This is a genomic window from Anaerotignum propionicum DSM 1682, from assembly GCF_001561955.1.
GTDB classification, from domain to species: domain Bacteria; phylum Bacillota; class Clostridia; order Lachnospirales; family Anaerotignaceae; genus Chakrabartyella; species Chakrabartyella propionicum.
Genome location: NZ_CP014223.1, coordinates 2,767,842 through 2,825,512, shown reverse-complemented (window position 1 = coordinate 2,825,512; position 57,671 = coordinate 2,767,842). Strand labels below are relative to the sequence as shown.

General features: G+C 40.9%; 49 protein-coding genes (1 of these 49 only partly in view). 44 read left to right on the top strand and 5 right to left on the bottom strand.

The genetic code is table 11. The annotated features are described in order from the left end of the window. From recD2 to CPRO_RS13240, 5 genes are all read left to right on the top strand, one after another. Window positions 1-907, top strand: the 3' portion of a protein-coding gene (gene recD2 / locus CPRO_RS13260) for an SF1B family DNA helicase RecD2 (protein WP_066052839.1). The gene continues 1,346 nt to the left of window position 1, outside the view; 907 of the gene's 2,253 nt are visible here — the last part of the coding sequence; its start codon lies off the left edge, out of view; the stop codon is at window positions 905-907. Then, the gene (locus CPRO_RS13255; protein WP_066052837.1) at window positions 904-1,611 is read left to right on the top strand and encodes a ComF family protein; all 708 of its coding nucleotides are present in this window, start codon (window positions 904-906) and stop codon (window positions 1,609-1,611) included. Before recD2 ends, CPRO_RS13255 begins: the two co-directional genes overlap by 4 nt. Window positions 1,612-1,842: 231 nt before the next feature. Continuing rightward, a complete protein-coding gene (locus CPRO_RS13250) occupies window positions 1,843-3,330 on the top strand; it encodes a DUF1846 domain-containing protein (protein WP_472837413.1) in 1,488 nt (495 codons plus the stop codon). A gap of 148 nt (window positions 3,331-3,478) precedes the next feature. Further along, window positions 3,479-4,501, top strand: a complete 1,023-nt coding sequence (gene add, locus CPRO_RS13245; RefSeq protein WP_066052832.1) for an adenosine deaminase — start codon at window positions 3,479-3,481, stop codon at window positions 4,499-4,501. Between the two features lie 137 nt (window positions 4,502-4,638). Next, window positions 4,639-5,103, top strand: a complete 465-nt coding sequence (locus CPRO_RS13240; RefSeq protein ID WP_236782354.1) for a TspO/MBR family protein — start codon at window positions 4,639-4,641, stop codon at window positions 5,101-5,103. Window positions 5,104-5,501: 398 nt separating this feature from the next. On the opposite strand, the gene CPRO_RS13235 is transcribed toward CPRO_RS13240, so the two are convergent. Further along, a complete protein-coding gene (locus tag CPRO_RS13235; protein ID WP_066052826.1) occupies window positions 5,502-5,858 on the bottom strand; it encodes a hypothetical protein in 357 nt (118 codons plus the stop codon). Window positions 5,859-6,058: 200 nt separating this feature from the next. Between CPRO_RS13235 and cls the strand changes: the two genes are divergently transcribed. From cls to CPRO_RS16090, 3 genes are read left to right on the top strand one after another with little or no spacing between them, the layout of a single operon-like run. Continuing rightward, window positions 6,059-7,531, top strand: coding sequence for a cardiolipin synthase (gene cls, locus CPRO_RS13230; protein WP_066052823.1), 1,473 nt, complete (start codon window positions 6,059-6,061; stop codon window positions 7,529-7,531). Window positions 7,532-7,548: 17 nt separating this feature from the next. Next, the gene (locus CPRO_RS16095) at window positions 7,549-7,860 is read left to right on the top strand and encodes an acyl-ACP thioesterase domain-containing protein (protein WP_066052821.1); all 312 of its coding nucleotides are present in this window, start codon (window positions 7,549-7,551) and stop codon (window positions 7,858-7,860) included. Between the two features lie 32 nt (window positions 7,861-7,892). After that, complete coding sequence (locus CPRO_RS16090; protein ID WP_330383845.1) at window positions 7,893-8,297, top strand: hypothetical protein; 405 nt, start codon at window positions 7,893-7,895, stop codon at window positions 8,295-8,297. Here CPRO_RS16090 and CPRO_RS15085 read toward each other — a convergent pair. The 3 genes from CPRO_RS15085 to CPRO_RS15435 form a co-directional block, all read right to left on the bottom strand. Then, window positions 8,245-8,838: a lysoplasmalogenase family protein gene (locus CPRO_RS15085; protein WP_072743484.1), complete on the bottom strand. Its 594-nt coding sequence runs from the start codon at window positions 8,836-8,838 to the stop codon at window positions 8,245-8,247. The genes CPRO_RS16090 and CPRO_RS15085 overlap by 53 nt on opposite strands. Window positions 8,839-9,063: 225 nt before the next feature. Then, a complete protein-coding gene (locus tag CPRO_RS13215; RefSeq protein ID WP_066052814.1) occupies window positions 9,064-9,474 on the bottom strand; it encodes an HIT family protein in 411 nt (136 codons plus the stop codon). 61 nt (window positions 9,475-9,535) lie between these two features. Beyond that, window positions 9,536-10,435, bottom strand: a complete 900-nt coding sequence (locus CPRO_RS15435) for a polyadenylate binding domain-containing protein (protein ID WP_066052811.1) — start codon at window positions 10,433-10,435, stop codon at window positions 9,536-9,538. Between the two features lie 150 nt (window positions 10,436-10,585). Here CPRO_RS15435 and CPRO_RS13205 point away from each other — a divergent pair, with 150 nt between their 5' ends. The 29 genes from CPRO_RS13205 (at window position 10,586) to rlmH (ending at window position 44,484) form a co-directional block, all read left to right on the top strand. Beyond that, window positions 10,586-11,644 (top strand): undecaprenyldiphospho-muramoylpentapeptide beta-N-acetylglucosaminyltransferase, encoded by a 1,059-nt coding sequence (locus tag CPRO_RS13205; RefSeq protein ID WP_066052809.1) that lies wholly within the window; start codon window positions 10,586-10,588, stop codon window positions 11,642-11,644. Between the two features lie 108 nt (window positions 11,645-11,752). Then, window positions 11,753-12,532, top strand: coding sequence for a peptidylprolyl isomerase (locus tag CPRO_RS13200; protein WP_066052806.1), 780 nt, complete (start codon window positions 11,753-11,755; stop codon window positions 12,530-12,532). Between the two features lie 24 nt (window positions 12,533-12,556). After that, window positions 12,557-12,997 carry a hypothetical protein gene (locus CPRO_RS13195; protein ID WP_066052803.1) on the top strand — a complete coding sequence of 147 codons (441 nt, stop codon included), beginning with the start codon at window positions 12,557-12,559 and terminating at the stop codon, window positions 12,995-12,997. A 183-nt stretch (window positions 12,998-13,180) separates the two neighbouring features. Further along, complete coding sequence (locus CPRO_RS13190) at window positions 13,181-14,785, top strand: CTP synthase (RefSeq protein WP_066052800.1); 1,605 nt, start codon at window positions 13,181-13,183, stop codon at window positions 14,783-14,785. Window positions 14,786-14,883: 98 nt separating this feature from the next. Beyond that, on the top strand, window positions 14,884-15,309 hold the full coding sequence (locus CPRO_RS13185) for an adenine nucleotide alpha hydrolase family protein (protein WP_066052798.1): 426 nt from the start codon (window positions 14,884-14,886) through the stop codon (window positions 15,307-15,309). Window positions 15,310-15,723: 414 nt separating this feature from the next. Continuing rightward, window positions 15,724-16,224 (top strand): SEC-C metal-binding domain-containing protein, encoded by a 501-nt coding sequence (locus CPRO_RS13175; RefSeq protein ID WP_066052792.1) that lies wholly within the window; start codon window positions 15,724-15,726, stop codon window positions 16,222-16,224. A gap of 2 nt (window positions 16,225-16,226) precedes the next feature. Beyond that, the gene (locus tag CPRO_RS13170) at window positions 16,227-17,282 is read left to right on the top strand and encodes an L-threonylcarbamoyladenylate synthase (RefSeq protein ID WP_066052788.1); all 1,056 of its coding nucleotides are present in this window, start codon (window positions 16,227-16,229) and stop codon (window positions 17,280-17,282) included. Window positions 17,283-17,302: 20 nt separating this feature from the next. Further along, window positions 17,303-17,731 (top strand): ribose 5-phosphate isomerase B, encoded by a 429-nt coding sequence (gene rpiB, locus CPRO_RS13165; protein ID WP_066052786.1) that lies wholly within the window; start codon window positions 17,303-17,305, stop codon window positions 17,729-17,731. A gap of 31 nt (window positions 17,732-17,762) precedes the next feature. Further along, window positions 17,763-18,389, top strand: a complete 627-nt coding sequence (gene upp, locus CPRO_RS13160) for a uracil phosphoribosyltransferase (RefSeq protein ID WP_066052785.1) — start codon at window positions 17,763-17,765, stop codon at window positions 18,387-18,389. 124 nt (window positions 18,390-18,513) lie between these two features. Continuing rightward, window positions 18,514-19,551 (top strand): glycosyltransferase family 4 protein, encoded by a 1,038-nt coding sequence (locus CPRO_RS13155; RefSeq protein WP_066052782.1) that lies wholly within the window; start codon window positions 18,514-18,516, stop codon window positions 19,549-19,551. 107 nt (window positions 19,552-19,658) lie between these two features. Beyond that, the gene (locus tag CPRO_RS13150) at window positions 19,659-20,585 is read left to right on the top strand and encodes a DnaD domain protein (RefSeq protein ID WP_066052779.1); all 927 of its coding nucleotides are present in this window, start codon (window positions 19,659-19,661) and stop codon (window positions 20,583-20,585) included. A gap of 14 nt (window positions 20,586-20,599) precedes the next feature. Continuing rightward, window positions 20,600-21,598, top strand: coding sequence for an ATP-binding protein (locus tag CPRO_RS13145; RefSeq protein WP_066054073.1), 999 nt, complete (start codon window positions 20,600-20,602; stop codon window positions 21,596-21,598). Window positions 21,599-22,031: 433 nt separating this feature from the next. Beyond that, on the top strand, window positions 22,032-22,658 hold the full coding sequence (gene tmk, locus CPRO_RS13135; protein ID WP_066052774.1) for a dTMP kinase: 627 nt from the start codon (window positions 22,032-22,034) through the stop codon (window positions 22,656-22,658). 87 nt (window positions 22,659-22,745) lie between these two features. Further along, a complete protein-coding gene (locus CPRO_RS13130; RefSeq protein ID WP_066052772.1) occupies window positions 22,746-23,072 on the top strand; it encodes a cyclic-di-AMP receptor in 327 nt (108 codons plus the stop codon). Between the two features lie 99 nt (window positions 23,073-23,171). Further along, window positions 23,172-24,161, top strand: a complete 990-nt coding sequence (holB, locus tag CPRO_RS13125) for a DNA polymerase III subunit delta' (protein WP_082754369.1) — start codon at window positions 23,172-23,174, stop codon at window positions 24,159-24,161. After that, window positions 24,158-25,027 carry a PSP1 domain-containing protein gene (locus CPRO_RS13120; RefSeq protein ID WP_066052769.1) on the top strand — a complete coding sequence of 290 codons (870 nt, stop codon included), beginning with the start codon at window positions 24,158-24,160 and terminating at the stop codon, window positions 25,025-25,027. Before holB ends, CPRO_RS13120 begins: the two co-directional genes overlap by 4 nt. Next, window positions 25,017-25,772 carry a tRNA1(Val) (adenine(37)-N6)-methyltransferase gene (locus tag CPRO_RS13115; protein ID WP_066052766.1) on the top strand — a complete coding sequence of 252 codons (756 nt, stop codon included), beginning with the start codon at window positions 25,017-25,019 and terminating at the stop codon, window positions 25,770-25,772. Before CPRO_RS13120 ends, CPRO_RS13115 begins: the two co-directional genes overlap by 11 nt. Then, window positions 25,769-26,629, top strand: coding sequence for a 16S rRNA (cytidine(1402)-2'-O)-methyltransferase (rsmI, locus tag CPRO_RS13110; RefSeq protein WP_066052761.1), 861 nt, complete (start codon window positions 25,769-25,771; stop codon window positions 26,627-26,629). Before CPRO_RS13115 ends, rsmI begins: the two co-directional genes overlap by 4 nt. Before the next feature lie 205 nt (window positions 26,630-26,834). After that, complete coding sequence (locus CPRO_RS13105; protein WP_066052759.1) at window positions 26,835-27,218, top strand: hypothetical protein; 384 nt, start codon at window positions 26,835-26,837, stop codon at window positions 27,216-27,218. Window positions 27,219-27,663: 445 nt separating this feature from the next. Then, window positions 27,664-31,968, top strand: a complete 4,305-nt coding sequence (locus CPRO_RS13100) for an acyl-CoA dehydratase activase-related protein (protein ID WP_066054069.1) — start codon at window positions 27,664-27,666, stop codon at window positions 31,966-31,968. A gap of 250 nt (window positions 31,969-32,218) precedes the next feature. Beyond that, window positions 32,219-35,350: a hybrid sensor histidine kinase/response regulator gene (locus CPRO_RS13095; protein ID WP_159430658.1), complete on the top strand. Its 3,132-nt coding sequence runs from the start codon at window positions 32,219-32,221 to the stop codon at window positions 35,348-35,350. Window positions 35,351-35,898: 548 nt separating this feature from the next. Then, complete coding sequence (locus tag CPRO_RS13090) at window positions 35,899-36,591, top strand: response regulator (RefSeq protein ID WP_066052753.1); 693 nt, start codon at window positions 35,899-35,901, stop codon at window positions 36,589-36,591. An 11-nt stretch (window positions 36,592-36,602) separates the two neighbouring features. Further along, window positions 36,603-38,387, top strand: a complete 1,785-nt coding sequence (locus tag CPRO_RS13085) for an ATP-binding protein (protein ID WP_066052750.1) — start codon at window positions 36,603-36,605, stop codon at window positions 38,385-38,387. A 150-nt stretch (window positions 38,388-38,537) separates the two neighbouring features. Continuing rightward, on the top strand, window positions 38,538-38,999 hold the full coding sequence (locus CPRO_RS13080; RefSeq protein ID WP_066052748.1) for a hypothetical protein: 462 nt from the start codon (window positions 38,538-38,540) through the stop codon (window positions 38,997-38,999). A 27-nt stretch (window positions 39,000-39,026) separates the two neighbouring features. Continuing rightward, window positions 39,027-40,433, top strand: coding sequence for a hypothetical protein (locus CPRO_RS13075; protein ID WP_066052745.1), 1,407 nt, complete (start codon window positions 39,027-39,029; stop codon window positions 40,431-40,433). A gap of 50 nt (window positions 40,434-40,483) precedes the next feature. Beyond that, window positions 40,484-41,344, top strand: coding sequence for a two-component system regulatory protein YycI (locus CPRO_RS13070; RefSeq protein ID WP_066052742.1), 861 nt, complete (start codon window positions 40,484-40,486; stop codon window positions 41,342-41,344). 407 nt (window positions 41,345-41,751) lie between these two features. Further along, window positions 41,752-43,014: a UDP-N-acetylglucosamine 1-carboxyvinyltransferase gene (locus CPRO_RS13060; RefSeq protein ID WP_066052736.1), complete on the top strand. Its 1,263-nt coding sequence runs from the start codon at window positions 41,752-41,754 to the stop codon at window positions 43,012-43,014. Between the two features lie 187 nt (window positions 43,015-43,201). Continuing rightward, window positions 43,202-43,996 carry an MBL fold metallo-hydrolase gene (locus tag CPRO_RS13055; RefSeq protein ID WP_066052735.1) on the top strand — a complete coding sequence of 265 codons (795 nt, stop codon included), beginning with the start codon at window positions 43,202-43,204 and terminating at the stop codon, window positions 43,994-43,996. An 8-nt stretch (window positions 43,997-44,004) separates the two neighbouring features. After that, a complete protein-coding gene (rlmH, locus tag CPRO_RS13050) occupies window positions 44,005-44,484 on the top strand; it encodes a 23S rRNA (pseudouridine(1915)-N(3))-methyltransferase RlmH (RefSeq protein WP_066052731.1) in 480 nt (159 codons plus the stop codon). A 90-nt stretch (window positions 44,485-44,574) separates the two neighbouring features. Here rlmH and murC read toward each other — a convergent pair whose 3' ends face one another. After that, window positions 44,575-45,951 carry a UDP-N-acetylmuramate--L-alanine ligase gene (gene murC, locus CPRO_RS13045; protein ID WP_066052727.1) on the bottom strand — a complete coding sequence of 459 codons (1,377 nt, stop codon included), beginning with the start codon at window positions 45,949-45,951 and terminating at the stop codon, window positions 44,575-44,577. Between the two features lie 513 nt (window positions 45,952-46,464). On the opposite strand from murC, the gene CPRO_RS13040 reads away from it, so the two are divergent. From CPRO_RS13040 to mfd, 7 genes are all read left to right on the top strand, one after another. After that, entirely contained in the window at window positions 46,465-47,739 is a 1,275-nt protein-coding gene (locus CPRO_RS13040; RefSeq protein WP_066052725.1) for a glucose-1-phosphate adenylyltransferase, read from the top strand. A gap of 2 nt (window positions 47,740-47,741) precedes the next feature. Continuing rightward, window positions 47,742-48,860, top strand: coding sequence for a glucose-1-phosphate adenylyltransferase subunit GlgD (glgD, locus tag CPRO_RS13035; protein WP_066052723.1), 1,119 nt, complete (start codon window positions 47,742-47,744; stop codon window positions 48,858-48,860). Between the two features lie 182 nt (window positions 48,861-49,042). Further along, entirely contained in the window at window positions 49,043-50,419 is a 1,377-nt protein-coding gene (gene glmU / locus CPRO_RS13030) for a bifunctional UDP-N-acetylglucosamine diphosphorylase/glucosamine-1-phosphate N-acetyltransferase GlmU (protein WP_066052720.1), read from the top strand. 120 nt (window positions 50,420-50,539) lie between these two features. Further along, window positions 50,540-51,499 (top strand): ribose-phosphate diphosphokinase, encoded by a 960-nt coding sequence (locus CPRO_RS13025; protein WP_200777661.1) that lies wholly within the window; start codon window positions 50,540-50,542, stop codon window positions 51,497-51,499. Window positions 51,500-52,081: 582 nt separating this feature from the next. Beyond that, window positions 52,082-53,062 carry a 2-hydroxyacid dehydrogenase gene (locus CPRO_RS13020; protein ID WP_066052717.1) on the top strand — a complete coding sequence of 327 codons (981 nt, stop codon included), beginning with the start codon at window positions 52,082-52,084 and terminating at the stop codon, window positions 53,060-53,062. A 327-nt stretch (window positions 53,063-53,389) separates the two neighbouring features. Continuing rightward, a complete protein-coding gene (gene pth / locus CPRO_RS13015; protein WP_066052713.1) occupies window positions 53,390-54,079 on the top strand; it encodes an aminoacyl-tRNA hydrolase in 690 nt (229 codons plus the stop codon). Continuing rightward, window positions 54,076-57,582, top strand: a complete 3,507-nt coding sequence (mfd, locus tag CPRO_RS13010) for a transcription-repair coupling factor (RefSeq protein ID WP_066052711.1) — start codon at window positions 54,076-54,078, stop codon at window positions 57,580-57,582. The genes pth and mfd overlap by 4 nt, the downstream gene beginning before the upstream one ends. The last annotated feature ends 89 nt before the right edge of the window (window positions 57,583-57,671 follow it).

Genomic DNA, 57,671 nt, shown 5'->3' with positions numbered 1-57,671 from the left:
TGTAGGGGATATGGATCAGCTTCCCTCTGTTGGGGCAGGGAATGTATTAAAGGATATGATTCGCAGTGAGCGTTTGCGGGTGGTTCGCCTGCAGCATGTATTCCGTCAAGCCCAGGAGAGTGCAATAATCATGAATGCCCATCGTATCAATCAGGGGGAAGAGCCTGTTTTGAACGAAGGTGGCACTGATTTCTTTTTCATGCGTCGTGCTTATGGACAGGAGGTTTTATCTACAGTTCAGGAGCTGGTGAAAAGTCGTTTGCCCAAATATACTGGACATGATGGATTGGCGGATATGCAGGTGCTGACGCCTATGCGCAAGGGAATGCTTGGGGTACAAAGTCTAAATCAGGTATTACAGCAGACCCTGAACCCACCCTCCCCTAATAAAAAAGAAAAGGAGTTTCGTCAAACCACCTTCCGCGAGGGAGATAAGGTGATGCAGATTAAAAACAATTATAACATCGTTTGGCGCTGCTTCAGCTGTCAAGGCAAACGGACAGATGAAGGTCTGGGAGTTTATAATGGGGATGCCGGACGTATTTTAAAGATTGACGAGGAGAATGAAATGGTTCGGGTTTCCTTTGATGATGGAAAGGTGGTTGATTATGACTTTACCCAGTTAGAGGAGCTGGAGCTTGCCTATGCCATCACCATTCACAAATCTCAGGGTAGTGAATACCCTGTGGTAATCTTGCCCGTTTACAGCGGCCCGCCTATGCTAATGACCAGAAATTTGCTTTATACTGCGGTGACCCGAGCCAAAGAGCTGGTAGTCCTTGTGGGTCTTCGAGAAACGGTAAACAGCATGATTGCAAACAATAGGGAGGTTGGACGTTATACGGCATTGGCAGAGCGCATACGGAATTTATACGATTTTATGAATGAACTGGAGGTACAGCCGTGAAAGACTTCATACAAGGTTTTTTGAATGTGCTGTATCCTCCTTATTGTGTTTTGTGTGGCCAGTTGTTGCCAATGGAAGACTGGAAGGATGGCCTTTGCAAGTCTTGTGCTGAAAGTACTCCTTATTTGACGGGGAACCGATGTGGATTTTGCGGCAGAGAGCTGGAATGGGGAGACATTTGCCATTCTTGTTTGGAGAACAGACCTGTATTTGAACGAGGCATTTCCGCTTTTGATTACGAAGTATTGCGAGATGGAATAGCTCGGTTTAAATTTGATGGGTCTAGGGAGGATGGAAAGGTATTTGGTCGTTTGATGGCAGATTTTTTGCTCTCCTACCATGGGGATTGGATAGAGGAAATCGATTTTCTAACAGGGGTTCCCTTACATGCCCATAAACAGAAAGAACGAGGATTTAATCAAGCAGAAATTCTTTGTCAAAGCATCAGTCTTTATACAGGAATTCCTTATGAAAAAGACATTCTCACCAGAACAAAGGAGACCATTCCTCAAAGCAAGTTGTCTGCAAAGGAAAGGCATAAAAATATCAAAAATGTTTTTATTGCGCAACATTGTTCAGATAAATGTGTCCTTTTGGTTGATGATATCCTGACAACGGGAGCAACACTGAATGAATGCAGTCGTGCCTTATATCGGGAAGGGGCGAAAAAAGTAGAGGTTTTTTGTCTTTCTGTGACAGAGTAAAAGACTTGAAATTTTGGTGTGTGATTTTTCTGGGACTGTACATAATAAAGCCAGACGAGTACTTTTTTGGAAAAGGTGGAGTAAACCCATTCCCTTTCTAGTTGTGTTAAATTTTTTGGGTTGAAATATTTTGCCGAATTCTAATTTATATTTGTATTGTAGTGAAAAAAATAGTATAATTGAATACCGTAGTGAAAAAAATGGACGAGAAATACGGGGGATCATGCAATGGTGCAGATAGGTTTTGACAATGAAAAATATTTAAAAATGCAGTCTGAAAGAATTAAAGAACGGATTGGTCAGTTTGGCGGAAAGCTGTACCTAGAGTTTGGCGGAAAGCTGTTTGATGATTATCATGCTTCCCGTGTACTTCCTGGTTTTAAGCCGGACAGCAAGGTAAATATGCTGTTGCAGTTGAAGGATGATGCGGAGATTGTTATTGTCATCAACGCAGGAGATATTGAAAAGAATAAAATTCGTGGTGATCTGGGAATTACCTATGATATGGATGTATTGCGCCTGATTGATGCCTTCCGTGGTTACGGTTTATATGTTGGCAGTGTTGTTTTGGCACAGTTTAATGGACAAGCGGCAGCAATGGCTTATGAAAAGAAACTGGAAGCCTTGGGTCTTAAGGTTTATAAGCATTATCCCATTGCGGGCTACCCTGCAAATATTCCACTGATTGTAAGTGATGAGGGATATGGAAAAAATGATTATATTGAAACGGAAAGGTCTTTGGTAGTCATTACTGCTCCGGGCCCCGGCAGTGGAAAAATGGCAACTTGTCTATCTCAATTGTATCATGAGCATAAAAGAGGGATAAAGGCGGGTTATGCAAAGTTTGAAACCTTCCCAATATGGAATGTGCCTTTGCGCCATCCTGTAAATGTGGCTTATGAAGCGGCTACAGCAGATTTGAACGACGTGAATATGATTGACCCTTTCCATCTGGAGGCTTATGGACAAACCACCATCAACTATAACAGAGACGTAGAGGTTTTCCCTGTTTTAAATGCTATGTTTGAACAAATTTTTGGAATGTCTCCCTATAAATCCCCCACGGATATGGGTGTAAATATGGTTGGTAATTGTATCATTGATGATGAAGCAGTGCAGGCGGCTTCTCGCAATGAGATTATTCGTAGATATTACAATGCTCTTTGCGATCACAGAAAGGGTAATATCGAAGAGGATGTTATTTTTAGACTGGAATTGTTAATGAAGCAGGTAGGTGTATCTGTAGCTGACCGCCCTGTGGTTGCGGCTGCATTGAAGCGGGCGGAAGAAACCCAGGCACCCTGTGCGGCAATTGAATTGCCAGATGGCGCCATTGTGACAGGAAAAACCACACCCTTATTGGGTGCATCTTCTGCAATGCTACTGAATGCCTTGAAACAGTTGGCTGGAATACCGAAGGAAGAGAAGATTATTTCTCCTACCGTTATTGAACCGATACAGAAGCTCAAGGTAAACAATCTTGGTAACCATAACCCTCGTTTGCATACTGATGAGGTGCTGATTGCTCTGTGTATCAGTGCATCAACGGAAGAAAAAGCCAGCTTGGCGTTACAGCAGTTAGAAAAATTGAAATGCGCAGAGGTACATTCTTCTGTTATTTTATCAAATGTGGATGAGAGTATGTTCCACAAGCTGGGTGTAAATTTGACCTGTGAGCCCAAGTATCAGACGAAAAAACTGTTCCACGGAAAGAAATAAGAATCGAAGAAGCAATCTTTTTTATAAGAAATAACATCCCCTTTTGTTAGGCAAAAAGCCGTTTTCAAAAGGGGATAATTTTTGACAAAAAGGTAAAATTTCGGTTATGATATACTAATTGTAACAGAACGAAAAGGAGGTTTTTTATATGGGAAAATACAATTTGCCGAAAATTGATTTGCATTTACATTTGGATGGTTCCATTTTGCCCGAAACTGCATGGGAATTGGTTCAGGAACAGGGGATAGAGGTACCGGCCAAAGATTATGAGAGTTTTGTTCCTTTGATTATGGTGCCTGAGGATTGCAAGGATGTGAACGAGTGCTTAGAACGATTTGAAATACCTGTGAAAATTTTGCAGGACAAGACCTCTTTAACCAGAGTCACTCGAGAATTAATCGCATGGTTAGAAAAAGAGGATGTTGCCTATGCAGAAATTCGTTTTGCACCTCAGTTGCACACCCAAAAGGGGTTGACCCAGAGGGATGCCATTGATGCAGTGTTAGAAGGAAAAGAAGTTGGGCTTAGAGAGCATCCTGAAATTGGAATTGGTATCATTTTGTGTGCCATGAGTATTGGGCCGGAAACTGTAAATATGACGGAGAATTTGGAGACCGTTCGCCTGACAAAGGAGTATTTGGGCAAAGGTGTGGTGGCCCTTGATTTAGCAGGCGCCGAGGGAATTGTGCCCCTTTCCAATTTTGCGCCGATATTTGATTTAGCAAGAGAGCTAGAACTTCCCTTTACTTGCCATGCTGGAGATAGTCAAGGCCCTGAAACTGTTGAGGATGCCTTGAATTTTGGTGCAAAGAGACTGGGTCATGGGCATCATGTTTATGAAGATCCGGCCCTATGCCAAAGAGCTATTCGAGAAGGCGCTACCTTTGAGATTTGTCCCACCAGTAATGTTTGTTGTCAAAGCACCATGAGTTATGGAGATCACTATGTAAAGAAAATGTATGATTTGGGCATGCGGGTTACCATTAACACAGACAATATGACATTGTTCGGTTTAACTTTAGACAAGGAATATGACCATTGTATCCATGATATGGGCTTTACTGAGGATGATTTGATACAAATGCTCATCTACTCTGCGGAAGCCGCTTTTTTAGAGGAGGCTGAGAAAGCAGATTTGAAAGAAAGAATTTTAGCCTGCAAAAAAAAATAAAATAGAAATGATAGCCCAAAGTCCATTTCGATTTCTAAAAATTACCATCACATTGTATGGTTTTTTAGTATGGAAAATAGAACCGAGCAATATAATTAGAATGAATCGGTATCTTTTTAGCAAAGGAGATGGATCATGTGCAAAAAAAATTACGTTGTTTGTTTTTAGTACTATTGCCGTTGATAGTGGGCGGATTATCGGGGTATTTAAACATGGAGGCTATGAGCCAATATCAGGTGTTAAATCAACCACCCCTTGCCCCTCCGGCATGGCTTTTTCCTGTGGCATGGACGGTGCTATACCTTTTGATGGGGATTGGTGCGGCAATAGTATGCTGTTCCGATAAAGAAGGGAAAAAGGAAGCCCTGACGCTGTTTTTCATCCAGCTTGCCTTTAACTTCTGCTGGAGCTTCTTTTTCTTTACGTTTGAATGGCGTTTGTTTGCATTTGTTTGGCTGATCATACTTCTGCTTTTGGTTTTGGCAATGACAAAAGCTTTTAGCAAGGTTTCTCCATTAGCGGCGAAACTGCAAATTCCCTATATTTTATGGCTTTGTTTTGCTGGATATTTAAATTTGGGTGTATGGTGGCTCAACCGCTGAAAATTTCAAGGTGGTTGGAACAACCATACATAGACCTGTTAATTTTTTGAACTGATAAGATAACAAAGAACCGATGCATAATGGAGTTTTGCTCCATGCATCGGTTCTTTGTTAGAAAAAAGTTTCAATGAATTTTAAAAATCTGTGTTTAAAGGTAAAGCTTTTTATTATATGGAATTTTAACGGTTTCAAAGAAAGGGTTTTTGGGGATATTTAAATGGTGGAAGGGTGACAAAAACAAAAAACAAAAACCTCTTTGCTTTGGCAAGGAGGTTTTAGAATACAATATTACTTTTTAGATACTTTATTATTCAGGTTGAGCGTCATTTTCTCTGTAAGCGTCTTTTTCTTTTTATCCTCAAGCTTCATGCCTGTAATGCCTATGATATAGATTCCCGCTAAGTCAACCTTGACATTTTTTTCACAGGAAGAACATTGTAAACGGGTTTATCACAAATCAGGGTCACAATCTGGGGGCCAACTTTTGCTCTAACCAGATTGGCTTTACGCATTTTAGAGGTTTTAGGCATTTGCTCGTAAACGGCTTTCGGTAAATTAGAAGGAGAAGGCTTTTCCTGTTTTTTATCTATGATAAAAATTTGTACAGTTGTACGGTTATTGTCTATAAAGTCCTGTGCCTGCACCATTTTACGCATACTAACCTTATTGAAATAGTACAGAAGGGCTAAGATAATGGCTAATACCACAATAATAATGATCAATACATCTGAAAAATTCACATTTGAAGCATTCACTAAAAGTTCCTCCTTAATTTTTACGTAAACAAAAGTTCACGTATGTGCAATTCATACTTGTTCTATTCTAACATTGATTTTGTTTTTAGGGAAGTAGGAAAAAAGAAAAATTAACTTTTTTTAAATGGAACATGTCTTGCATATGTCTGGAAGAATATAGTATACTACAGGGAGCTTGGGTATCAAAGGGGGCGACTTTCATGCATACACAGGTTTTTACAATATTAGCGTATTTTATTGTGGTTCTCTTATTTATCAACGTATTTTTGGCAGGGTTGGTGGTCTTTTTTGAACGCAGAAATCCCGCTAGCACTTGGGCGTGGCTCCTGGTGCTGTTTTTTATTCCCATTATTGGATTTTTAAGTTATTTAATTTTTGGAAAAAACGGTAAACGAGAAAAGATGTTTTATGAGAAAGAAGCTTATGATCAAAAGGTCTATTATAAGTACTTATTCCATGACCGCCATTCCATTGAAAAAATTCAGCGGCAAAAATCACTCATTGAAAACAGGGGGCGTTTGGTTGAGGCAGAGTACTTAACAGATTTGGCTTATTTGCATTTGAATTCGGGTAATTGGATGACCTTCAACAACAAGGTGGCTGTTTTCAATACGGGTAAGGATAAATTTGAGGCCTTGGTTAGGGATATTCGCAGAGCGAAAAAGTTTATTCATTTAGAGTATTATATTTGGCGGGGAGACAAGCTTGGAGCACGTTTGTTGGATGAGCTGACAAAAAAGGCAAAGGAAGGGGTTGAAGTTCGCCTTCTTTATGACGGAATGGGAAATTCTTCTCTACCTAAGGATTTTTTTCACCAATTGCATCAGGCGGGAGGGCATTCGGCTGCTTTTTTACCGCCGTTTTTTGTAAGAATTAATTATCGCAATCATAGAAAGCTCTGCATCATTGATGGAGAGATTGGATATATTGGTGGTTTCAATGTGGGAGATGAATATCTGGGCATTGTGAAACGTTATGGTCCATGGAGAGACACCCACCTTCGTTTTGAGGGGGATGCGGTGGATCAGATGCAGATTCGCTTTATTATGGATTGGAATTTTACTGCAAAAGAAGGAGCCGTTCCTCTGGAGGACAAGTATTTTCCCGAAAGAGAGCAATATGACGGTGTGGAGACCCAGATTGTTTCCAGCGGGCCTGATACACAATGGAAAAATATCCGTAACGGCTATTTTAAAATGATGAATGAGGCTGAGGATCATATTTATTTGACGACGCCTTATTTTGTACCAGATGACGGCATTTTTGATTCTTTGCGAGTTGCCGCTCTTTCAGGGATTGATGTGCGCATTATGATTCCCGGAAACCCCGATCATATTTTGGTTTATTGGGCCAGCATGTCCTATTTAGGGGAACTACTAGAGGCAGGGGTACGTTGTTATCAATACGAAAAAGGGTTTATCCATGCAAAAACTCTTTGCATTGATGGGTTGGTTGCCTCTGTTGGTACAGCAAATATGGACGTGCGCAGCTTTGCACTGAATTTTGAAGTAAATGCTTTTATGTTTGACACGGAGCTGACCAAAGCGTTGGAAGCAGATTTTTTGAAAGATTTGGATAATTGCATTGAAATAACAAAGGAGTGGTATGACAGAAGAAAATGGTGGTTTAAGGTAAAGGAAGCTGTGGCAAGATTGGTTTCGCCCATGCTTTAGGAACGGAGGAAGTAAAAATGAGACAAGTTGGTCATGAGGAAAGCCGAAAAATTTCTTATTTTCAGGTGGATGTGAATAGGCTGATGACGCCAGCCGCACTGTTTTCCGATTTGCAGGAGGCTGCCATCAATCATTCAGATTTCTTGGGGTATTCTGTGGAGTATTTAACGGAAAAACAGACAGGCTGGGCCGTAATTAACTGGCATCTGGAAGTGGATAGAATGCCAAAGCTGGGAGAGACGATTACCGTTCAAACTTGGTGTGAAAAATGCCGCAGGATGCAGGCGATCAGATGCTTTCATGTTTTAGATGAAAAAAAGAAATTATAATTAAGGGGATTTCTCGTTGGATTTATATGGATTTGGAAAAGAGAAAACCCGGAAATATTCCTGATGAAATGGTTCAGAAATACCATTCCGGACAGGAATCTTCAATTCCGGGAGAGAAGTTTCTCATGCCCAAGGAGGCGAAAGAGGAAGATGCTGTTAGCCGTTCCTTAGAAATTACCAGAAGGGATACAGATTCTAACGGTCATGCGAATAATGTGAAATATTTAGAATGGGCCATGGACGACGTTCCCGATGAAATTTATGACAATATGCAACTGAAGGATGTTCGCATTGTTTACCGCAAGGAGTGTTTGCGGGGAGATCAAGTCATAATGAAAACGTATTTCAACACCACGGAGAATGGCAAGGAAATATTAACTTTCCTCAAGGATAAAGAACAAACGGTCTTGGCAGAGGTGGCAACGCTTTGGCAGTAAAAGCCAAGAGAATTTGTGAGGGTGCATAGAATATCCAAATAAGAATGGGATTCGGCGCACTAAAATAACCGATTGCCACGGAGATATCACAACAAATGAACAGAAAAAGACCCAAAAGGTATAGCCCGAAGAAGGGCTTTGCCTTTTTTTGTTTCCAGAGGGAAAAGGCGATAAAGGCATGCAATAAAAATAGAAGAGCATAAACTCCCCCCAATACAGGTAAAGGAAGAAGTATGAGGGGTAGACAGAAGAAAAAACACCAAGGAGAGGGGCGTTTATCCAGAAAAAAAGAGATATAAAAAAGCTGTACAAGGCAGAAGAAAAAAACCCCCATTTTTTCATAGGAGGAAAACAGTAGAAAACCATCACTGAGGAGGGTAAAGGCTGCCGCCATAGGAACGCCGTAACGCATAGCAGGAATCAGACATAGGCAAATAACAGAAAAACGTACAGCATTAATATAGGGGCACTGTCCGCAAAAGGTTATAAACACATATAGGAAAAGAAAAACAACCAATACACTGTAATCTGTTTTGTCCATTGTGAACACCTCTTTTTTAGCTTGCCCTAAAAAGAAAGGACATTCCAAAAAAAGAATGTCCTAGAGTTCAGAAATGCTTGCAGGATTCTTATTAAATCAAGAGAATTGTTCCATAAGTCCTGCCTATTGTGTTGTTCTATTTCTTTAATTTCGCAAGCATGCTCCTTTGTGTAACCTATGATGCAGCCAACTGATTCAACAAAGGTTACTCATTAGATGAAAAATTTACAGCGACAGCTCCAGCTTTTTGCGCATGATAGAAATTTGCTCATCTGTCAAATCCATTGGCTGATATGCAATGGTAATGCTGTCGTTTTCATAGCGAGGAATCAAATGCAGATGAAAATGATATACCGTTTGGCCTGCAACGGTGCCATTATTCTGCATGACATTCATATGCTCAAAACCTAAAATACGTTTCATTTCCCTAGCGATTTTTGTGGCAAGGGTAAAAAGGCGACCTGCTAACTGAGGATCAATTTCAAAAATATTTGCAGAATGTTCCTTGGGCAATATTAATACATGGCCTTCGTTTGCGGGAAACCGATCCAAAATTGCTTTGAATTCCTCGTCTTCATATATGGTGGCAGACGGAATATCTCCGTTTAAGATTTTACAAAAAATACAGTCGCTCATAGCAGTCCATCCTTTCGGTTTTTCTTTTCAGTATAACACGAAAGGATGGACTTGCACAGCATTATCCAGCATAATATTTGGCAAACAGATAGCTTAAGGCATTGCCGTGACTCATCTTATCTGCGGAGATTTCAAAGAAAATATCTCTTAAATCTTGGCTGGGCATGGATAAAAATAAAGAGCGGTAAAAATCACCGTTATCAATTTCCAGAAGGAGAGTATCCTCCAACAGTTCTTGGCCCAAGGTGTCTGGCGTGGTGCCGGTTATCTCATTGGTGTCTCTAGTGCCGGTAATCAAATAATATGCTTCTTTTAACTGATTGATATGTTTTAATTCATCCAGATACATTGTTTTTAAAACATTGGCTGACGATGCCATATTTGGGTCGGTCATTAGATTCGCGTAACGCTCTGCCATATCGGCACTATCCTGCTGTGCCATGTATAATATCTCCATCAAATGATGATCTTCAGCTAAGGCAGCCTTTTGATTTTCTGTGAGTACCCCATTTATTCCATTTGTACCGTTGTTACCAGATATAGTAGGGGTGCCCCGCATAGTGGGTGTACCAGACATAGTAGGTGTACCTCGCATAGTAGGAGTACCTTGCATAGTAGGTGTACCTCCCATAGTAGGCGTACCACGCATAGTAGGAGTACCCTGCATAGTAGGGGTACCTCCCATAGTAGGCGTACCTCGCATAGTAGGAGTACCCTGCATAGTAGGTGTACCTCCCATAGTAGGTGTACCTCGCATAGTAGGAGTACCCTGCATAGTAGGAGTACCATTCATAGTGGGTGTGCCCTGCATAGTAGGAGTACCCCCCATAGTAGGGGTGCCATTCATAGTAGGAGTGCCCTGCATAGTGGGTGTTCCCGATGTTCCAGGCGACCCAGTACCTCGTTCTTTTATTTCAAGGGAATGGTTATTATTTCGTGTATTTCTGTTATATGGATACATTGGTCAGGCTCCTTTTCTTTTTTCTATCATCTTATGCAAAAAAGTTTGTTTTCTTGACTGAAAGAGCATAAAATAAGTGTGGATACCAATGAGGATTTCTGATAAGCTATAAGTAAATAAAATTAGGTAAAATTTAGAGGTGGGAAAACCATGAAAAAGATTGTTTTAACCGGTGGCGGCACGGCAGGGCATGTAACGCCGAATTTGGCGCTGATTCCGTTTTTAAAAGAAGACGGTTGGGAGGTTATTTATATTGGATCGGAAAAAGGGATAGAGCGAAGTTTGATTGAGGCGGAAGGAATACCATATTACAGTATTCCTACGGGGAAGCTTCGACGCTACCTCTCAAAAGAGAATTTCAGTGATATGTTTCGTGTGGTAAAGGGTGTGGCAGAAGCAAAAAAGAGAATCAAAGAGATTAAGCCTGATTTGGTATTTTCCAAAGGAGGCTTTGTTGCGGTGCCTGTAGTTTTAGCGGCAAAGGCAAATGGGGTTCCTGTAATTATCCATGAGTCAGATATTACCCCGGGATTGGCAAATAAAATTGCAATGCCCTTTGCAAAGGTAATTTGTACAACATTTCCCGAAACCCTAGGACATATTTCAAAGCAAAAGGGTATGCATACAGGTTCACCCATCCGCAAGGAACTGTTTGACGGAAATCGGCAAAAGGGCCTTGAAACATGTGGTTTTGACGGTAATAAGCCTGTGCTTTTGATGATGGGGGGTTCCTTGGGGGCAGTGAAGCTGAATCAATGCCTTAGGGCGGAGCTTCCAGCGCTTTTGCAAAAGTTTGATATTATCCATCTATGCGGAAAGGGTAATTTAGAAACAGATTTGTTGAAACAAAAGGGATATAAGCAGTTTGAGTATGTTTCCGCAGGGCTGGCAGATTTATTTGCCGCGGCAGATGTTATTGTATCTCGTGCAGGGAGTAATTCCATTTGCGAGTTTTTGGCATTGAAAAAACCCCATTTGCTCATTCCTCTTTCAAAGAATGCCAGCCGTGGGGATCAGATTTTGAATGCGGCTTCTTTTGCAAAACAAGGTTTTGCAAGAGTTCTGCCTGAGGAGGAAATGACACCTGAATCACTCATGGAGAATATTAATACTTTGTATGAAAATAGGTACAAATATATAGAAAAAATGGAAAAAAGCGGGTTATCTGATGGAACAAAGGGTGTTTTGTCCCAAATTCGCAAGTTTTAATAAATAATTAAGAAAAATAAATTGACACATGTCAAGAAAAAATATAAAATGCTAAAATGTGATTTGTGGTGTAAATCGCAATGGTAGATTTATTAAGGAGGATACGCCATGAAAAAATATGCTGCATTGCTTGTTGCGGCTTCGTTGATGCTTTTTGCAGCAGGCTGTTCCACAAAGACGGATAACGGAAATAATTCGGAGAAAACAGATACAATTTTACAATCAGAACTGCCTAAAGAAGGCGACGAAATTGCCGTAGTTACTACCTCAGAAGGGGTGATAAAGCTGCAATTTTATCCCAATGAAGCACCAAAGGCAGTGGAAAATTTTAAGGCTTTGGCAAAGTCCGGTTACTATGACGGCATTATCTTCCATCGTGTCATTGATGGATTTATGATTCAAGGTGGTGACCCTACAGGAACGGGCACCGGTGGAGAAAGCAGTTTCGGCAAGGATTTTGAAGATGAAGTTTCGCCCAATCTCCATTTTTATCGTGGTGCATTGGCTATGGCAAACAAAGGCCCAAATACCAACGGGAGTCAGTTTTTTATTGTGCAGAATGATAAGGTAACAGAGCAGGGGATTCAGTCCATCCGAGAAACAAGAGATAGCAACGAGGAATTGGGCATTACCATTGGCGAAAAGTTCTATACGTTAAATGAACTATTCCCTGATTCTGTATTGGATTATTATACCAAGCATGGCGGCAGTGTTGAGCTTGAATATATTTTCGGAAAGCCTTATACTATATTTGGTCAGGCATTTGAGGGTATGGATGTGGTGGATAAAATTGCAGCCACCGAAGTAAATGCAGAAAACGACAAACCCTTAAAAGATATTAAAATTGAAAAGGTTGAAATTACGAAATATGCACCACAGAGTGAATGAGTTCTGTGGCAAGGAGAAGAAGAGATGAAAAAGAAATTGTGGCTTGGAGTAATGATGATTGCCATGGCTCTGGGTTTGACAGCTTGCAGTGAGAAAAAGGAAAGTTCTGCCGATGAAGGTGAGAGCATTACTATTGATTTTATTAACCAAACGGGTGCGGATGTGGGAATTTTGAGAATTCGTCCCAACGATAAGGATGATTGGTCTGAGAATCTTCTTCAGGAAGAGGCATGGAAGCAAAATTATGAAATGCCTGTGTCTTTGAGTGGTGAGCTGCCCAAGCCTGAGGATGGCTGGCAGGTAGAAATGAAATTTTTAAATGGAACAGAGGAAGTATGGCAAGGCATTGTTTTGGAGGATAATACAACTGCGGTTTTTTCCTATGAAAACGGATTGCCTGTGGTGAAAATAGAAGCCAGTGAGGAAGCTGACAAGACTTCAAATACGGGTAATGTAACAGAATAAGAGTTGGAGTCAATGGAGACTGCAAGATGGGATAAAACCGGGCTTGCAGTCTCTCTTTTTATTGGTGAATTTGAAAAGGATTAAAAAAGAAAAGGTAATTTTAGCCACCTTGGTCTTTCATAAAATGGAAAAGGGGTTTTAGGCTCCGTGGGATTAGGATGATACAAAAGAAGGAGAGAGACAATGGAAACGAAGTATGTGTTTGTAACAGGCGGTGTGGTTTCTGGGTTAGGCAAAGGGATTACTGCGGCATCCTTAGGAAGACTTCTAAAGTCTATGGGATACCGTGTAAGAATTCAAAAATTTGACCCATATATCAACGTTGATCCGGGAACGATGAGTCCATATCAGCATGGTGAGGTTTTTGTTACTGAGGATGGCGGAGAAACGGATTTGGATTTGGGTCATTATGAAAGATTTATTGATGAAAATTTAAAGGTGACAAACAACATAACCACAGGAAAAATTTACTGGTCAGTTTTGCAAAAGGAAAGAAAGGGAGAATATTTAGGCGCAACAGTGCAGATGATTCCTCATATTACCAATGAAATAAAGGGGCGTGTTTATGCCGCAGGGGAGGGTGCTGATGTGGTGATTACCGAAATTGGCGGTACTGTTGGCGACATGGAAAGTACACCCTTTTTGGAGGCCATTCGACAAGTTGGCAGAGAATTGGGACGGGAGAACTGTCTTTATATTCACGTGACTTTGATTCCCTATTTAACCAAGGGAAAGGAAATGAAAACAAAACCGACACAGCATTCCGTTAAGGAACTTCTTTCCATTGGAATTCAGCCTGATATTATTGTTTGTCGTACAGAGCGTCCCATTAGTCAGGATATGAAGGACAAGCTGGCGCTATTTTGCAATGTAGATGAGGATTGTATCATTGAAAACTTGGATGCTGACAGTCTTTATGAATTGCCTTTGATGTTGCGAGATGAAGGTTTAGGAAGTATCGTATGCCGCAAGCTTGGTATGGAGGAAAGGCCCATGGAGCTTAGTGACTGGATGGAGATGCTGGAGAAAGAACGTAATCCAAAGCAAGAGGTTACCATCGCTTTGGTTGGGAAGTATGTGGAATTGCATGATGCATATCTCTCTGTTGCCGAGGCGTTGCACCACGGCGGCATTTACCATCAGGCAAAGGTGAAAATCAACTGGGTAGACTCTGAAGAATTGACAAAAGAAAATGCCCAAGAGATTTTAGGCTCCTCTCAGGGAATTTTGGTTCCCGGCGGCTTTGGTAATAGAGGGTTGCTTGGGAAGATGGAAGCGATACGTTACGCAAGGGAAAAGGATATCCCTTTCTTCGGAATTTGTTTGGGGATGCAGTGCGCAGTAATCGAGTTTGCAAGAAATGTTTTGGGATGGAAAACGGCGGATTCCACAGAGGTAGATGAAAAGACGGAATACCCTGTCATTCACTGGATGCCTGACCAAAAGGATATTAAAAATTTGGGCGGTACCATGCGTTTGGGTGCTTATGAATGCCAGATTGCGGAGAATTCCTTTGCCAGAAAGGCATATAGTGAGGCAGTTATTTGGGAAAGACATCGTCATCGCTTCGAATTTAATAACAATTATCGGGAAGCGTTGACCAATGCAGGACTTACCATCACAGGTCTTTCTCCTGATGGGAGATTGGTGGAAATGGTGGAGAACCAAAATAACCGCTGGTTTGTTGGGGTGCAGTTCCATCCTGAGTTTAAATCAAGACCCAACAGACCCCATCCGTTGTTTCGAGATTTTGTTAGTGAAGCCTTGAAAACAGAGATAGAATTGTAAGAAAATCTTAAACAAAAAATAGCCGTTTTCTAAGATTTTTCTGTTAGAATGAAACATGTAAGGGGGAAATACTCTAATTATAAAGGAGGAGTTCCGAAATGAATTCAGAAAAAAAAGAAAAGGTATTGGTACTGGTTACCGCACAAAAGAATGCCTTACGATTGATTGACTATGGTTTTTCCATGTCACTGGCAAACGATGGAGAGTTACATATTTTGCATGTGCAAAAGGGAAACAGTGTTTTTGATGGATTGGATACTTTAAAGCGGTTACAAGAGCTGATAGATTACGGCAGTAGATTGGGTGCCTGCATTCATGTTCAGTGTGATAACGATGTAGCTGGATATGTAGGTCAATTTGTAGAAAAAGAGAAAATTACCCGTGTGATTTTAGGTGAGGGCCCTACAACTAAGCAGGATAAAGCCCTAGGCGAGTGGGATCGAATTATTGATATTATCCCGGAGGAAGTTATGCTGCACGTGGTGGTAAGAGAAGAAACAAAGCTTCAGCGTATGATTGTATAAAAAAGGGAACCCGAGAAATCGACATCCTTTGAAAAGGCTTAGTTCCTTCACGTTTTTTTCAAGTGAACCTAGGGCAAATCAATGTGCTCTGGCGACTAAATGGACTTGAATTTTCCTCGGATGGGCAAAGCTTGTCATGGGGAATCCTTTGGAAACGCTGCGTTTCCCAAGCCCTACCGTTTATAAAATTGTTTTTGACAGTTTGGGGGAGCCGAAAAATCGGCTCTCTTTTTTACGGATTATTCAGGTAATTTTGATTTTTTGTTGCAATCAGACAAGAATTATATTATCATTGCAAAGAGTGGAGAAATCTGTAACAAAATAGTTCTCTTTCGTTGATAAAAAGAGAGTGTTGTTTGTATTTTTGTAACGTATTTCTCGATAAAGATATAGAATTAAAGGAGAGAGAAAAAAATGAGTTTATATGAAAGCTGGATGGAAAAGGCATTTTCTCAAGAGGGCAGAAGTGTGGATGCGGTTTGGGATAGTTATTTGCCAAAAGAACAGCGTATTTATGAATATATTATCGGTGAAAAGGTAAAATCCTTAGAAGGTACCGTTGCAGAATTGGCGGCTCGTTTCAATATGAGCACAGAAGAAATTGTGGCTTTTGTGGACGGCATTAACGAAGCCCTGCCCGAAAAATATGAAATGGAAGATTTGACAGAGGCTTCTCAGATTTCTTTGCAGATTGATTTTGAAAAGCTTTACAAGAAAATGGTTGAATATAAGGCAGAGCATCTTTACAATCTGCCACAGTGGAATGGAATTTTTGATAGTGAAGCACGTAAGAAAATGATGTTGGAACAGAAAAATTCCCGTACAGTAATCAAAGGAGAGAAAATCGGACGCAACGATCCCTGCCCTTGCGGAAGCGGCAAAAAATACAAAAAATGCTGTGGGGCAAACCAATAAAAATGGAAACAAGACTGATTAAAATCAGCACAGAAAACCCAGAAGCTGACTTAGTTGAGGAAGCCGCCCGTGTTTTGCGAGAAGGCGGACTTGTGGCCTTTCCTACTGAAACGGTTTATGGCTTGGGTGGAAATGGGCTGGATAGCGAGGCTTGTAAAAAAATATATTTTGCCAAGGGGCGTCCATCGGACAACCCCTTGATTTTGCATATTTCCCAAATCAGTGAGTTGCGTCCCATTGTACGGGAAATTCCCCCGGAGGCGCAAAAGCTGATGGATGCTTTTTGGCCGGGTCCTCTTACCATGATTTTTCCGAAATCCGATATTGTCCCTTTGACCACCACAGGCGGTTTGGATACGGTTGCAGTACGCTTCCCATCCCACCCTGTTGCCATGGCAATCATTCGTGCATCAGGCTTGCCTATTGCTGGGCCAAGTGCAAATTCATCAGGGAAACCCAGTCCCACAAGGGCGTCTCATGTAGCCTTTGATTTATCCGGTAAAATTGATATGATTGTAGATGGTGGTGCGGCTGAATGGGGTCTGGAGTCTACCATTGTTGATGTATCGGGAGAGATCCCTATTATTTTACGCCCTGGTGCCATTACGAAGGAAATGATGGAAACGGTGGTGGATCAGGTTCTGATTGACCCCGCTATTTTATCAAAGCCTTCGGATGATTTGCGGCCGAAAGCCCCAGGAATGAAATATACACATTATTCTCCTGTTGCAAAGGTAACCTTAGTAAAAGGGGATACAAAGGCTGTGATTTGCAAGATTAACCAGCTTTGTGCCGCTGATGGTGAGCAGGGCAAAAAGACAGGGGTTATGGCCACAGAAGAAACAAAAAGTTTCTATCAGGCTGATGCGGTGCTCTCTCTTGGAAAGAGGGAGAAGCCCGAGGAGATTGGTGCAAACCTATTTAGGGTTTTACGAAAATTTGATTTTCTTGGAGTTGATACGGTTTATTCCGAGGTGTTCCCTGAGGAGGGAGAAGGCTTGGCCATTATGAACCGCTTGAATAAGGCGGCAGGCTACAGCCGAATTGACGCAGAATAAAAAAATAGGGAGTGAGCAGGATGTTAGCATTAGGTTGTGACCATGGCGGTTTTCCGTTGATGGCAGAGGTAATTAAATATTTGGAAGATAACAAAATTCCTTATAAAAATTTCGGAACCTTTTCTGAGGAATCCGTGGACTATCCTGAGTTCGGCAAGCTGGTAGCCCATGCAGTTGCTGATGGCGAGTGCGAACAAGGTATATTAATTTGTGGAACAGGGATTGGTATTTCTATTGCTGCAAACAAAGTAAAAGGAATTCGCGCTGCCCTATGTGGTGATGTTTTTTCCGCAAAAGCAACAAGAGAGCATAATGATGCCAATATTCTTGCTTTGGGCGCTAGAGTAACCGGTGCGGGACTGGCTTTGGAAATTGTGAAGGCTTTTTTGGAGACGCCGTTTTCCAATGATGAACGTCATATAAGAAGAATTAAACAAATTGAAGACTGAAGAAGAGACTGACAAGAAAGAAGGAACGAAAATGAGTAAACTGTTCGTATCTGAACACCCCATGATTCAAAGCAAAATGGCGATGCTGAGAAACAAAGAAACCGGTTCAAAGGAATTCCGTGAAATAATCGGAGAGGTAGCAATGCTTTTATGCTACGAAGCAACAAGAGAGTTGCCTTTGGCAGACATTGAGGTAGAAACACCTGTGGCTATGGCGCAATGTCGTGTGATTGATGCAAAACTGGCCATTGTGCCAATTTTGAGAGCTGGAATTGGTATGACAGACGGGCTTATCAATTTGATGCCTACTGCGAAAATCGGTCACATTGGTTTGTATCGTGATCCTGAAACTTTAAACCCTGTGGAATATTACTGCAAGCTTCCCAGCGATGTTGAAGAAAGAATTGTATTCTTAACTGACCCTATGCTGGCAACAGGTGGTACCGCAGAGGCGGCAATCGGATTTTTGAAGGACAGAGGCGTTAAGAACATTGTTATGCTTTGCATTCTTGCTGCTCCCGACGGTGTTAAAAAAATTCAGGAGACTCACCCTGATGTTGATATTTATGCGGCGGCGTATGACGGAATGTTGAATGATCATGGGTATATTGTTCCCGGCTTGGGTGATGCAGGCGACAGAATATTCGGAACAAAATAAATCGTAAAGTTAAGGGGATATGCCTCCTTTTTTAGAGGCGAGAACTGCTTGGCAGACTGAGACACGACTATCCCCATTTTCCTGTATAGGGAGTTTCCCCCCACTGTTAGGAGAGGATTTTTGAATGCAACATAATTGGTTATTATATATAGCGGCTTTCGCTAGTGCCTTTGCGATTACACTGGTTGCAACCCCCTTTGCTAAATGGATTTCCATAAAATGCGGCGCCATCGATTATCCAAAGGACAGAGGTGTTCATAAAAAGCCTATGCCCAGAATGGGTGGTGTAGCCATTGTATTGGGCTTTACCGTGACTGTTTTGATGGTTTTCTTTTTTGACAAAGGTATGAGCACCAAACAGTTTATTGGCTTTTTGAGCGGAGCACTGTTGATTGCGGCTCTAGGTGTTTTGGATGATATGAAAAATTTGCCTGCGAAGCTAAAATTCTGTGTACAGATTGTGGCGGCACTGATTGTCATTTTCTCCGGAATACAAATTAATGTGGTGCTTTGGCCTGTAACCGCAGCTTTGCAGAAATTCAGCATTCCCATTACCCTAGTTTGGATTGTAGGGGTAACCAATGCGGTGAATTTAATTGACGGTTTAGATGGTCTAGCGGCAGGGGTATCCTCTATTGCCGCTTTAAGCCTTATGGTTCTGTGCATTATGACAGGAAGTAATACTGCCGTGGTTTTAACTGCTGCCTTGGCAGGTGCTTGCCTAGGATTTTTGCCCAGAAACTTTAATCCGGCGGAAATTTTCATGGGGGATACGGGTTCTACATTCCTTGGGTTTGTTTTATCTGTAACCAGTATTCTTGGTGTGTTTAAGGGATATGCTCTTTTGGCAGTAAGTGTCAGTGTTTTGTGCCTTGGGCTGCCTGTATTTGATACAATTTTTGCCATGCTGCGCAGAATGGCGAAGCATCAGTCCATTATGCAGCCTGATCGAGGGCATTTGCATCATCGTCTTATTGACCGTGGATTTTCTCAAAAGCAGGCGGTGTTGATTTTGTATGCAATCAGCTTTTGTTTAGGGTGTTTGGCAATTTTTATTTCTTTTAAGGATTCAAGAATTATAGTGGTGGTATTGCTCACTGTCATTTTGTTAAGCTTTATTATTTATTATTTTAATGTTCACATAAAACATAAGAGTAAATAAAAAAAGGCTGTCCATAGACGCATTTTGTCGATGGCAGTCTTTTCTTAACTGGCAAGCTATGATATACTAAAAGGTACGAAAATATCAGGATAGAGAGGAGGCTGCGAATGGCGCGGGAAATTTGTATCTCAAGTGAATTTATTGAAAAAGAACTGCCTTTGGCGCCCCCGCTGTATGTTTCTGTCTATCTGATGACAAAAGCCTTGGAGGATGCTGATGCGGCAACCATTGCCCAAAGGCTGAATGTTTTGGAAAGTGATGTGGTTCGGGCTTGGCAATATTGGCAGGAACGAGAACGAACAAAACCAGTTGAACAGGTTTCCACAAGGGTTTTTATGGAGCAAAAGCCTGAATATAGCATGGCAGAGTTATCCGAATATATGAAACATGGTGAAATGAAAGCCCTGTTGCAAACGGCTCAGCGCAAATTAGGCAAGCCGTTAACCCAGCAGGATATCAGTATGATATTTGGTTTGTATGATTGGCTTGGGTTCTCAATAGATTTAATTGAGGTGTTGCTTTCCTACTGTGTTTCCGATGGATTTAAGGGAATGCGCTATGTGGAAAAAGTGGCTATGGCTTGGGCAGAAGAGGGGATCCAAACTGTGGACAAGGCAGTTGAATACATAGAAATGAGAAAAACAAGCTTTCATACCATTATGCGTGCCTTTGGGCAAAGCGGCAGAATGCCTGTGGAAGGTGAAGAGACCTATATGAAAAAATGGTTGAGAGAGTATGAGATGTCCATTGATGTCATTAAGGTGGCTTGCGAAAGAACGGTCATGCAGACGGGAAAAGTGAGTTTTGCTTATGCCGATAGCATTTTAAAAAAATGGAAAGATGCAGGAGTGAAAACCCCTGCTGATATAGAGACTTTGGATCGGGCTTTTGCCGCAAAAAAGACGGTAAGAACTGGCGAGCCAAAGGTTGTGGCTACACAGCCTAAGCAAAATCGGTTTATCAATTATCCCCAGAGGCAATGGGATTTTGAAAAATTAGAGAAGCTACAGCGAGAAGAAAGAGATAAATGGTAAAGGAGGCGGGCGCTTTGGCAACGAGAACACAGATATTTCGTGAAATATTACGGGAGTACGATAGCTTGCGTACGAAAAAGGCGGCGGAGCTGCGGGAGAGAAAGGCTGTGCTTTTTGAAAGATTGCCCCGCTTAGGAGAAATAGAGCAGGAAATGGCACTGTTGGGAACAAAAACCGCTAGAATGGTTTTGCAAGGCAAGGTAGACGTCAAAGATATTATGGATCAGTTAAAAATGGGGCAAAAGGTTTTGGAAGAGGAGCGCAGCCGAATTTTAGCTGTCCACAATTTAACTCCCCAGCTTCTTGAAATGGAATATGCATGTCCCAAATGTAAGGACACCGGATATATCGGCACAGAACAGTGCCTTTGCATGAAAAGACGGTTGATGGACAAACTTTATGACCAGTCAAATGTGCGGGATATGATAAAAGTCGAAAACTTCGATAACTTCAATTTTTCTTTATATAGCTCCACACCGTTAAAGGAAGAAGGAATATCTCCGAAAGCAAATGCAGAAAAGCTTTACCGAAGAGCTTTGGCGTTTGTTGAGGAGTTTGGCAATGGGGCAAACCTTTTGATTTACGGCGGAACCGGCTTAGGGAAGACCTTTCTATGTAACTGTATAGCCAAGGATTTATTGGCAAAGGGTCATACCGTTTTATACCTTACAGCGGGGCAATTATTTAGAAAGCTGGAGGAGCAAAGGTTCCATAGAGAGGACGATGAGGAGGAGGCGAAGGAGTGGGATCAAGAGCTTTTGGAAGCAGAGCTTTTGATTATTGATGACTTAGGCACAGAGTTTTCCACAATATTTACTACTTCGGAGCTTTTTCGCATTGTAAATGACAGAAAATTAGCAAAAAGGGCTGTTGTGATTTCAACTAACTTAGGTCCAACAGAATTGATGACTCATTATTCTGATCGTGTTACTTCTCGATTTTTTGGTGAGTTTGAGCAAATGAAGTTTTTTGGTGATGATATTCGTATCATTAAAAAATATCAAAAAAAATAAGTTCTATTTATGGGAAGGGAACGTTTGGCATTATAAAGCTGACGTTCCTTTTTGCTGCAATAGGTCTAAGGAAAATTTTTTGAAAAGTTGTCAAAATAATCATACAATTGCAAAATGGATTGGAAAAATGGGAACAATTCACATTGGAAGGATAGTGCTTATTGGATAGTGGAACTTCCATCGTTAGAGGTTGACATCCATTCAATGCAGCTTTTCTATGAACTTGTAGTGAAATTTAGACATAAAGAATGATCGGGTCTTACCAAAGTAAAAAAATAGGCACAAATTTGGTTTTGTGGTATAATAAAACAACAATTATTTTCTATTCTTTTCCTTGAAAAAGATTGAAAAGTAATTGGAAAGACTAAAGCATGCTGCTCTTTGAAAGGTGTTTCATGTTTTCGATGAATTTTAGAGATTTTTGAGGTGTCAAATGAGAGGATTCTTTATTTCGGTGGAGGGAAGCGATGGCAGCGGAAAATCCACACAGATTAAAAAAATAGATGCATATTTGAAAAGTAAAAGTCAGGAAGTTCTACTAACCAGAGAACCAGGGGGAACTGTAATTTCTGAAAAAATACGAGAATTGTTATTGGATCCTTCTCATAAAGAAATGAAAGCCAAAACAGAAATGCTTTTATATGCAGCCGCAAGAGCCCAGCATTTGGAGGAATTCATATTGCCCAACTTGCAGGAAGGGAAGCATGTATTGACAGATCGTTTTACAGATTCCAGCATTGCCTATCAGGGCTTCGGCCGCGGCTTGGGTGAGATTGTTGCTGAGGTAAACCGTATTGCAACGGGGGGGATTTCTCCGGACATTACGTTTTTCTTGGAGGTTTCTCCGGAAACGGGGATTTCCAGAAAAAAATCAGAGGAAAACCATGAGATGGATCGGTTGGAGCAGGAAAAGCAGGAATTCCATCATAGGGTTTATAATGGTTACAAAACCTTAAGTAATTTGGAGGGACAGCGTATTTGCCCCATTGATGCAAGTGAGGGAATTGAAGCTGTTTTCTCTCAAATAAAGGTTGAGCTAGATAAGTTGTTTGGTTTTTAAAGCGCTTTTTTACTAGCGTGTGTTCAATATTATTCGTACAAATATTGTTTCAAGTCAAATGGAGTATATAGGATGGGAGGAGTTTCTATGAAGCTAATTATTGCCATTATTCAAGATGAAGACGCAGGTGAGGTTATTTCCAATCTCAATAAAGCGAACTTTCAGGTAACAAGACTGGCAACAAAGGGCGGCTTTTTAAGAGCCGGAAATACGACTCTCTTAACCGGTGTTGAGGATGACAAGGTAGAAGAAGCTATGGGGATTATTGAAGAAAACAGTAAGTCCCGTACCCAGTATGCCACTCTGCCTTCTTCTTGCGGTGCAATGCATGGCTTTATTTTGGCACCCATAGAGGTAAATATTGGCGGTGCCACAGTGTTTGTGGTAGATGTGGAACAATTTAAAAAGTTTTAATGTTTGGGAATTTGATACATCTCATTCTGGAAAAAAGTCTGTTTTTTGATATTCAAGTCAGAATCCAAGAACTGATGTATTAAGAAAGGAGGGGGCGCTTTGTATCGCTTCGAGGAAATTTGGGGCAATCAGCGCCTGCTCAGTCATTTGCGCATGGCGGTGAAAAATCAAAAAACCTCCCATGCCTATTTGTTTATAGGAGGATCAGGGTCAGGTAAAAAGATGATTGCAAATACTTTTGCAAAATATCTTTTATGTGCCACCAATCAGGATGAGCCTTGTGATACCTGTGAGAGTTGTAGGGTATTTGAAAGTGGGAATCATCCCGATGTTATTTATGTGACCTCTCAGAAAAAAACGCTGGGGGTAGATGAAATTCGTGGGCAGATATTGGAAACGGTTGATATCAAGCCTTACCATTATAATAAAAAAATATATATCATTCAACATGCCCATACTATGACGGTACAGGCGCAAAATGCATTGTTGAAAACCTTGGAAGAACCGCCGGAATATGTAGTTTTTTTGCTTTTGGCGGAAAAAACAGAGGCCTTTTTGCCTACAGTTTTATCAAGAATGGTTACTTTGAAAATCAGCCCTCTTTCAGAGGAAGAGATTCATAGATATTTGGTCGGCAAAAAATTGGTAGCCCCAGAAGAAGGCGGATTTTTTGCGGCTTATGCTCAGGGCAGAATTGGACATGCGCTAGAACTGATAGAGGATACTGCTTTTCGGCAGATGCGTGAGGATATTTTAACACAAATGAGCCAATTGCAGTCTATGCGATTATCAGAGGCATTGCTTTTGGCAAAGGAATGGGAAATATTTAAAAATGATACCCGTTTTTTAGATATCATCGCGTTATGGTATCGAGATTTAATGGCGGCAAAGTCCTTAAGGGACGAACGATTTATTATTCAAAAGGATAAAAAAGATTTATTATATTCAGCGGCAAAAGAGCCAACAGAAATTTTGGCTAAAAAATCGGCGGCTGTGACAAAGGCGAAAGAGCGTTTAATACAGAATGGAAATTTCAGGCTGACCATAGAGGTTATGCTAATGGAGCTAAAGGAGAATGGAGCCCAATGATAGAAGTGGTAGGAATTCGATTTAAAAAAGCAGGAAAGATGTATTATTTCGATCCCGATGGAATGACACTAACCAAAGAAGATTACGCCATTGTGGAAACTGCCCGTGGCGTGGAATATGGACAAGTAATCAAAGAAAATACCCATGTGCCAGAGGAGACTATTGTGCCTCCCCTGAAAAAGGTACTGCGCAAGGCCACAAAGGATGATGCGCGCACGGTGGAGAATAATGAGAAAAAAGAGGCTGAAGCCTTTCAAATTTGCTTAGGGCATATTGCCCATTTAGGCTTGGATATGAAGCTGGTAGATGTTGAGATGACCTTTGACCGAAATAAGCTGATTTTTTACTTTACCTCTGATGGTAGAGTGGATTTCAGAGAGCTGGTAAAGGAATTGGCGGCGGCTTTCCGTACCCGTATTGAATTGCGCCAAATTGGCGTACGTGATGAGGCAAAAATGCTCAATGGCATTGGCATCTGCGGAAGAACGTTGTGCTGTGCTACGTTTTTGGGTGATTTTCAGCCCGTTTCCATTAAAATGGCAAAGGAACAGAGTCTTTCTTTGAATCCTACGAAAATCAGCGGCATCTGCGGACGTTTGATGTGCTGCTTAAAATATGAAGAGGATGTTTACGAAGAATTAAACAGAAAAATGCCTAAGGTTGGGGATATTATTTCCACACCGGAAGGAACAGGAGAAATTCTGTCCACCAATGTGTTGCTTCAACAAGTAAAAGCGGCAGTGAGAAAGAAAGAAAATGACCCACCGACCATTGCTTTTTATCACGCAGATGAAATCAAGGTAATCAAGTCAAAGAAAAAGAAAAAAGAGGTAATCCCTGAGGAATTAAAGGCATATGAGGACTGATATTAAAATCAACGACTATGAACGGGTGGATGATTTACACCGTGATGGTTATCAAATCATTCAAGATCCCAGCCGTTTTTGTTTTGGCGTAGATGCAGTACTACTCAGCAGCTTTGCCAGAGTAAAAAAAGGGGAGTGTGTTTTGGATTTGGGGACAGGTACTGGAATTATCCCTATCTTGCTTGCCGCAAAAACTAAGGGACAGCAATTTACCGGTCTTGAAATTCAGGAAGAAAGCGTAGAAATGGCACTGCGCAGTGTGGCCTTAAACGAGTTAGAGGAACAGGTTTCTATTTTGCATGGAGATATCAAAGAAGTTGCCACTCTTTTTCACAAGCAAACTTTTGATGTTGTGACCTCCAATCCTCCTTATATGAATGAAGGAGGTGGCCTAGTGAATCCCCACAGTGCCAAAGCAATTGCAAGGCATGAAATTCTTTGTTCCTTAGAGGATATTGTGGCGGCGGCTGACAAGGTATTGAATAAGGGCGGCAGGTTTTATATGATTCACCGCCCCCATAGGCTGACGGATATTTTGGTGTTGATGCGTCAATATAAGCTGGAGCCAAAAAGATTGCGTTTTATTCATCCCTTTCAGGACAAGGCACCAACTATGGTTCTTGTAGAAGGAATAAAGGGTGGAAACCCAATGGTTAAGGTAGAACCACCGCTGATTATTTATAGCGAAGCAGGGAAGTATACCCAAGAAGCATTTGATATTTATTATGGAGAGGGGCAGGCATGAAACAGGATACAGCAGGAACATTATACCTTTGCGCAACGCCCATTGGAAATTTAGAGGATATCACGCTAAGAACATTAAAGCTTCTGGAAAGTGTGGATGTAATTGCCGCTGAGGATACAAGAAACACATTAAAGCTTTTAAATCGTTATGAGATAAAAACACCCATGACAAGCTATCATGAGCACAATAAAATTGGCAAAGGGCCTTTTTTGGTGGAGAAGCTCTTAAGTGGTGAGAACATTGCCTTAGTTACGGATGCAGGAATGCCGGGAATTTCAGACCCCGGTGCGGATTTGGTGAAGCTTTGCTATGAAGCGGGGGTGTCTGTAACGGTAGCTCCAGGGGCTTCGGCGGCAGTGGTTGCGTTGGTGCTTTCGGGTTTGGATACCAGAAGATTTGTATTTGAAGGTTTTTTGCCATCGGATAAAAAAGAGCGTCGGTTGGTGCTGGACACTTTGGAAAAAGAGCACCGCACTATGATATTTTATGAGGCGCCCCATCGACTATTGGATACGTTGGAAGAGCTTGCCCGAGTGTTTGGCAGTAATCGAGAAAGTGCTGCGATTCGGGAATTAACCAAAAAATTTGAGGAAGTACGTCGAGAGTCCTTAGAAAATCAGATAGCATATTTTAAAGAAAATACACCAAAAGGGGAATTTGTTCTGGTTATAGAGGGGCTTTCTTTGGAAACGCAAAAAAAAGAGGCTCAGGCTAGTTGGGAAGAAGTTTCCATACCAGAGCATATCCAGCGGTATTTGCAGCAGGGTTTGACGGAAAAAGATGCTATGAAGCAGGCTGCCAAGGACAGAGGGGTGTCAAAGAGAGATATTTATAAAGAATATAAAACCAATGAATAAATTGGTATTTGAAACATAAATAGAAAAGAGATTTTGACAAATCTGTAAGTCTCGGTTGCGGTTTTATTCTTCCGTCATGGGGCAGAATAAAAGAAAAATATTCTGTTTGTCTTTTACAAAGGCTTATTTTGAAGTGTTTGAAACATAGAGCAGGCAGACTGCAGCTTAGCTGAGATTAAGAAAGATAGAAAAGAGGTAAGAGGTAATGAAGATGCTGGAAGGCTTTTTGGCGTTAGGCTGGAGAGATGTGTTGCTTGCAGCGTGTATTGCATACATTATTTTTTCTGCAATACGACTTTTCCAAAGGCTTTTTGGGAAGCAAGAGGAAGAATTAAGCTTCAAAGTGAAAAACATGGACATGGTTGAGGTTTATGAAAAATGCAAAGAGTTGTTTCCAATACAAAGCCTTACATTTCATGGGAGGGAGTTTACCCGTGGAATGCGTATTAAGGTGACTACAATCCAGAAGAAGATTATTGAAGGAGAATTGATTGGGATCAATAGAATTAATCTCATTTGTATACGTACCCACAATCAGATCGTTGCACATCAGATTGAAAAAATTGAAGAAATTATTATTTTAGAATGAAAAAAAGGCTATTTCCCCTCCAAGGAGATAGCCTTTTTCGTTGCAAAAATCCCCTAAAATAAGGATGGAATAAAAATTTTAACGGGATTTTAGCGGCCAAAAATATTGAATTTACTAGGATTGTGCATATAATGAAATTAAGTAAAGTCACTAATGAAATTTTGTGAAGTGAACAGAAAGAGTCAATTTCAGTAAGAAATGATTTGTGGCAATGAATCATTTAGGCCATATGGATTTTTAAAAAGCAGTTCTTAACCAGAGGGTGGAAGAGAGCACAATGAATTGTGTTTTTTAGAACTATTGTATTTGAGAAAGATAATTTGGCGAAATTTTACACACCGAATTAGGATTGATATAAAAACATATATGGAAGTGCATCGGTTGAAAGGCTGAAAGCAGAAGTATATTGAAGGGGGTTTTACAAGTGAAGTATCATGATGGAAGCATGGGCAATACATATAAAATGGGCATTGACATCGGCTCTACAACCGTTAAGGTTGTATTGGTTGACCAAGAGATGGAAATGGTATTTTGCTGCTACCGCAGGCATTTTTCGGAAATCAAAAAAACGGTAATGACGATCATAAAGGAGGCAAAGGAAGAGCTGGGCGAGGCTTCTTTTTCTGTTATGATTACCGGAAGCGGTGGCGTATCCCTGGCAAAAAGCATTGAAGTGGAATTTATTCAAGAAGTTGTTGCTACAGCAAGAGCCCTTGAAACAATGGCGCCTTTAACAGATGTTGCCATTGAGCTTGGTGGTGAGGACGCAAAAATAATATATTTTGATAACGGCAACGTTGAGCAAAGAATGAACGGAGTGTGTGCAGGTGGCACAGGCTCCTTTATTGACCAAATGGCAAGCCTTTTACAAACAGATGCAACGGGCTTAAACGAATTGGCAAAAGGGCAGACGGTGATTTATCCTATTGCTTCTCGTTGTGGTGTGTTTGCAAAAACAGATATACAGCCTCTCATTAATGAGGGAGCAAAGCGGGAGGACTTGGCAGCATCTATTTTTCAGGCTGTAGTGAATCAGACCATTGCAGGTTTGGCATGTGGTAAGCCCATACGTGGCCATGTTGCTTTTTTGGGAGGCCCTCTTCACTTTTTATCTGAACTCAGAGGCAGATTTATTGAAACCCTGAAACTGACAGAGGAGACGGCCATTATACCTGAGAATTCTCATTTGTTTGCAGCATATGGTACGGCAGTTTCCTGCAAAGGTGAGGCGAATTTCAACTTTACCTCGATTCTGAAAAAATTATATGAAAAAGGGGAAATGTCGGCAGAGGTAGGCCGCTTGGAACCTTTATTTTACAATGAAAGAGAATATGATATTTTTAAGGAAAGACACGACCAGAACAAAGTAAAAAGAACTCCAATTTCTACATATCATGGAGATGCATTTTTAGGAATTGATGCAGGCTCCACCACAACAAAGGTTGCTTTGGTTGCCGAGGATGGAAGCTTACTGTATTCCTTTTATGCAGGAAATGAAGGAAACCCTTTAGGCGTTGTTACCAAAAGCTTGAATGAAATGTATGACTTGATGCCTGAGGATGTTGTGATTCGCAATTCCTGTGTTACAGGTTACGGAGAGGGACTTTTGAAGGAAGCCCTTATGATTGATTTAGGGTATATTGAAACAGTGGCACATTATAAAGCGGCACAGTTTTTCCGTCCCGATGTAGATTTTATTTTGGATATTGGTGGACAGGATATGAAGTGTATCCGCATTAAGGATCATGTGATTGATAGTGTGTTGCTCAATGAGGCCTGCTCCTCAGGCTGTGGTTCCTTTATTGAAACCTTTGCAAAATCTCTGAATTATGGAGTGGCTGATTTCGCAAAAATAGCTTTGTTTGCAAAACACCCCATAGACTTGGGTTCCCGCTGTACTGTGTTTATGAACTCAAGGGTAAAGCAGGCACAAAAAGAGGGTGCGGATGTATCAGATATCTCCGCAGGCTTAGCATACTCTGTTATTAAAAATGCGTTGTTGAAAGTAATTAAAATTGCCGACCCTCAATCCATGGGAAAATCTATGGTTGTGCAAGGGGGAACCTTTTATAACGATGCGGTTTTGAAAAGCTTTGAAATGATTAGCGGCAAGCAAGCTGTTCGCCCTGACATTGCAGGCATTATGGGTGCCTTTGGTGCCGGTTTGATTGCAAGGGATAAATATGAAACAGGTTTCCAAACCACGCTGATTAGTCAAGAGGCTATGAATACCCTTGAGGTGCATTCTTCTATGGCAAGATGTCAGGCTTGCACCAACCATTGCCTTTTAACCATTAACAGATTCAATGGAGACAGACGCTTTATTACAGGAAACCGTTGCGAAAGAGGCTTGGGTAAGGAGAAAAATCAAAATCCTGCGCCTAATCTTTATGAATATAAGCGCCACAGATTGTTTGACTATGAGCCTTTATCAGTTGAGGAAGCAAAGCGTGGCACGGTGGGAATACCCCGTGTTTTGAATATGTGGGAGGATTATCCGTTCTGGTATACCTTCTTTACAAAGCTGGGATACAGGGTGGTACTCTCCCCCAATTCCTCAAAGGGTATTTTTGAAAAGGGTATGGAATCCATCCCCAGTGAATCTGTTTGCTATCCTGCTAAGTTGGTACATGGGCATATCATGTATTTGATTGAACAGGGCGTGGATATGATTTTCTACCCAGGGGTGGTTTATGAAAGAAGAGACAGCATTGCGGCAGACAATAACTATAATTGCCCTATTGTAGCCTCATATAACGAAAACATTAAAAACAATATGGAAGAGCTTCAAGAAAAGGATATCGTTTTTATGAATCCCTTCCTAGCTATGGATAAAATTGAGACGGTTTTGAAGCGTCTGACGGAGGAATTTGAGCCCCTTGGCTGCGATAAAAAGGAAATCAAAGAAGCGGTTTACGATGGGTGGAACGAATGGTCTCAGTTCCGTCGAGATATGCATGATAAAGGTGAAGAAACCCTGCAATATATGAAAGAAAAGGGCATGATAGGCATCATTCTTGGGGGACGTCCCTACCATGCCGACCCTGAAATTAACCATGGCATTCCAGAGCTGATTGCGGGCTACAACATTGCAGTATTGACAGAAGACAGCGTTGCCCATCTTGGGAAGGCAAAACGCCCCACTGTCGTGCGGGATCAATGGACTTATCACTCCAGGCTGTATGAATCGGCGGCTTTTGCAACAACCCAGGAAAACCTTGAATATGTTCAGCTAAATTCCTTTGGCTGTGGGTTGGATGCTGTTACTACGGATGAGGTAAAGGCAATTTTGAATGCCTCGGGGAAAATCTATACTGTGCTGAAAATTGACGAGGTAAATAACCTTGGGGCTGCCCGTATTCGGATTCGTTCCTTAATTGCTGCGTTGGAGGACAGAAGAGAAAAAGGTGTCAGCCTGAAAGAGGGGGATGCCAGCCTGCACAGAGTGTTGTTTACAAAGGAAATGAAAGAAAAGTACACCATACTTTGCCCTCAGATGTCGCCAATACACTTCAATATTTTGCAGCCGGCAATGCAAGCTTGTGGCTATAATCTGGAGATTATGGAGGCCATGGACAGAAGTGCCATTGATACAGGACTGAAATATGTAAACAATGATGCTTGCTATCCTGCACTGATCACCATAGGGCAATTGATGAACGGACTGTTTTCTGGCAAGTATGACTTAAATAGGACAGCGCTATTGATTTCTCAAACCGGCGGCGGATGCAGAGCAACAAATTATATTGCCCTCATACGTAAGGCTTTGGAGAATGCGGGTATGCCGAACATTCCCGTTATCTCCATTAATCCAGTTGGATTGGAGAAAAACCCGGGATTTCAAATTGGCTTAGGCATGATGAATAAGGCGATACAGGCCTTGGTTTACGGTGACGTGTTTATGAGGGTATTATATCGCACACGCCCCTATGAAAAGGTGAAAGGCTCTGCCAACGCACTTTACGAAAAATGGAATGAAAAAGTGAAGAAGGATGTTGCCACTGGAAAATTCCGTACATACGCAGAAAATATTCGTGGAATCATCCGAGCGTTTGATGAGTTGGAATTGATTGATGTGAAAAAGCCAAGAGTAGGTGTGGTAGGAGAAATTTTGGTAAAATTCCACCCCACCGCAAATAACGATTTGGTAAATCTCTTGGAGAGAGAGGGTGCCGAAGCCGTTGTGCCTGATTTGCTTACCTTTGGTTTATATTGCTGTTATAATGCAACACAGAAGGAAAAATATCTGGGAGGCTCTGCAAAAAGCAGAATCATTGCGGATATGGTGGCAAAGGTCATAGAGCAATATCAAAAACCTATGATTAGTGCCCTAAAAGTGAGCAAGCGCTTCGATTCTCCTCAGGATATTCGTGAACTGGGAAAATATGCAGAAAAGGTAGTTTCTCTGTGTAACCAAACAGGGGAAGGCTGGTTCTTAACGGCAGAAATGATAGAACTGATTCATACCGGTGTTGCAAATATTGTTTGCACACAGCCCTTTGGGTGTTTACCAAACCATGTTGTGGGCAAAGGGGTAATTAAGGAATTACGCAAGCAGTATCCTCTGTCTAATGTGGTTGCCATTGACTATGATCCAGGTGCGAGCGAAATCAATCAGCTGAATCGGATTAAGCTGATGCTGGCAAGTGCAAATAAAAATCTGGAGGCAGTTCGTTCCAACACCTTGAGCAAAGCCCATTCTTTGGAACAGGCGGCATTTCGGGTGAAAGAGGATGAAAGAAGTTATTAAATGAAGTTTTTAGGGGTATCCCAATGGTCTTAAACAGATTATAGGATACCCTTTTTTGACGTTTTTCTGAGATTACTCTTTTTGATATGGAATGTTAGGTATTCCACTAAAAGGATATACAGCTGTCATTTGCTTGCCCTGGGATAGAGTGGAAAGCTCATTGAAATCATGTTGACAATGAAATAGATGAGAAATTATACTTGTGAAAGAAATGGAAGTGTTGGCCTTAAACTGGGAAGGGGTATCCGCAATGAGTTCAAAATGGGAAGACAATTATGAACAATTATTGAATGCCATGGGGGAAGTGGCAGTATTTGTTGTGCAACAGGATACCCATGAAGTGCTATGCTGCAATAATGAGGGAAAAAGGCAAGAGGGGAATATCTTTTGCAGAAGGCTTCGTGAAATATGGGAGAAACAGTGCCACCAATGTGTAAAGAAAAATATAAAGGAAAATGAATCTTTTACAAAAATAATATTTGATGATGTTTCGGAGAAAATCTTGCGGATAATGGTCACGAGCATAAAATGGGGAGAAGAAAACACCCCTGCATTTTCTGTGGTGATTACCCCCGTTGTACAAGGGGAAAATGCGGCAGTGCATTTAAACCTTCTTGAAAATATTGATATTATCTTATCGGAAGGATATGTACACAGCTGTTTGGTGAATTTAACGAAGGATGAGTATGTCAATCTATTACCTGATTGTTATGAGAGAAATGTTTTTTTTATTGGGACAAGCTATGATGAAATGACTGAGCACTTTTATCAGTGTATTCATCCCTTGCATGAGTCTGAGATAAGACACGTTTATAGCAGGGAACAGCTTTTATTGGACTGCAATGAGGGAATCCAAAGAATTAGCCATGATTACCTGCTTCAAAATAAGGAAGGATTATATCGCTGGGTTAGAGGGAGCGTGATAATCCCCCAAAATACTAATGCCGGCGATAGGATGGCGGTGATGCTCTGGAAAGAAATTCAGACTGAGAAGGGCATAGCCCAACAGCTTCTTACGGAGCAGGAAGCGCTATTTAATAGCCTTCCCGGGTATGTTTTAAAGATAGCTGTGGCTGATGAAATCATTTTTTTGGAGGCCAGCAAAACGTTTTACAATTTTTTTGGGGTGATAGATAGAAGATATCAGGTTGGGGATAACGTTTTTGTTGAGGATAGGGAGTTTGTAATATCTCTAATCATGCAAAAGGGGAAAAAAGGACTACCAATCTCCTTTGAATGCAGGGTGTGTGATAAAACCGGGAAATCTGTTTGGGTTCAGTGTGAGGGTCGGCTTGTGGACTATCAAAATGGATACCCGGTTTATTTGATGATTTTATTGGATATTCACGCCAACAAGCTAACCCAAATGCAGTTATTAAAGGAAAGGGAACGTTACCGTTTGGCAGTGGTAGATATGGCGGTTGGTATCTTCGAATATTACGTTAGGGATGATTATTTTGCTTACTATCCTTCGGAACGAGATAAGAAGGGTTCTACAAAGATATGGAATTACATGGAGAAGATGAAGAAGTCCACAATGCTTTCTAAGGAGCATACAGCAACTTTCTTAGAAATTTTGCAAGGACAAATCACTGGGGCGGAGATAGAAATATATGTGGAACGAAATAAGCGTTATGAATGGTTTTTTTGTCAGGGAAACCCTATTTTTGAGGATGGAACTTTAAAAAAAGTTGTTGGAACACTACGCTCCATAGATGAAAGCAAGAGGGAACAACAGCAGGCGGAGGAAAAGCTGCAGCGAGAGCAAAGGCAAAGCCGAATGTCTAATCAAAGATTCCTACGGGCGGTCAATCAGCTTTACGATTTGATTATTGAAGTAGATTTGAAAAGCAGAGAAACCCACATTTGGAAGGACTCTGATGAATATGGCATGTTCTTGCCCAAAGATGAGCAGTTGTATGACTTTTTGCTGAATGATTGCTTTGATTTGGTTCAATGGGAGTATCGTGAAGGGGCAAGAAATACATTTATGCCTGAAGTTTTAGTAAAAGAGTTTCACCAAGGGAAAAGTGAGATTATGATGGAGATGCCTGTAGGAAACAGCAAAGGCACTTATCGCTGGCATCGCCTTCAAGTTCAGCTATTGGAGGAAAGTGCAGATAGTCTGCGTGTTATGCTATATTTTAAAGATATCGATGAACAAAAGTCAAGAGATGCCCAGCAGCAAAATGCTTTGAAGGATGCGTTAAAATTGGCAGAGCAAGCAAATGCGGCGAAGGGTGATTTTTTATCTCGCATGTCTCATGATATCAGAACCCCTTTGAACGCCATTATGGGGATGACTTCCATCGCGCAGGCGAACTTGGAACAAAAGGAAACAATGTCGGATTGCTTAAAAAAAATCAATTCCTCTTCAAAATATCTCTTGGCATTGATTAATGATATTTTAGAAATGAGTAAAATAGAAAGCGGGAAAATGCCCCTTAACATAAAGGAATTTGATATTCATGATTTGCTTCAGGAGGCAGTTGTCTATGGCTATACTCAAGGGCAACTCAAGGATCAAAGGTTTTCAGTGCTGTTAAAAGAAGGGACAGAGGGTATTTTTGAAGGAGACCCGTTGAGATTGAATCAGATTTTGATTAACCTGTTAAGCAATGCGTTTAAATATACGCCACCCAGAGGGGAGATCCTTTTGTCTGTGAGAGGACGAAATTTAGATGACAACAGGAGTCTGCTTCAAATAGAAGTACGGGATAACGGAATAGGAATAGAAAAGAGCTTTTTGCAAAGAATTTTTCTTCCATTCGAACAAGGGGAGGGCGGTTTGGTATCCGGAGGCACCGGGCTTGGCTTAGCAATCTCTCAGAATCTAGCCATGCTTATGGGAGGACATATTTATGTGGAAAGTGAGGAAGGTAAGGGCAGTGTATTTCGCTTTGAGCTTCCCTTAAAGAAAAAAACAAACAACAGTATTCCAAAGCAAACTGAACCCCAAGAGAAGTTGGTGGTAGTGGAGACGGGGCTTCTTGCAGAGCTGGAAAACTCCAGAGTTCTTTTGGCAGAGGATAATGAAATAAACGTGGAGATTGCCAAAACTCTTTTGGAGATGTGCGGCTTAATTGTAGATGTAGCGGGAGATGGAAGGGAGTGCCTCGCTCTTTTTGAACAATCCCCAGAAAATGCATATCTTGCCATTTTGATGGATATACAAATGCCTGTTATGAACGGTTATGAAGCAAGTAGAGAAATACGTAAATTGGAACGGCAGGATGCAAAAACCATACCCATTTTAGCCATGTCTGCCAATGCGTTTCCATCAGATATTGGAGAGACCATGGCGGCGGGAATGACTGAGCATATTCCTAAGCCCATTGATATGAGTGTGTTATTAATGTTGTTGAAGAAATACAAAGAGTGAAAAAACAAGAATCAAAAAAGTCCAAGAATAGGGATAACGGAATTCTATTTCATTGTAAATCAGTCATTTCTTTTCTGTCAAAAAAAGATTGATGGGACGGAAGTTTTTTTTGGAACTTTTTTGATAAAGATAAGTCTAAAATAACAGGGAAAGTTATTTCCATGGCTAATTATTAAAAATTTTTATTTAAGAAACCTGATTTACACCTTGCGAATGCAAAGTGCAAATTTTTTAATTGGAGAGTGTCTAAAATCTTGGCAATCCCTCTGGGATTGCCGGGTTTTTTCTTTGTTAGTTGAAAAGTTTTTCTAAGGGATGTTGCTCTCTGTAAAAGATAGGGGTTTTTATAATTAGTATATAAGTAAAGACAACAGGTCGCATATACAAAAACAGAAGGGTATTGCTGGAAAAACAGACAGATACCTTAGAATTGGCGTTTTATGCTTACTTGTAATTTATAGATGTATGCTGTAAGAACTGTACATTTTATAAAATTTTTTGTATAATAAAATAATTAAGGCTTCTGACCTATAATATGGGGGAGAAAAATGGATAAAAAAATACTTATTGTAGATGACGAAAAAAATATTGTTGATATTATTGCGTTCAATTTGAAAAAAGAAGGCTACAAAGTTTTAAGAGCTGGTGATGGGGCAGAGGGAGTAAGACTCACTATGGAAGAGAATCCGGATTTGATTTTACTTGATATCATGATGCCTAAGATGGATGGATACGAGGCTTGTAAAAAAATACGAGAAAAGAAAAATACACCCATCATAATGCTTACCGCTCGTGCTGAGGAATTGGACAAAGTTCTGGGTCTTGAGCTTGGTGCCGATGATTATGTAACAAAGCCCTTCGGTGTAAGGGAACTGATGGCAAGAGTTAAGGCGAACTTGCGGCGTCAAATTGTGCAAGAGGAGACCATCCCAGATGAAACGGATGGCATGGTTTTTGGCAGGCTTAATATAAATTTGGAGCGTTATGAGGTACGTAAGGACGGTCGAGTATTAGAGCTGACACTGCGTGAGTTTGAACTATTAAAATTCCTTACTCAGCAAAAGGGACAGGTTTTCTCCAGAGAAATTCTTTTGGAGAAGGTTTGGGGTTATGAATATTTTGGTGATGTTCGTACTGTTGATGTTACGGTTCGCCGCTTGCGAGAGAAGTTAGAGGATGATCCGGGAAAGCCCGAATATATATTGACCAAAAGAGGTGTGGGCTATTATTTTGATTGCTAAGGAAGGCGGGGTTGAAGCCTTTGCGAAGTATTAAGTGGAAATTAATTATCATGTATCTTGGGCTGGTGCTGATTGTAATGATTGTCAGTGGTTCCTATATTTTATTGAGCCTTAGAAATATAGAGCTTGAAAAATCCAGATGGCAGCTGGTGTCATGCGCAGAAAAGATTGACGATCAAGTTGTAAAAGGGAATGACTTAAAGGATATTCAGGATACCCTCCTTAAGACAGTGACCAATGCTGGTATACAGGGTAACATTCTGGATGCCAAAGGGAATACCATTGCCTCTAGCACTGTATTGAAAAAACCCTATCCCGTTTACACAGATCAGGCGATTATTGCTGCCATGAATGGGACGGCTTCCTTTTCCTCAGGGAAGAAAAGTACGGATGCGTTTAACCTTTTGAAGGAATGGATGAGCTATGCGGTGCCTATTCTGGGGGAGGACGGAAAGGTTCTCTGTATCATTTATACCCGTTTGGATGCGGGGGATATGCGGGCAAGCCTTGACCAAACAACGAAAACCATTATTATTGCCGTTGCCATTGCACTTCTTTTGGCAGTTATTATGGGGTATATATTTGCTCAAACCTTGACGGGGCCTATTTTGGCACTGACTAGAGGTGCCAAAAATATGGCTGAGGGGAATTTTGAACAAAGTCTTAAGGTGAGAAGTTCCGATGAAATCGGGCAGCTAACCAGCAGCTTTAACTACATGGCTTCTGAGTTGACCAAGAATATGTCGGAGATATATCAGGAAAAAAATCGTTTGGAAATTCTATTGCATAATATGAGTGATGGTGTGATTTCCTTTAACAAAGATGGAGAGTTTATGCTTGCTAATACTGCCGCAACAGAAATGCTTGAGGTAGATAAAATAGACATGGATTTTTCCACCTTTATACGAAACTATGATATTAATTCAGGGGTCTATCTGGATGTAGGTACCGAACCCTCTAAAAAAGTAACTTTCCCTGTAGGCAAGCAATTTATCAGCGCAACATTTACGCCATATTATAATGCCGCAGGGCAAATTGAAGGCTTGGTTGTTGTTTTGCAGGATATCACAGAACAGAAGAAGCTGGATGATATGCGTAAGGAATTTGTTGCCAATGTATCCCATGAGTTGAGAACACCCCTTACCACAGTCAAAAGCTATACAGAAACCCTTATGGATGGCGCCATGGATGATAAGGAAATTGCCATGGAGTTTTTAGGCATCATCGACAGTGAGGCTGACAGAATGGCATTCTTAGTGCGTGATTTGCTCCAGCTTTCCAGATTTGATAATAAGCAGGTGCTTTTGGACATTACCGATATTGAGATGAACGAGTTTTTATACTTAACGGTGAAGCAAAATAAAATTCATGCCGAGGGCAAACACCAACAGCTTAGCTTTGAATCTTACGAAAAAGATGTAGTTATTCATGGTGACAGAGATCGGGTTGGTCAGGTCGTGAATAATATTGTTACCAATGCCATGAAATACAGCTTGGAGCAAGCATCTATTAAAATTTATATTACAGAGGATGATATCTATTATAAAATCTCTGTAAAAGATACAGGAATGGGTATTGCAAGAGAAGACTTACCCCGTATTTTTGAACGTTTTTACCGTGTGGATAAAGCAAGAAGCCGGGCAATGGGAGGAACAGGCCTTGGACTTGCCATTGCTAAGGAAATTATGGAAAGCCATGGAGGAAAGTTGACAGCAGAAAGCGAATATGGCAAAGGTACTACCATGACTATGTGGTTTCCCAAAAAGCCACCGGAGCTTCCGTGCAAAGAAGTATAACGCTCTTTCACTGCAAAAAAACCGCTTGATTTGCAGTGGAAAAAGTTGTTATAAAACTGTAAGCACGTTGTAACATGAATGTAATATTTCCGTTGTATAATACTATATATATTGATTTATGTATTTATAATGGAAATGGAGGTGTAGGGAATGAAACAGAAGAGTAAGTTGATTGCAGTATGCGTCATGATGTTGTTCTTATCTTTTTCGCCCGTTTGCGCCTTTGCACAGGAAATATGTAATCCTACGCCTATAGCAATATCCAGTGGCCTTATTTTTGAAGAGGAAAAACAGGATGCTACCTTTGAGGATTCTCGTATTGTTTATGGTGAGACGATACCCTTTGCGGATATATCTGTGATAGTTTCCAGAAAGGATGCAGAAGGGAATACTCTTCAGGATTACAGCGAGAGTTTTGAAGTGGGCTCTTTGGGCATTTTTAGTATCTCTCTTCCGTTGAAGCTGGGTACTAATTATATAGACCTTTCTGTGAGCAGTCAGTGTTATGACAATGCCACATATAGCTTTGAAATTAAGAGGATGCCCTTGAGTGTGAAGGAACAACTAAAAAATATGGTTGCTTTGCCTGGAATAGGGCAAAAGAATAAATAAAAATTATAGAAAAAGCGGTGGGATCAAATGAAATTATACAAAATCACGAATTTTGTCATTGTTGCTTTGGTCATAGCTGCGGTTTTTCAAACAGGAGAGTTATGGCTTGAAGGAACATCGAGTCATAACTTTTTTAGTATATTTACAAAAGCAAATGCCCACACCAGTAAGGAAGCGGACGGAAATGTTCTTTTGGCGACCCGTTATGCAGTGGGGGAAGGAAAGGGCACTTTTTCTGTGTATTATCCCGATCAAACAGGGACAAGCGCTTTGTTGCAGGAGGCAAACGACGTATTAAACGAAATTTTATCGGATAGAAACAACAAAGTGGAATTTGTGACTGCCGATTGGAAGGAGATTCTTGGGGGACGCTGTATCGTTATGCAATATGACTTTATGGTTTCGGCGGATGAGTATTTAAGTCAGTATAAGAAACTGAAGAACAATAAGGTAACCTCCTTTGATTATATTACCATCATCCCCTCCAGACGTCCCGGTGAGGAGAGCAAAGCCTACTTTGTAAATTCTAAGACAAATGACAGTGTCTGTTTTACAACAAACAAAAGTCAATCCGCCTCTGCATTTTATGAGAAACTGGTGAACGATGGGGGAGCAATGACGTACATATCCACTGGCCAGAAAACGGGGGCATCTGTTATTTGGCGAAATTTATTTTTGCCCCAGTGGGCAGATTTGCCCTACCACTATAGCGGACTACGCCAGATTCCTGCATTTGAAAAGGACGGTATGGTAAGTCGGGTGGACATGGAAAATACGCTAAAGGGATTTTTCAGAAATTTCTCTGTGGACTGGAGCACCAAGGATGACAGCGGTGATTTCATTTTCAGTGATAGCCAAACAGTAGTGAAGTATTTTCCTGATAAAAGGGTGTTGGAGTACTATAGTTACGAGGCCTACGGTAATGATGAAAACAACACGGGTTTACTGGAAGGATACCAGATTAGCTGTAATTTTTTAGAAAACGACACTTCCTTGTCGACCAATGTTTTTTTAGCGGATATTGAGAAAAAGAGTAACGAAACAATTTATTATTTTGATTATGCAGTAAATAACCTGCCCGTAGAATTATCGGCCGCCCTTCAAGATAAAATCGGAAGCAAGCATGCCATTGAGATTACCATAAGAAATCAAAGGGTAAAGAAATATCACAGGTATGTTGTAAATTATGTGCCTTTGGAGTCAAAGGATATGACGTTAAATGTTCAGTTTATTGATGCACTGGATGAAGCTAACAAAAATTATCAGGAGACAGTTGAGGAAAAGGTGATTACCGATGTAAAAAATATTTCCCTGGGTTATTATGCTGACTTAACGGGGGAAATTGGTTTCAAGTGGTTTATTACGTTATATGACTATTTATTTGTTACAGAAACCAACAAGGATACCTTTTCTCCTACCAATGGTGTATCTTAAGGGGAAAATCAATAGAAGCAATACATTTCTCAGAGCAGGGAGGTGAGGGCATGGAATGGACAGTGGCAAAGCGCTTTGTGATTATTTTGCTGGTGATTATAAACGTGGTTTTGGCAGGTTTGAATATGAAGCAAAAACAGGATAATAGCATGTCCTCTTCCCAAGAAAAGGCAATTTTTCAAGTGCTATCCCAAAATGGAATCACATTGTATACCGATTTAAATATCGATATCCATCCTATGGATCGTTTAGAGGCCAGAGTGCCATCTTATTCCAAAGAGGAACTGGAGACGGTATTTTTTGATGGGGGAAAAACAAAAGTTTCTCCGGGCACAAAAACAATCTATAAAGGGGAAAGCAAAACCCTTGTACTTTCGGGGGATAGAGGGAGCTTTACCGATCAATCTATAAAAAAAGGCGTGTCCGCTTTAGGAAAAGAGGATGCGATAAAACAGGCTGAACGCAAAATGGAAAAAATGAAACGTGTTTTTGGAAACTATGATTTATCTTATGTATCTAAAACTGAGGAGGACTGGCAAGTTGAGTTTTCTTCTGTTCAAGATGATAGAAATATTTTTTCCAATCACTTTACTTTTTTTGTATCCGACGAAGGAATCTATCAGGTTGACTTTACCTATTGCGAAATAACAGGAACAACCCAGGAAAAAAAGGATATATATATGGCTGACGAGGCACTGCTTACGTTTATGCGGGAATGGAATAAGGGAGATGCTGCTCGTGATGCGGCAATACAGAAAATAGAATTAGGCTATGATTTGTTGGAACAAGGAGAGGCTGTATCAGGAACAGGGCTTTATTTGGAGCCATGTTATCGAATTTATTTGATGGAAGAACGGGAGCCATATTTGGTAAATGCATATACTTGCCAAATTGTAAAAAAGAATGATTAGGTAGTATTTTCGTGATTCTAAAAAAATATTCATACTGTGTAGTAAAGGGTGCGCAATTGGCATCCTTTTTTCTTGACAAAGATTTATCTGTTAATCAAAGTTTTATCTGCTTTTTGGGAGAAAGGTATACCCATTTCCTCAAAGCCAAGATAAATAGCATTTATCCTATTTTGAAGGGGGAGCTCTTTTTCATATTCAGCAAATGCTTGCTGGAAAAATTTTCATAACGGGGATTCTATGCTCCAGAAGGAAAAAGTACTTTCCACAGAGGATTTTTCGTGATATAATTCGAATGGTTAGGGCGACAACGAATACAATACCATTGGTTGAATAAAAAGAAAGACAAGCCCGGCTTTCGTGTACAAAGGGGAAATCCTTTGGCAATTCTTTGGAAGGATGAACGTTGAATGGAAAAATTGCTTGTAAAAGGCAGAAAACGCCTTGTGGGCGAAGTAATGATCAGCGGGGCAAAAAATGCAGCGGTGGCGGTATTGCCTGCGGCAATTATGGCAGGTGGCAAAAGTGTTTTGGAAAATTTACCCAACATTGAGGATGTAAGCTGTATTTGCAATACGATTGAGAAGTTGGGCGGAAAATGTATACACAAAGATAAGCATACGATTGAAATTGATTGCTCGGGGGGCATTGATTATTGCGCAACCTTTGAAGAGGTGCAAAGAATCCGGGCGTCTTATTATTTTTTAGGGGCACTGTTGGCTCGCTATAAAAAGGCTGAGGTTGCCATGCCCGGTGGCTGTAACTTTGGCAAAAGACCCATCGACTTGCACTTAAAGGGTTTTCGTGCCCTAGGAGCAACGGTTGAGGAAGAATGTGGCTTTGTAAGGGCCTACGCGGATAAATTGGTGGGTGCGCCTATTTATATGGATCAGGTTAGTGTGGGTGCCACCATTAATATTATGCTGGCGGCGACAATGGCCGAAGGCGTAACTACCATTGAGAATGCGGCCAAGGAGCCCCATGTTGTAGATACTGCCAATTATCTGAATATGATGGGTGCTAATATCAAAGGTGCGGGAACAGATGTGATTCGTATTATTGGTGTTGAAAAGCTGAATGGAGCTCAATATGCCATTATTCCCGATCAGATTGAAGCGGGTACCTATATGATTGCGGCGGCAATTACCGGGGGAGATGTTTTGGTAAAAAATATCATTCCCAAGCATATGGATTCATTGACTGCAAAACTGGTAGAAATGAATGTTAAAATGGAAGAAGGCGACGATTCCATTCGTGTAATGGCAAATAAGCCTTTGCGTGGCGTAAATGTGAAGACCATGAGCTATCCTGGTTTTCCTACGGATTTACAGCCTCAGATGGCGGCACTTTTAAGTATTTGCAACGGCACCAGCGTGATTACAGAGAACGTTTGGGAGAACAGATATCAATACATAGAAGAGCTTTGTAAGCTTGGAGCGAAGGTAGATATTAACGGCAGAATCGCCACAATAGAGGGCATTCCCCATTATCAGGGTGCAAAGGTTGAAGCAACGGATTTGAGGGCAGGTGCTGCTATGATTTTGGCGGCCTTGGCTGCTGAGGGAACCACCCAAATTGATGGGGTTCGTTATATTGACAGAGGTTATGAGGACGTTGAAATGAAGCTTAGTGCGTTAGGCGCGGACATTCAGCGTGTTTTGGATAAAGAATGACAGGACATGCAAAGTGCCAATGAAATGATTTCAAACGCTTATTTTTTTGGCAGAGAAAGAGTTTCAAGAAAAGGTTCTTGCAAAAACCCATATGGGATAAGAATGGGTTTTTATAAACATAGGCTTTTACATGAAGCAGGGGCAACCCTGCTTTCTGTCATATAGAAACGGAATAGGGGGGATTTTTTTGGCAGTTGAATTTTGCACCCTAGCTAGCGGAAGCAGTGGCAACAGCACATATGTGGGGACAAAGCATACTCGTATTTTAATTGATGCGGGAGTCAGCGGGAAAAGAATTCAGGAAGGGCTGGCAGAGCTGAAACTCACAGGAGATGACATCGATGGATTGTTTATCACCCATGAACATTTGGATCATATTAAGGGTGCAGGTATTTTTTCAAGAAGGTTTGATGTTCCCATTTATGCTACCTGTGAAACATGGGATGCAATGGAGGAAACTTTGGGGAAAATTTCGCCGGGAAACAAGCGGTTTGTATATGCAGGAGAAAATTGTGTAATTAATGATATTTGTGTTAGGCCTTTTCATATACCCCATGATGCTGCGGATCCTGTGGGATTTAATGTTTTTGCCGGGGGGAAAAAAGTGACCCTTGCCACGGATATTGGTCATGTTACAGATGAGATAAGAGAAAGTATTGCTGAAAGTGAAATTCTTTTATTGGAGTCTAACCATGATGAAGAAATGGTGCAGAAAGGGAATTATCCTTGGCATTTGAAGAAGCGAATTTTAAGCGACAGAGGACATTTATCCAATAAAACAGCGGGAGAATTGCTTTCTGCCGCTGTGGATGGAAAGATGAAGCATGTTTTTTTGGGGCATTTAAGCCAAGAAAACAATGAGCCTCATTTGGCATTTGATACGGTGGAAAAAATTCTCCAAAAAAATAGAATTCAGATAGGAAAGCACTTTAATATGGATATGGCTTATCGCCATAATACAGGATTTAAGGTGGAATTATAGGTGAAAGAATGAAGGTCACAATTGTTTGTGTGGGAAAATTGAAGGAAGCCTATTGGCGTGGTGCCATTGAGGAATACAGCAAGCGTCTGGGGCGTTATATGAAGCTGGACATTGTGGAACTTCCAGACGAAAAAGCACCGGAGACCATGAGCCCTGCTCAAGAAGATGAGGTTCGTCAAAAGGAAGGTTTGCGTATATTAAAGGCAGTAAAAGAGGATGCTTTTGCTGTGGCTTTGGCGATAGAAGGGAAAAGTCTATCCTCCGAGGGCTTGGCCGACTTTATGGCTGAGAGAGCTGTTCGTGGTGTGAGCCATATGGTTTTTATCATTGGTGGCTCTTTGGGGTTATCCCAAGAGGTGATGAAGCGGGCAGATTTCTGGCTAAGTTTTTCACCAATGACCTTTCCCCATCAAATGATGCGTGTGATTCTTTTGGAACAAATTTATCGGGCTGAGAAAATTAACCGAAAAGAGCCTTATCATAAATAAAAAAAGCAGATAGTAATCACTTTTCGTGAGAAACTGTCTGCTTATTTTTTAAAGTGATATTATTTGAGCAGGAAGTTTTTTTGCAATTTATTAGTCTGCAAGAAAGGCTTCACCAATTTTGTAAACATCTCCTGCACCTACTGTGAGAAACAAATCCCCCGATTGACAGTGGCTTTGTAGGTAGACTAATATTTCGTCAAAATTACCTACATAGCGGGCGGATTTTCCTGTTTTTGCAACACGCTCCGCCAATTGTTTGGCACTGATGGTGCCATCATCCGTCTCTCGTGCTGCATAAATATCCGCTATGATAATTTCGTCTGCATCAAAAAAGGCATCCCCGAAGTCTTCGAATAAAAACTTGGTGCGAGAATAGGTGTGGGGCTGGAAAACACACCAAGTGGTGTTATGTTTTACCTTTTTTGCTGCCGCTAAGGTTGCCCGAATTTCTGTGGGATGGTGGGCATAATCATCAATCACAAGAACACCATTTTTTTCACCTTTGCGCTGGAAACGGCGGTCTGTCCCTGAAAAATGGGAAAGGCCTTTTACCCAAGCTTCCGCAGGAATTCCAAAAAAGCTTGCAGTAGCAATTGCCGCCAAAGCATTGGAAATATTATGATCACCAGGGACATTTAAATGAATGGTTGCCTTTTTATCGTTGTTATAATGCACATCAAAGGTGTTTTTGCCATCATCATGATGAATAATATTTTGTGCTGTCCAGTTTGCATCTTGGGTCAAAGAAAAGGTTTCCACGGTGCAAGAAAGGCCTTCTGTAATTTCATTCAGGTTGGCAATTTCTTTATTAACAATCAGTACACCGTTTTGGGGAATACGCTTTCCAAAGGAATGGAACGAACGATAAATATTTTCAAGGGTACCAAAAAAGTCCAGATGATCACTTTCGATATTCAGAATTACCCCAGCCAAGGGGGTTAATTGCAAGAAGCTATTAAAATATTCACAGGCTTCCGCCACAAAATAAGGAGAATTCCCGATTTTTAAATTGCTTCCGATTGTGGGAAGAATACCCCCAACGGTAATGGTAGGATCCTTCTCCGCCGCCAAAAGAATTTCGGCAACCATAGAAGTTGTGGTGGTTTTGCCGTGGGTACCGGATACAGCAATGGAGCTGTTATAATCCTCCATAATTTGTCCCAAGAGATGTGCCCTGTCCATGATAATTAAATTTTTGGCTTTTGCCGCCGCAAGTTCTGGATTATCATCATGAATTGCCGCTGTAAAAACCACATGGGTCACGTCATCGGTAATGTTTTCTGCCCGATGCCCTAAATTAATATTGATGCCTTGGGATTGTAAATGCTTTGTTACAGGTGTTTCTCGTATATCAGTGCCGGATACCTGATGTCCACGGCTTGCCAAAATTTCCGCCAAGCCGGACATACTGATGCCGCCGATCCCGATAAAATAGATATGGTCTGATTTTTTAAATTGAGTTGTCATATATTACCGCCTCTATCGTTGTATGAATCATTTTCATTAACATGATTTTGCTATCCATTATAGTATACTAATATAGGAAAGGCAATGATTTACATTGATTTCTATATTTAATTTTATACCAAATTAACAGAAATAAACCAAAAATTTTACGATTTACAAAAACTATGGGAAAAGTAAAAAACTGTAGAACAAGAGGGGGAAATATCTATTTTTTTTAAGGGGCAGTTATGGTATAATTATGAAAAGTAAGCCATTTTGAGAGTGTAAATGCTTTGTATATTTATGAGAAAATTTATCATTACTTTGGCTAAGGAGGCGGTTTTTAACTTCAGTCTTTAAGGTAGTTTTTTTTAGGAAGCGCATCATCTGTAAATACAGCCATGGAACAAAAAGGAGACAATGAAAAATATTGAGCTATAGGTTTGCATTTGGGCATAATATATGAAATTGTCTAATATATATTTGTTTTTGGAAGGATTACTTTGGACAAATAAAGGCAGGGGGTAGATACAAATGCGTAAAAAAGAAATGATAGCAATGCTTTTGGCAGGCGGACAGGGAAGCCGTCTAGGTGTTTTGACACGAAAGGTGGCAAAACCAGCGGTTGCTTATGGTGGAAAATTTAGAATTATAGATTTCCCTCTCAGTAACTGCATCAATTCAGGAGTAGACACGGTGGGCGTGTTGACGCAGTATCAGCCTCTCAGGCTAAATCAGCATATCGGGATTGGCATTCCATGGGATTTGGATAAGAAAAACGGCGGCGTTACCATTTTGGCACCCCATGTGAAAGGTGGCGATGCCGGGGAATGGTTTATGGGTACCGCTAATGCAATTTATCAAAATATTGATTATATTGATAGTAATAACCCTGAATATATTCTGATTCTTTCGGGAGACCATATCTATAAAATGGATTATTCCAAAATGCTGTCTTATCACAAAGAGAAGGGGGCAGCGGCTACCATTGCGGTTTTAGAGGTACCCTTTGAAGAGGCCGGTCGATTTGGCATTATGAATACAAAGGATGATGACAGGATTTATGAGTTTGAAGAAAAACCTGACAATCCTAAAAGCAATTTAGCTTCCATGGGCATTTATATTTTTACTTGGAGCAGATTAAGAGAGGCTTTGGTTGAGGATAGAGAAATACATCCGGACAGTGATTTTGGAATGCATATTATTCCGAAGATGTTGGATGAAGGCCAGACCATGTATGCATATCGTTTCAAAGGTTATTGGAAGGATGTGGGAACCATAGAATCCTATTGGGAGTCTAATATGGAATTGATTAAGGCCTTACCGGCGTTTAATCTGTATGAGGATTTTTGGAAAATTTATACAAACTCAGACCATCAGCCGCCTACCTATACCTCCCCTGAAGCAGTGGTGAGGGAGTCATTGGTCACGGATGGCAGTGAAATTTATGGAGAGGTTTATCATTCCATTTTGGGTTCTCAGGTTGTTGTGGGCAAGGGTGCTGTTGTGCGTGACTCCATTATCATGGGGAATACTGTGATTGGAGAAAATGCGGTGCTGGAACGCTGTATCGTGGATGAAGATTGTGTGGTTGGCAATGGTGTACATATGGGCTTGGGCGAGAATGTGCCCAACGAAACAAAGCCCAATATCTATAATACCGGCATCACCGTAATTGGCTGCCATACCCGAGTACCAGATGGTATCAAGGTGGGTAAGAACTGCGTAATTTATGGCAATACAAAGGAAGAGGATTATGCAGAAGGCAGATTGGATAGCGGCAAATCGGTAGTGCGGGAGGGGAAATGAGTATGAAGGCCATTGGTATCATATTAGCAGGCGGTAACAATGAGGGACGGCTTGGTGTCCTAACCGACCATAGAGCGGCGGCGGCTTTGCCCATCGGCAGCAGCTACCGTGCCATAGATTTTACATTGAGCAATATGTCAAACAGTGGAATTGGTAAGGTTGCTGTTTTGACTCAGTATAATTCCCGTTCCCTAAGAGACCATTTGACCTCATCAAAATGGTGGGATTTTGGTAGAAAACAGGGAGGGCTGTTTGTTTTTACCCCCTTTATCAGCAGTACCGATTCCAACTGGTTTCGAGGGACAGCGGATTCTATTTATCAAAATATGACCTACCTTATGAGAAGCAATGAAGAATATGTGGTAATTACCAGTGGAGATTCTATTTATAAAATGGATTATCACAAGTTAGTGCAGAGTCATAAGGAGAAGGGTGCAGATATTACCATTGCATATCAGGAGATGGAGCGCAGGGATTTAAATAATTTTGGTATTTTAGAGACGGATGAAGAGGGGCGCTTGGTTTCTTTTGAAGAAAAACCTGAGCATCCCAAAACCAAAAAGGCGTCCTTGGGAACTTATGTGATTTCCAGATTACTTTTGGTTGATCTATTAAATGAGATTGTACCTCAGGGTAAATACGATCTTGTAAAGGATATTATACTTGCAAAGCGTGAAGAATTGAAAATTTTTGGCTATGAATTTAATGGCTATTGGAACACGTTAAGTACAGGCATAGATGCATATTATAACGTAAATATGGATTTCTTAAAAAAGGAAATTAGAGATGCATTTATGAATGAATATCCATATATCGAGACAAAAGCCAAAGATGAGCCTCCAGCAAAATATAATAAGGATGCGGATGTGCGGGACTCTATAGTGGGCAGTGGCACAATATTTAATGGCAGAGTAGAACATTCTGTTATCTTCCGTAAGGTTTATACCGGTGAAGGGTCAGTGGTGAAAAACTCCATTATCATGGAGGGGTGCAGAATTGGTAAAAACTGCATCGTAGAAAATGCAATTCTGGATAAAGAGGTTATACTTTCTGATGGACAACAGGTGATAGGAAAATCAGCCCAGGATTTATCTATCCTAAAAAAGGGGACAAGATTATAATTTGGAAAAAATAGGCGAAGCGTTGCTTCGCCTATTTAGCTTTCGATGAGGTTTGACTGACTTTTTTGTTAAAAAATGAAGTTTTTTAGTAAAACCGTATATTGATATTTCATGTGGGAAATGAGAAAATATCCAAGGTTGTATGCGGCTTATGGACAGAAGCCGTGAGAAAGGAGATTCCTATGAAAAATTTGAAGGCTGTTATTTTGGCGGCAGGAGAAGGCACTCGCATGAGGTCTAAAAAACCAAAGGTGCTGCATGAAGTTTTGAATAAACCAATGATTGATTATGTAATAGATACGGCAAAGGGTTGCGGTGCCGAGAAGGTTTGTGTTGTTGTGGGACATAAAGCAGATGAAGTAAAAGCAGCCATTCAAAAGGACGGCGTGGTATTTGCCTTGCAAGCGAAACAAAAAGGAACGGGTCATGCGGTGAAGATGGCAGGAAGCTTTCTTGAGGCGGATCAGGATATTCTGATTCTTTATGGAGATACACCATTAATTCAAGGTAAAACCTTGGAGAAGTTGGTGGAGAAGCATCGCCAACAGAATTTTGGAGCAACGGTGGTATCTGCTGTGCTTGAAAACCCCGAAGGCTATGGTCGCATTATACGTGATGCCGGGGGGGACTTTTTGAAAATTGTTGAGCATAAGGATGCTTCCCATCAAGAGCGTTGTATAAAAGAGATAAACACGGGAATTTATATTTTTAAAGGTGCTGATTTGATTTCCTCATTGGCAAGACTGGATAATCATAATGTACAAGGGGAATACTATCTCCCAGATTGTCTGGAGTTGATTTTGAAAGCCGGTGGGAAGGTTGGCGCCGTTACAGCTGAGGATGATAAAGAATTTTTCGGCGTTAATTCCAGAGTGCAATTGGCTGAGGCCACAAAAATTATGCAAGAGAGAATCAACCACTTTCATATGGAAAATGGCGTTACCATTGTGGATCCTCAAAATACTTATATTGATTCCCAGGTGAAAATCGGAATGGATACGGTGATTTTGCCGGGTTGTGTGTTGGAAGGGAAGACGGAGATAGGTGAGGACTGCAAAATCGGTCCCAACTCACGTTTGACGGATATGTTCCTTGGAAACGGCGTTGCATTCCAAACTTCAACGGGCATAGAATCGGAAATTGGGGATAATACTACTGTAGGTCCCTTTGCCTATATCCGCCCCAACTGTAAAATTGGCCAGAACGTAAAAGTTGGCGATTTTGTGGAAGTGAAGAACTCGACGGTGGGAGATGGCACAAAGATTCCTCATTTGGCTTATATTGGTGATACCGACGCAGGGAAAAAGGTGAACTTTGGATGTGGCAGCATCATGGTAAACTATGATGGAGAGAAAAAACACCGCACGGTTGTGGAGGACAATGTTTTTGTTGGCTGCAACGTAAATTTGGTTGCACCGGTAACGGTAAAGGCCGGGGCATATATTGCCGCAGGATCCACCATTACCAAGGATGTTCCCGAGGATGTGCTTGCTGTAGCAAGAGCAAGACAACAGGTGATTGAGGGCTGGAAAAAGAAGAAAATGAAAAAAGAATCGTAAAAATGATGAAATACGGTGAAATACAGTTGAAATTGACACAAGAAGGGTGTAACATATAAGCGATGGGCTTTGTTCAGCCACAAACCATAAAATGCAAAAGATTATTAGGGGGATATTGAAATGATTAATTCTAATGGTGGCAACATCAAGATTTTTGCGTGCAATTCCAACCGCGTGCTTGCAGAGGAAATCGCAGAAAAAATGGGTATGACACTGGGAAATGCAGAAGTTGAGCAATTTAGTGACGGTGAAATTTCCGTGAAAATCAACGAGACGATTCGTGGTGCGGATGTTTATATTATTCAGTCTACCTCAGCTCCTGTAAATGACAATTTGATGGAATTGCTGATTATGATTGATGCGATGAAGCGTGCTTCTGCCGCAAGAATTACGGCAGTAATGCCATATTATGGCTATGCAAGACAGGATCGTAAAGCTAGAGCAAGAGATCCTATCAGTGCAAAATTGGTAGCGAATATTTTGACTTCAGCAGGTGCAAACCGTGTTTTGACAATGGATTTGCATTGTGCACAGATCCAAGGCTTCTTTGATATCCCTGTAGATAACTTAGTAGGAAGTCCATTGCTTACAAATTATTATATCAACAAATACGGTGATGACTTACAAAATTTTGTTGCCGTTTCCCCTGACCTTGGCAGCGTGACCAGAACAAGAAAATTTGCCGAAACATTAAATATTCCAATTGCAATTATTGATAAGCGCAGACCAAAGGCAAATGTCAGTGAAATTATGAATATCATTGGCGATGTGAAGGGCAAAAAAGTAATTTTGATTGATGATATGATCGATACCGCAGGAACCATTGCAAATGCTGCAAATGCGTTGAAAGAAAGAGGCGCAGTTGAGGTTGACGCTTGCTGTACCCATGCAGTATTAAGTGGACCTGCAATCAAGCGTATTCAAGATTCAGCAATTAATGAGCTGTTGGTTCTTGATACTATTGCTTTGCCTGAAGAAAAGAAGACAAATAAAATTACGGTTGTATCTGTTGCCGATATCTTTGCAAATGCATTAAAATGCATTCATGAGGGCAGCTCTATTTCTCAATTATTTGACTAAGATTTGAAACAATCAGTCTAAACTTAAAACTCCTGATTCTATAATAATAGAAGCAGGAGTTTTTTTCTTTATATTCGTCTGAGAAAATTTGTTTTGTAGGTGTCAAGAGCGGTTGCTATTTAGCCATTAAATGGTTGTTCAAAAAAAATAATATCAATAGGTAATATTGCATAAGAAATATTTTTATATACCCTGGTTTGCAATCTATAATAGGGAGAGGAAAACACACCAGATGAACCAACTGACTTCCATTTTCAAACGAAAAATGTTGGAGTATAGTCTTTGTAATTGCATGCGTTTGGTAGTTTTTTTATCTATATTTACTATAAACATACAGGAATCGGTTTATGTCTCCAAAATAATTGGAAAAAAGGGACGTTTTCTCATTACTTTATTTGAGGAGGTCAGTCATGGATTGGTCAAACTGACAATTTTGTGAAATGTTGGTTGACAAACCTGAATAAATAGATTATATTGTTAAAAGTAAGACAAATAGGCGAGTTCTCTATTTTTTTTAGAGAAACGACTTTGTTTCCCAACTAATTTTACCAATATATATATAATTTTAGGAGGAGTTTTAATATGAAAATTGCTTTTTTTGACACCAAGTCTTATTGGAAAGACTCTTTCGGTCCTGTGGCTGAAAAATATGGCTATGAAGTTACTTTCTTTAATGAAAGATTGACACCTGCAACAGCTCACTTGGCAGCAGGTCATGACGCTACATGTTCTTTCGTTAACGATGAAGTACCTGCAGAGGCTGTACATAAATTGAAAGATTTGGGTATTAAGGTTCTGTTATTACGTTGTGCAGGTTTTGATAGTGTTGATTTGGCTGCTGCAAAAGAATGCGGTTTGCCTGTACTTAGAGTACCTGCGTACTCCCCTGAATCAGTTGCGGAACAAGGCGCTGCTTTGTTGATGGCTGTAAACAGAAAAACACATTTGGCTTATGAAAGATCCACAAAGTTCAACTTTGACATCAATGGTTTGGACGGCGTTGCTTTGGTTGGTAGAACAGCAGGTGTTGTTGGTACCGGCAAAATCGGCCAGTGCATGATTAATATTTTAAAAGGTTTCGGCATGAACATCATTGCTTATGATGCATTCCCTAACCCTAACCTTGGTTTGGAATATGTTACATTGGATGAACTTTACGCTCGTTCCGACGTAATTTCTCTTCACTGCCCTCTGATGCCTGCAACTCGTCATATGGTTAATGCAGAAGCAATCGCTAAAATGAAAGACGGCGTAATCTTGGTTAACGTTGCTCGTGGTGGTTTGGTTGATTCTGTTGCTTTGGCTGATGCAGTTGAAGCTGGCAAATTCCGTGGCGTTGGTATGGACGTTTGTGAAGTTGAGCATGAATACTTCTTCGAAGACAGAAGTGACAAGGCAGACAAGGATGCAACTTTGGCAAGATTGCTTGCTAGTGATAAGGTTGTTATTTCCGGTCACTTGGCATTCTTAACAGAAGAAGCTTTGACTTCCATGGCAGAAGTAACATGCGGTAACGCAAAGGCTTTCTTGGCTGGCGCAGAATTGGTAAACGAAGTAAAATAATCTTTAATTTTAAATGATGAGGCGGATACGAAAGTATCCGTCTTTTTGTATAGAAATTTTAGAATCCGTCTAAGATAAACCTATGAAATAATTCCTTCACAGCGAAGAAGAAGAACAGCTTCATTTTTTTCAGCAAAACCATTGTTATTAAGAATATGGCTATGGTATAATTGTAAAATATTCTTGAAAAAGAGATTGTAAATGGACCGCTATTTCAAACATGCATCTGTTTTTTGCGGATTTTTGTGATAATAAAATACATCTGATTCACAAGCTCTAATTCTAAAAAATTAGGGCTTTTATCTGTGTAATGGCAGGAGGATAACAATGGGACTTTTTGATAAATTTAAGAAAAGCGATAAAGGACAAGAGTTTTTTGTCATTGTGGGTTTAGGCAATCCCGGGCCCAAATATGAGGGAACCAAGCACAATATTGGGTTTGATGTGGTAGACCGGCTGGGAAAGAAATATAATATAGAGATTGATAAATTTAAACATAAGGCATTGATTGGCGATGGAATGATTGAAGGAAGCAGAGTGCTTCTGGTAAAGCCACAAACCTTTATGAATCTAAGCGGAGAAAGTGTACGTGAGATTGTTAATTTTTATAAAATACCGCAAGATCATTTCCTAGTAATCTATGATGATACCAGTTTGCCAGTTGGCAATGTGCGCATTCGCGAGAAAGGCAGCCACGGCGGGCATAACGGTATTCGTAATATCATTGCACAAATGGGGACAGATATGTTTTGGCGTATCAAGGTAGGCATTGGCGAGAAACCCAACGGGTGGGATTTGGCAGATTATGTTTTGGCGAAGTTTGATAAAAATGATTTGCCCATGATTGCCCAGGGAGCTGATAAAGGGGTAAAGGCTGTGGAGCTGATTTTGACCCGAGGCATTATGGATGCCATGAATCAAATGAATCAAAAGCCGAAACCGCCCCAAAAGGAGAAACCGAAAAAGACAGCTGAGGTGAAAACGGAAAAAGAACCTCAGGGTGAGGTGGAGGAATGAAAACACTAACGGAGCCTTTATTGGAGCTGGAAGGTTATCAAAAAGTATTAGAAGCTATACAGAAAAATCACACCCCTGTGTTTGCAACAGGGGTTATTGATGTGGAAAAATCCCATTTTTTATATTCCATCATGGAGCATAGTCAAAAGCCTTTACTGATTTTGACTTATAGCGAATTACGAGCCAGAGAAATTCTTTCTGACATGTCATTTTTTTATAAAAACCCAATCTACTATCCAGCGAAGGATATCCTTTTTTACAGTGCTGATGTGCATAGTATGGAGATGAATCGCCAGCGTTTTGGCGCAGTGGAGAGACTTTTATCAGGAGAAAGACCAATTATTGTTGCCTCCATGGAGGCATTGCTAGATCGATACCCCAAAAAAGAGATATTCTCCCAATTTATACTTACTTTGAAAAATGGTGATATTGTTGATATCAATAAGCTGACAAAGCAACTGATTTGTTTGGGTTATGAACGGGCTGAGCTTGTGGAAAGTGCAGGGCAGTTTGCTTTGCGTGGGGGTATTCTGGATATTTTTTCGTTAACCTCTGATGATGCGGTGCGAATAGAATTTTGGGATGATGAGATAGATTCTATCCGCTTGATGGATGCTTCCAGCCAGCGTTCCATAGACAAATTGGAAGAAACTCATATTTTCCCAATGAGAGAATTGGTTTATGATGAAGATATGGCAGAGCAGGCTGCAAATAAAATGAGCAAAGAATTTTCAAAATCCCTGCAAAGCATGATGAAGAAAGGCCTGATTGAAGAGGCAGAACGTTTAAAAGAAAATATTGGTGAGGATGGGGAGCGTTTGCGCCTTGAAAAGAACCTTTCCAATATCGGTTCCTATATTCCCTATTTTTATGAGGATACCGTTAGTCTTTTGGACTATATACCAGAGGACACCCTCCTTTGTTTTGATGAGCCTGAGCGCATTAGAGAGCATATGAATGCAATTATGGAGGAATATGGGGAAAGCATGAAAGGACGGATTGCTCAAGGGTATTTGCTTCCGGGGCAGGCAAAATTATTATTCGATTACATGGATATTTTGAGGCAAGGGGAGAATTTTGGCCGCATTTTGCTTGCTGGACTTAACCAGAGGACGGCAGATTTTGAACCAAAGGCAAAGGTAAATTTTGCTGTGCGTTCTACGCCATCCTTCAGCAAAAGAGTTGATTTATTTTGCGAGGAATTAGAATACTTGAGAAAAAATGAGTACCGCAGTATTGTTTTGGCGGGAACAGGATCAAGAGCCCAACGTATGGCAAAAGAGCTTTCGGAAATGGGGATTCCAGCGGTTTATATGGAAAGTCTAGAAGCGCCAATTCCCAAGGGTGCTGTTTGGGTTGCCAAGGGAAGTCTATCTAAGGGATTTTGCTATGAATTTATCAACCTTATGGTGTTCTCCGATAGTGAGCTGTTTGGCGGGGGAGAAAAGAAGCAGAAAAAAAATAAACGAAAAAATGGCGCTGCGATAGAAAGCTTTACGGATTTAAAGATGGGAGATTTTGTGGTACACGACAATCACGGAATCGGAATTTTTTGTGGATTGGAAAAAATCTCCGTTGAGGGTGTTCAAAAGGACTATATGAAAATTTCCTACCGAGATGGTGGAAATCTATTTGTACCTGTGAATCAGATGGACATGGTACAAAAATATATTGGTAGCGGCGGTGGGGCTCCCAAGCTGAACAAGCTAGGGGGACAGGATTGGATAAAGGCGAAGGCAAAAACCCGAGCAGCGATTAAAATATTGGCGGAGGATTTGGTTGCCCTTTATGCAAAACGAGCGGCGGCAAAGGGGTACGATTATGGACCTGATACCGTGTGGCAAAGGGAGTTTGAGGAAGCCTTTCCTTATGCGGAAACAGAAGATCAGCTAAATGCCATTGAAGATGTGAAGCATGATATGGAGAGCGGCAAGGTTATGGATCGCCTGATCTGCGGTGATGTAGGGTATGGAAAAACAGAGGTTGCCATTCGTGCCGCCTTCAAAGCGGTACAGGACGGAAAGCAGGTGGCTTTTCTGGTACCCACAACGATTTTGGCGCAACAACATTATAATACATTTATACAACGCATGTCCGGTTACCCTGTCACAATTGAATTGCTTTCCCGTTTCAGAACACCGAAACAGCAAAAGGAAAGCTTGAAAAACTTGGAGCGAGGGTATGCCGATATTGTAATTGGAACCCATCGTATCTTATCAAAGGATGTAGCATTTAAGGATTTGGGATTGATTATTGTGGATGAGGAACAGCGCTTTGGCGTCTCACACAAAGAAAAGCTGAAGCGTCTAAGGGAAAATGTGGATGTGCTCACCTTATCTGCTACACCCATTCCCCGAACCCTTCACATGAGCCTTTCGGGAATACGAGATATGAGCCTTTTGGAGGAACCTCCTCAGGAAAGAAGGCCTGTGCAGACTTATGTTATGGAAAGTAATCCTGAGTTTGTACGGGAGGCAATTCATCGGGAGGTGGCAAGAGGTGGCCAGGTTTATTATTTATATAATAGGGTGGATTCTATCAGCGAGGAGGCCTTTCGACTGCAAAAAATGATACCTGAGGCCAATATTGCCTTTGCCCATGGGCAAATGTCTGAACGGGAATTGGAAGGCATTATGGAGGACTTTATCAGCGGTGAGACGGATGTATTGGTATGTACAACCATCATTGAAACAGGTATGGATATTTCCAATGCCAACACCATTATCATTCAGGACGCCGACCGAATGGGACTGTCTCAGCTCTATCAGCTGAGGGGGCGTGTGGGGCGAAGCAACCGCATTGCCTATGCCTATTTGTTGTATCGCCGTGATAAAATGCTGCGAGAGGTGGCTGAAAAGCGCTTGCAAACCATACGTGAGTTTACGGAGTTTGGCTCAGGCTTTAAAATTGCCATGCGAGATTTGGAAATTCGTGGTGCTGGAAATCTTTTGGGTGCGGAACAGCATGGGCATATGGAATCCGTCGGGTATGATATGTATTGCCGGTTGTTAGAAGAAGAAGTACAACAGCTAAAGGGCGAGGAACCAAAGACGAAGGAAATTGAGACCACGGTGGATCTGAATATCAGCGCTTACATTCCTGATTTTTATATCAAAAACCAAGAACAGCGCATGGAACTATATAAGAAAATTGCCATTGTCAGAACCCGAGAGGAATATTTTGACATTCAAGAGGAAATGGAAGATCGCTATGGGGATTTACCCAAAAGTGTACAGACTCTTTTGGAGATTGTGCTGTTAAAGGGAGAGGCAAGGGAGCTTGGAATTTCTTCAATTGTACAAAAACGTGAAAGCATTCTTTTTGAGTTCCGTGCTGATGGAAGTACTGACCCAATGAAGCTTACAAAAATCATTTCAGAGGGACGGGGGAAATATTTATTTACAGCGGGAGCCAATCCTTATCTAACTTTAAAACTACCCAAGGATAAGGAAAATAAAGTGTTAGAGGAAATTAAATTCTTATTAAATGCAATTAAGGGATAGTCATTTTATAAAGGAATGTGTATAATAGAAACATTAGGTGTTTTCTGAATGATTAAGATTTGTATGATTTATATATTTCTGCTTTGACC

Bases quoted from the DNA above. Each gene is read 5' to 3' on its own strand.
- CPRO_RS13130 (WP_066052772.1), top strand. From the start codon at position 22,746: ATGAAGCTAATTATTGCCATTATTCAAGATGAAGACGCAGGTGAGGTT.
- CPRO_RS13070 (WP_066052742.1), top strand. From the start codon at position 40,484: ATGGAATGGACAGTGGCAAAGCGCTTTGTGATTATTTTGCTGGTGATT.
- pth (WP_066052713.1), top strand. From the start codon at position 53,390: ATGGGACTTTTTGATAAATTTAAGAAAAGCGATAAAGGACAAGAGTTT.
- CPRO_RS13080 (WP_066052748.1), top strand. From the start codon at position 38,538: ATGAAACAGAAGAGTAAGTTGATTGCAGTATGCGTCATGATGTTGTTC.
- glmU (WP_066052720.1), top strand. From the start codon at position 49,043: ATGAAAAATTTGAAGGCTGTTATTTTGGCGGCAGGAGAAGGCACTCGC.
- CPRO_RS13155 (WP_066052782.1), top strand. From the start codon at position 18,514: ATGCAACATAATTGGTTATTATATATAGCGGCTTTCGCTAGTGCCTTT.
- glgD (WP_066052723.1), top strand. From the start codon at position 47,742: ATGAAGGCCATTGGTATCATATTAGCAGGCGGTAACAATGAGGGACGG.
- CPRO_RS16095 (WP_066052821.1), top strand. From the start codon at position 7,549: ATGAGACAAGTTGGTCATGAGGAAAGCCGAAAAATTTCTTATTTTCAG.
- CPRO_RS13020 (WP_066052717.1), top strand. From the start codon at position 52,082: ATGAAAATTGCTTTTTTTGACACCAAGTCTTATTGGAAAGACTCTTTC.
- CPRO_RS13060 (WP_066052736.1), top strand. From the start codon at position 41,752: ATGGAAAAATTGCTTGTAAAAGGCAGAAAACGCCTTGTGGGCGAAGTA.
- CPRO_RS15085 (WP_072743484.1), bottom strand. From the start codon at position 8,838: ATGGACAAAACAGATTACAGTGTATTGGTTGTTTTTCTTTTCCTATAT.
- CPRO_RS13195 (WP_066052803.1), top strand. From the start codon at position 12,557: ATGAAAAAGAAATTGTGGCTTGGAGTAATGATGATTGCCATGGCTCTG.
- CPRO_RS13190 (WP_066052800.1), top strand. From the start codon at position 13,181: ATGGAAACGAAGTATGTGTTTGTAACAGGCGGTGTGGTTTCTGGGTTA.
- CPRO_RS13185 (WP_066052798.1), top strand. From the start codon at position 14,884: ATGAATTCAGAAAAAAAAGAAAAGGTATTGGTACTGGTTACCGCACAA.
- CPRO_RS13170 (WP_066052788.1), top strand. From the start codon at position 16,227: ATGGAAACAAGACTGATTAAAATCAGCACAGAAAACCCAGAAGCTGAC.
- rsmI (WP_066052761.1), top strand. From the start codon at position 25,769: ATGAAACAGGATACAGCAGGAACATTATACCTTTGCGCAACGCCCATT.
- cls (WP_066052823.1), top strand. From the start codon at position 6,059: ATGCATACACAGGTTTTTACAATATTAGCGTATTTTATTGTGGTTCTC.
- rpiB (WP_066052786.1), top strand. From the start codon at position 17,303: ATGTTAGCATTAGGTTGTGACCATGGCGGTTTTCCGTTGATGGCAGAG.
- CPRO_RS13120 (WP_066052769.1), top strand. From the start codon at position 24,158: ATGATAGAAGTGGTAGGAATTCGATTTAAAAAAGCAGGAAAGATGTAT.
- CPRO_RS13040 (WP_066052725.1), top strand. From the start codon at position 46,465: ATGCGTAAAAAAGAAATGATAGCAATGCTTTTGGCAGGCGGACAGGGA.
- CPRO_RS13200 (WP_066052806.1), top strand. From the start codon at position 11,753: ATGAAAAAATATGCTGCATTGCTTGTTGCGGCTTCGTTGATGCTTTTT.
- CPRO_RS13215 (WP_066052814.1), bottom strand. From the start codon at position 9,474: ATGAGCGACTGTATTTTTTGTAAAATCTTAAACGGAGATATTCCGTCT.
- CPRO_RS13105 (WP_066052759.1), top strand. From the start codon at position 26,835: ATGAAGATGCTGGAAGGCTTTTTGGCGTTAGGCTGGAGAGATGTGTTG.
- CPRO_RS13095 (WP_159430658.1), top strand. From the start codon at position 32,219: ATGAGTTCAAAATGGGAAGACAATTATGAACAATTATTGAATGCCATG.
- add (WP_066052832.1), top strand. From the start codon at position 3,479: ATGGGAAAATACAATTTGCCGAAAATTGATTTGCATTTACATTTGGAT.
- CPRO_RS13025 (WP_200777661.1), top strand. From the start codon at position 50,540: ATGATTAATTCTAATGGTGGCAACATCAAGATTTTTGCGTGCAATTCC.
- CPRO_RS15435 (WP_066052811.1), bottom strand. From the start codon at position 10,435: ATGTATCCATATAACAGAAATACACGAAATAATAACCATTCCCTTGAA.
- CPRO_RS13100 (WP_066054069.1), top strand. From the start codon at position 27,664: ATGGGCAATACATATAAAATGGGCATTGACATCGGCTCTACAACCGTT.
- CPRO_RS13075 (WP_066052745.1), top strand. From the start codon at position 39,027: ATGAAATTATACAAAATCACGAATTTTGTCATTGTTGCTTTGGTCATA.
- CPRO_RS13090 (WP_066052753.1), top strand. From the start codon at position 35,899: ATGGATAAAAAAATACTTATTGTAGATGACGAAAAAAATATTGTTGAT.
- rlmH (WP_066052731.1), top strand. From the start codon at position 44,005: ATGAAGGTCACAATTGTTTGTGTGGGAAAATTGAAGGAAGCCTATTGG.
- CPRO_RS13175 (WP_066052792.1), top strand. From the start codon at position 15,724: ATGAGTTTATATGAAAGCTGGATGGAAAAGGCATTTTCTCAAGAGGGC.
- CPRO_RS13150 (WP_066052779.1), top strand. From the start codon at position 19,659: ATGGCGCGGGAAATTTGTATCTCAAGTGAATTTATTGAAAAAGAACTG.
- CPRO_RS13115 (WP_066052766.1), top strand. From the start codon at position 25,017: ATGAGGACTGATATTAAAATCAACGACTATGAACGGGTGGATGATTTA.
- upp (WP_066052785.1), top strand. From the start codon at position 17,763: ATGAGTAAACTGTTCGTATCTGAACACCCCATGATTCAAAGCAAAATG.
- tmk (WP_066052774.1), top strand. From the start codon at position 22,032: ATGAGAGGATTCTTTATTTCGGTGGAGGGAAGCGATGGCAGCGGAAAA.
- mfd (WP_066052711.1), top strand. From the start codon at position 54,076: ATGAAAACACTAACGGAGCCTTTATTGGAGCTGGAAGGTTATCAAAAA.
- murC (WP_066052727.1), bottom strand. From the start codon at position 45,951: ATGACAACTCAATTTAAAAAATCAGACCATATCTATTTTATCGGGATC.
- CPRO_RS13205 (WP_066052809.1), top strand. From the start codon at position 10,586: ATGAAAAAGATTGTTTTAACCGGTGGCGGCACGGCAGGGCATGTAACG.